This is a genomic window from Micromonospora sp. NPDC006431 (genome assembly GCF_042870725.1).
Lineage (GTDB): Bacteria > Actinomycetota > Actinomycetes > Mycobacteriales > Micromonosporaceae > Micromonospora.
Genome location: NZ_JBIAHQ010000013.1, coordinates 121,675 through 178,686, shown reverse-complemented (window position 1 = coordinate 178,686; position 57,012 = coordinate 121,675). Strand labels below are relative to the sequence as shown.

At 72.6% G+C, this 57,012-nt stretch carries 51 protein-coding genes (1 of these 51 only partly in view); 33 read left to right on the top strand and 18 right to left on the bottom strand.

Annotated elements, in window-relative coordinates; translation table 11 throughout:
- The 3 genes from tpiA to ACFYM6_RS22650 form a co-directional block, all read left to right on the top strand.
- Positions 1-669, top strand: the 3' portion of a protein-coding gene (tpiA, locus tag ACFYM6_RS22660; RefSeq protein WP_387278377.1) for a triose-phosphate isomerase. Its footprint begins 123 nt before the window's first position; only the last 669 of its 792 coding nucleotides appear in the window; its start codon lies beyond the left edge, outside the window; its stop codon occupies positions 667-669.
- 92 nt (positions 670-761) lie between these two features.
- Complete coding sequence (gene secG / locus ACFYM6_RS22655) at positions 762-1,022, top strand: preprotein translocase subunit SecG (protein ID WP_073837985.1); 261 nt, start codon at positions 762-764, stop codon at positions 1,020-1,022.
- 130 nt (positions 1,023-1,152) lie between these two features.
- A complete protein-coding gene (locus ACFYM6_RS22650) occupies positions 1,153-1,494 on the top strand; it encodes an RNA polymerase-binding protein RbpA (RefSeq protein WP_387278375.1) in 342 nt (113 codons plus the stop codon).
- A gap of 127 nt (positions 1,495-1,621) precedes the next feature.
- Here the strand turns inward: ACFYM6_RS22650 and pgl are convergent, their stop codons facing one another.
- From pgl to tkt, 6 genes are all read right to left on the bottom strand, one after another.
- Positions 1,622-2,392, bottom strand: a complete 771-nt coding sequence (gene pgl / locus ACFYM6_RS22645; protein WP_387278373.1) for a 6-phosphogluconolactonase — start codon at positions 2,390-2,392, stop codon at positions 1,622-1,624.
- Between the two features lie 86 nt (positions 2,393-2,478).
- Positions 2,479-3,495, bottom strand: coding sequence for a glucose-6-phosphate dehydrogenase assembly protein OpcA (locus ACFYM6_RS22640; RefSeq protein ID WP_387278371.1), 1,017 nt, complete (start codon positions 3,493-3,495; stop codon positions 2,479-2,481).
- A gap of 22 nt (positions 3,496-3,517) precedes the next feature.
- Positions 3,518-5,032, bottom strand: a complete 1,515-nt coding sequence (gene zwf, locus ACFYM6_RS22635; protein ID WP_387278369.1) for a glucose-6-phosphate dehydrogenase — start codon at positions 5,030-5,032, stop codon at positions 3,518-3,520.
- A 38-nt stretch (positions 5,033-5,070) separates the two neighbouring features.
- A complete protein-coding gene (locus tag ACFYM6_RS22630) occupies positions 5,071-6,717 on the bottom strand; it encodes a glucose-6-phosphate isomerase (protein WP_387278367.1) in 1,647 nt (548 codons plus the stop codon).
- Positions 6,718-6,802: 85 nt separating this feature from the next.
- Entirely contained in the window at positions 6,803-7,981 is a 1,179-nt protein-coding gene (tal, locus tag ACFYM6_RS22625; RefSeq protein WP_387278365.1) for a transaldolase, read from the bottom strand.
- 16 nt (positions 7,982-7,997) lie between these two features.
- Entirely contained in the window at positions 7,998-10,136 is a 2,139-nt protein-coding gene (tkt, locus tag ACFYM6_RS22620) for a transketolase (RefSeq protein WP_387278363.1), read from the bottom strand.
- 263 nt (positions 10,137-10,399) lie between these two features.
- Here tkt and ACFYM6_RS22615 point away from each other — a divergent pair, with 263 nt between their 5' ends.
- The 3 genes from ACFYM6_RS22615 to ACFYM6_RS22605 all read left to right on the top strand — a co-directional run bounded on the left by ACFYM6_RS22615 (position 10,400) and on the right by ACFYM6_RS22605 (position 12,856).
- A complete protein-coding gene (locus tag ACFYM6_RS22615) occupies positions 10,400-11,359 on the top strand; it encodes a heme o synthase (RefSeq protein WP_387278361.1) in 960 nt (319 codons plus the stop codon).
- A 245-nt stretch (positions 11,360-11,604) separates the two neighbouring features.
- A complete protein-coding gene (locus ACFYM6_RS22610) occupies positions 11,605-11,937 on the top strand; it encodes a hypothetical protein (protein WP_387278359.1) in 333 nt (110 codons plus the stop codon).
- A gap of 7 nt (positions 11,938-11,944) precedes the next feature.
- The gene (locus ACFYM6_RS22605; RefSeq protein WP_387278357.1) at positions 11,945-12,856 is read left to right on the top strand and encodes a RimK family alpha-L-glutamate ligase; all 912 of its coding nucleotides are present in this window, start codon (positions 11,945-11,947) and stop codon (positions 12,854-12,856) included.
- Positions 12,857-13,077: 221 nt separating this feature from the next.
- Here the strand turns inward: ACFYM6_RS22605 and ACFYM6_RS22600 are convergent, their stop codons facing one another.
- Complete coding sequence (locus ACFYM6_RS22600) at positions 13,078-14,040, bottom strand: heme A synthase (RefSeq protein WP_387278355.1); 963 nt, start codon at positions 14,038-14,040, stop codon at positions 13,078-13,080.
- Between the two features lie 97 nt (positions 14,041-14,137).
- On the opposite strand from ACFYM6_RS22600, the gene ACFYM6_RS22595 reads away from it, so the two are divergent.
- The 11 genes from ACFYM6_RS22595 (at position 14,138) to ACFYM6_RS22545 (ending at position 26,772) form a co-directional block, all read left to right on the top strand.
- Entirely contained in the window at positions 14,138-14,938 is an 801-nt protein-coding gene (locus ACFYM6_RS22595) for a helix-turn-helix transcriptional regulator (RefSeq protein WP_387278353.1), read from the top strand.
- Positions 14,935-16,365 carry a Fe-S cluster assembly protein SufB gene (gene sufB, locus ACFYM6_RS22590; protein ID WP_387278351.1) on the top strand — a complete coding sequence of 477 codons (1,431 nt, stop codon included), beginning with the start codon at positions 14,935-14,937 and terminating at the stop codon, positions 16,363-16,365. Before ACFYM6_RS22595 ends, sufB begins: the two co-directional genes overlap by 4 nt.
- 138 nt (positions 16,366-16,503) lie before the next feature.
- Positions 16,504-17,643, top strand: coding sequence for a Fe-S cluster assembly protein SufD (gene sufD, locus ACFYM6_RS22585; protein ID WP_387278349.1), 1,140 nt, complete (start codon positions 16,504-16,506; stop codon positions 17,641-17,643).
- Positions 17,643-17,987: a non-heme iron oxygenase ferredoxin subunit gene (locus ACFYM6_RS22580; RefSeq protein ID WP_357445462.1), complete on the top strand. Its 345-nt coding sequence runs from the start codon at positions 17,643-17,645 to the stop codon at positions 17,985-17,987. Before sufD ends, ACFYM6_RS22580 begins: the two co-directional genes overlap by 1 nt.
- Positions 17,987-18,760, top strand: coding sequence for a Fe-S cluster assembly ATPase SufC (gene sufC / locus ACFYM6_RS22575; protein ID WP_387278347.1), 774 nt, complete (start codon positions 17,987-17,989; stop codon positions 18,758-18,760). The genes ACFYM6_RS22580 and sufC overlap by 1 nt, the downstream gene beginning before the upstream one ends.
- 20 nt (positions 18,761-18,780) lie before the next feature.
- On the top strand, positions 18,781-20,085 hold the full coding sequence (locus tag ACFYM6_RS22570; protein WP_387278345.1) for a cysteine desulfurase: 1,305 nt from the start codon (positions 18,781-18,783) through the stop codon (positions 20,083-20,085).
- The gene (gene sufU, locus ACFYM6_RS22565) at positions 20,085-20,561 is read left to right on the top strand and encodes a Fe-S cluster assembly sulfur transfer protein SufU (RefSeq protein ID WP_357445453.1); all 477 of its coding nucleotides are present in this window, start codon (positions 20,085-20,087) and stop codon (positions 20,559-20,561) included. The genes ACFYM6_RS22570 and sufU overlap by 1 nt, the downstream gene beginning before the upstream one ends.
- Entirely contained in the window at positions 20,558-20,974 is a 417-nt protein-coding gene (locus ACFYM6_RS22560) for a metal-sulfur cluster assembly factor (protein WP_387278343.1), read from the top strand. Before sufU ends, ACFYM6_RS22560 begins: the two co-directional genes overlap by 4 nt.
- 338 nt (positions 20,975-21,312) lie before the next feature.
- Positions 21,313-21,939: a LysE family transporter gene (locus ACFYM6_RS22555; RefSeq protein ID WP_387278341.1), complete on the top strand. Its 627-nt coding sequence runs from the start codon at positions 21,313-21,315 to the stop codon at positions 21,937-21,939.
- A 373-nt stretch (positions 21,940-22,312) separates the two neighbouring features.
- Positions 22,313-26,023, top strand: coding sequence for a M12 family metallo-peptidase (locus ACFYM6_RS22550; protein WP_387278340.1), 3,711 nt, complete (start codon positions 22,313-22,315; stop codon positions 26,021-26,023).
- 95 nt (positions 26,024-26,118) lie between these two features.
- A complete protein-coding gene (locus ACFYM6_RS22545; RefSeq protein ID WP_387278338.1) occupies positions 26,119-26,772 on the top strand; it encodes an acVLRF1 family peptidyl-tRNA hydrolase in 654 nt (217 codons plus the stop codon).
- A 679-nt stretch (positions 26,773-27,451) separates the two neighbouring features.
- Here the strand turns inward: ACFYM6_RS22545 and ACFYM6_RS22540 are convergent.
- Entirely contained in the window at positions 27,452-28,366 is a 915-nt protein-coding gene (locus ACFYM6_RS22540) for a neutral zinc metallopeptidase (protein WP_387278423.1), read from the bottom strand.
- A gap of 246 nt (positions 28,367-28,612) precedes the next feature.
- Between ACFYM6_RS22540 and ACFYM6_RS22535 the strand changes: the two genes are divergently transcribed.
- The 4 genes from ACFYM6_RS22535 (at position 28,613) to ACFYM6_RS22520 (ending at position 33,606) form a co-directional block, all read left to right on the top strand.
- Positions 28,613-30,220: an ABC-F family ATP-binding cassette domain-containing protein gene (locus ACFYM6_RS22535; RefSeq protein ID WP_387278336.1), complete on the top strand. Its 1,608-nt coding sequence runs from the start codon at positions 28,613-28,615 to the stop codon at positions 30,218-30,220.
- Positions 30,221-30,466: 246 nt separating this feature from the next.
- Complete coding sequence (locus tag ACFYM6_RS22530; RefSeq protein WP_007462679.1) at positions 30,467-30,694, top strand: helix-turn-helix domain-containing protein; 228 nt, start codon at positions 30,467-30,469, stop codon at positions 30,692-30,694.
- Between the two features lie 46 nt (positions 30,695-30,740).
- Positions 30,741-31,508 (top strand): enoyl-CoA hydratase/isomerase family protein, encoded by a 768-nt coding sequence (locus ACFYM6_RS22525; RefSeq protein ID WP_387278334.1) that lies wholly within the window; start codon positions 30,741-30,743, stop codon positions 31,506-31,508.
- A 115-nt stretch (positions 31,509-31,623) separates the two neighbouring features.
- Positions 31,624-33,606, top strand: coding sequence for an ABC transporter ATP-binding protein (locus ACFYM6_RS22520; protein ID WP_387278421.1), 1,983 nt, complete (start codon positions 31,624-31,626; stop codon positions 33,604-33,606).
- 31 nt (positions 33,607-33,637) lie between these two features.
- Here ACFYM6_RS22520 and mug read toward each other — a convergent pair whose 3' ends face one another.
- The 6 genes from mug to ACFYM6_RS22490 all read right to left on the bottom strand — a co-directional run bounded on the left by mug (position 33,638) and on the right by ACFYM6_RS22490 (position 38,131).
- On the bottom strand, positions 33,638-34,138 hold the full coding sequence (gene mug, locus ACFYM6_RS22515; protein WP_387278419.1) for a G/U mismatch-specific DNA glycosylase: 501 nt from the start codon (positions 34,136-34,138) through the stop codon (positions 33,638-33,640).
- A 197-nt stretch (positions 34,139-34,335) separates the two neighbouring features.
- Positions 34,336-35,097, bottom strand: a complete 762-nt coding sequence (locus tag ACFYM6_RS22510; RefSeq protein WP_387278332.1) for an SDR family oxidoreductase — start codon at positions 35,095-35,097, stop codon at positions 34,336-34,338.
- A 32-nt stretch (positions 35,098-35,129) separates the two neighbouring features.
- Positions 35,130-35,564 (bottom strand): hypothetical protein, encoded by a 435-nt coding sequence (locus tag ACFYM6_RS22505; protein WP_387278417.1) that lies wholly within the window; start codon positions 35,562-35,564, stop codon positions 35,130-35,132.
- Between the two features lie 125 nt (positions 35,565-35,689).
- Entirely contained in the window at positions 35,690-36,535 is an 846-nt protein-coding gene (locus ACFYM6_RS22500) for a DUF692 family multinuclear iron-containing protein (RefSeq protein ID WP_387278330.1), read from the bottom strand.
- Positions 36,532-37,452 carry a TIGR04222 domain-containing membrane protein gene (locus ACFYM6_RS22495; RefSeq protein ID WP_387278328.1) on the bottom strand — a complete coding sequence of 307 codons (921 nt, stop codon included), beginning with the start codon at positions 37,450-37,452 and terminating at the stop codon, positions 36,532-36,534. Before ACFYM6_RS22495 ends, ACFYM6_RS22500 begins: the two co-directional genes overlap by 4 nt.
- A gap of 106 nt (positions 37,453-37,558) precedes the next feature.
- Positions 37,559-38,131, bottom strand: coding sequence for a TetR/AcrR family transcriptional regulator (locus tag ACFYM6_RS22490; protein ID WP_073837960.1), 573 nt, complete (start codon positions 38,129-38,131; stop codon positions 37,559-37,561).
- Positions 38,132-38,236: 105 nt separating this feature from the next.
- Between ACFYM6_RS22490 and ACFYM6_RS22485 the strand changes: the two genes are divergently transcribed.
- From ACFYM6_RS22485 to ACFYM6_RS22475, 3 genes are all read left to right on the top strand, one after another.
- Entirely contained in the window at positions 38,237-39,079 is an 843-nt protein-coding gene (locus ACFYM6_RS22485) for a carbon-nitrogen hydrolase family protein (RefSeq protein ID WP_387278326.1), read from the top strand.
- 57 nt (positions 39,080-39,136) lie between these two features.
- Positions 39,137-39,781, top strand: coding sequence for an HAD family hydrolase (locus tag ACFYM6_RS22480; RefSeq protein ID WP_357445413.1), 645 nt, complete (start codon positions 39,137-39,139; stop codon positions 39,779-39,781).
- A gap of 177 nt (positions 39,782-39,958) precedes the next feature.
- Entirely contained in the window at positions 39,959-40,888 is a 930-nt protein-coding gene (locus ACFYM6_RS22475) for an RIO1 family regulatory kinase/ATPase (RefSeq protein ID WP_387278323.1), read from the top strand.
- A gap of 105 nt (positions 40,889-40,993) precedes the next feature.
- Here ACFYM6_RS22475 and ACFYM6_RS22470 read toward each other — a convergent pair whose 3' ends face one another.
- Entirely contained in the window at positions 40,994-41,242 is a 249-nt protein-coding gene (locus ACFYM6_RS22470; RefSeq protein ID WP_387278321.1) for a DUF2630 family protein, read from the bottom strand.
- A 366-nt stretch (positions 41,243-41,608) separates the two neighbouring features.
- Between ACFYM6_RS22470 and ACFYM6_RS22465 the strand changes: the two genes are divergently transcribed.
- Positions 41,609-41,773 (top strand): hypothetical protein, encoded by a 165-nt coding sequence (locus tag ACFYM6_RS22465; RefSeq protein ID WP_387278319.1) that lies wholly within the window; start codon positions 41,609-41,611, stop codon positions 41,771-41,773.
- 65 nt (positions 41,774-41,838) lie between these two features.
- Positions 41,839-42,264 (top strand): roadblock/LC7 domain-containing protein, encoded by a 426-nt coding sequence (locus tag ACFYM6_RS22460; RefSeq protein WP_357445401.1) that lies wholly within the window; start codon positions 41,839-41,841, stop codon positions 42,262-42,264.
- Between the two features lie 93 nt (positions 42,265-42,357).
- On the opposite strand, the gene ACFYM6_RS22455 is transcribed toward ACFYM6_RS22460, so the two are convergent.
- Complete coding sequence (locus ACFYM6_RS22455; RefSeq protein WP_387278317.1) at positions 42,358-45,213, bottom strand: aconitate hydratase; 2,856 nt, start codon at positions 45,211-45,213, stop codon at positions 42,358-42,360.
- Between the two features lie 158 nt (positions 45,214-45,371).
- On the opposite strand from ACFYM6_RS22455, the gene ACFYM6_RS22450 reads away from it, so the two are divergent.
- On the top strand, positions 45,372-45,728 hold the full coding sequence (locus ACFYM6_RS22450) for a VOC family protein (protein ID WP_387278415.1): 357 nt from the start codon (positions 45,372-45,374) through the stop codon (positions 45,726-45,728).
- Between the two features lie 89 nt (positions 45,729-45,817).
- Entirely contained in the window at positions 45,818-46,606 is a 789-nt protein-coding gene (locus tag ACFYM6_RS22445) for a DedA family protein (protein WP_387278315.1), read from the top strand.
- Between the two features lie 108 nt (positions 46,607-46,714).
- On the opposite strand, the gene ACFYM6_RS22440 is transcribed toward ACFYM6_RS22445, so the two are convergent.
- Positions 46,715-47,368, bottom strand: a complete 654-nt coding sequence (locus tag ACFYM6_RS22440; protein WP_387278313.1) for a C39 family peptidase — start codon at positions 47,366-47,368, stop codon at positions 46,715-46,717.
- A gap of 776 nt (positions 47,369-48,144) precedes the next feature.
- Between ACFYM6_RS22440 and ACFYM6_RS22435 the strand changes: the two genes are divergently transcribed.
- On the top strand, positions 48,145-48,513 hold the full coding sequence (locus ACFYM6_RS22435) for an ArsC/Spx/MgsR family protein (RefSeq protein WP_387278311.1): 369 nt from the start codon (positions 48,145-48,147) through the stop codon (positions 48,511-48,513).
- Between the two features lie 13 nt (positions 48,514-48,526).
- Here the strand turns inward: ACFYM6_RS22435 and ACFYM6_RS22430 are convergent, their stop codons facing one another.
- Positions 48,527-48,700, bottom strand: a complete 174-nt coding sequence (locus tag ACFYM6_RS22430) for a hypothetical protein (protein WP_387278308.1) — start codon at positions 48,698-48,700, stop codon at positions 48,527-48,529.
- Positions 48,701-48,719: 19 nt separating this feature from the next.
- Between ACFYM6_RS22430 and ACFYM6_RS22425 the strand changes: the two genes are divergently transcribed.
- From ACFYM6_RS22425 to pulA, 4 genes are all read left to right on the top strand, one after another.
- Positions 48,720-49,382, top strand: a complete 663-nt coding sequence (locus tag ACFYM6_RS22425) for a hypothetical protein (RefSeq protein ID WP_387278306.1) — start codon at positions 48,720-48,722, stop codon at positions 49,380-49,382.
- Positions 49,383-49,422: 40 nt separating this feature from the next.
- A complete protein-coding gene (locus tag ACFYM6_RS22420; RefSeq protein ID WP_357441992.1) occupies positions 49,423-49,812 on the top strand; it encodes a hypothetical protein in 390 nt (129 codons plus the stop codon).
- A gap of 436 nt (positions 49,813-50,248) precedes the next feature.
- Entirely contained in the window at positions 50,249-50,887 is a 639-nt protein-coding gene (locus ACFYM6_RS22415; RefSeq protein ID WP_387278305.1) for a cellulose binding domain-containing protein, read from the top strand.
- A 439-nt stretch (positions 50,888-51,326) separates the two neighbouring features.
- Complete coding sequence (pulA, locus tag ACFYM6_RS22410) at positions 51,327-56,825, top strand: pullulanase-type alpha-1,6-glucosidase (protein ID WP_387278303.1); 5,499 nt, start codon at positions 51,327-51,329, stop codon at positions 56,823-56,825.
- Positions 56,826-57,012: the final 187 nt, after the last annotated feature.

The following is a 57,012-nucleotide window of genomic DNA, read 5'->3' as shown; positions in this document are numbered from 1 at the left end:
GTCGAGACGGTGGTCCTGCCGCCCTTCACCGACCTGCGGACCGTGCAGACGGCGGTGGACGGCGACAAGCTGCTGATCGGCTACGGCGCGCAGGACCTGTCGCCGTACCAGTCGGGCGCGTACACCGGGGACATCGCCGGGTCGATGCTCGCCAAGCTGGGCTGCACCTACGTGGTGGTCGGTCACTCGGAGCGGCGGCAGTACCACAACGAGGACGACGCACTGGTCAACGACAAGGTGAACGCCGCGCTGGCCAACGGGCTCACCCCGATCCTCTGCATCGGCGAGGGGCTGGAGGTCCGGGAGCAGCTCCGGCACGTGCCGCACTGCTGCGACCAGCTCGACGGCGCGCTCCGCGGGCTCACCGCGGAGCAGGTGACCAAGGTCGTCGTGGCGTACGAGCCGGTCTGGGCGATCGGCACCGGCAAGACGGCGACCCCGGAGGACGCCCAGGAGGTCTGCGGCGAGGTGCGCAAGCGGCTCAGCGAAACCTTCGACGAGGCCACCGCCCAGCAGGTCCGGATCCTCTACGGCGGCTCGGTCAAGGCGTCGAACATCGCCGCGATCATGGCGCAGCCGGACGTGGACGGGGCCCTGATCGGCGGTGCCAGCCTGGACGCCGAGGAATTCGCGCAGATCTGCCGGTTCCCGGAGCACATCGCTCGCTGATAGCTCGCTATCCTTGACGCTGCCCGTCCGCCGGTCGGTGCCGCCGTGCCCGAGGACGGGCAGTGATCGCAACGAGAGGACAAACCCCCGCCATGCCGATCTGGTTCGCCTACACGATGATCGTGTTGCTGGTCATCACGAGCGTCCTGCTCACGCTGCTGATCCTCCTGCACCGCGGCAAGGGCGGCGGGCTGTCGAGCATGTTCGGCGGCGGCGTCAGCTCCAGCCTGGCCGGCTCCTCGGTCGCCGAGAAGAACCTCGACCGCTACACCGTTCTGGTCGGGATCATCTGGTTTGCGTGCATCGTCGGGATCGGGCTCTGGCTCCGGCTCCAGCTGAGCAGCGGCGCCTGAGTCAGCGCGTCGAGCGTACAATCTGCGCGCGGTCCGTCACGGACCGCGCGCAGTTTGCTTTCCGCTGCACCGCGTCGCCCGCCGTCCACCCCCGCGCGGCGGTCCCCTCCGACGACAGGAGCAAGCAGCAATGCCCGGTGACAACGTCGTCCGCGGCACCCGGATCGGGTCCGCCCCCGAGCGCTTCGACCAGCGGTACGAGCCGGCCCCGCGCCGGCCGGTCACCTACTGGTGCGGCAACGCTCACGAGGTCCAGTTCCTCATCGCCGCCGACGCGGAGGCGCCGCAGGCGTGGGACTGCCCCCGGTGCGGCCAGCCGGCCGGCCCGGACCCGGGAAACCCGCCGGGCCGACCGCGTTCGGAGCCCTACAAGAGCCACCTGGCGTACGTGCAGGAGCGGCGTACCCCGGAACAGGGGGAGGCCCTCCTCGCCGAGGCCCTGGCCGCGCTACGCCGCCGCCGGGGCGCCTGACCGCGCCGGCTCGCCCTCCGCCCCCTGAGGGGCCTGATTCAGGGAACGAGTGGCTCTCCGCCGCGGAACAGCCCCTCGTTCCGTGAACCCGCGCGCAGCGGGCGGCGAGGAGTGCCGCGACGGAGGCTCAGCGGAGGCTGCGCAGCCGGGGCGGCACGTCGGCCGCCGCCGCCCGGTCGAGCAGCCAGAGGGTACGGGACACCCCGTGCACCCCGGCCGCGGGAAGCTGCACCGGCCCGGCCCCGGCGAGGGCCATGCCCACCGCTCGGGCCTTGTCCGCGCCGGCGGCCACCAGCCAGACCTCCTCGGCGGTGTTGATCGCCGGCAGGGTCAGCGTGACCCGCACCGGCGGAGGCTTCGGGCTGCCGCGTACGGCGCTGACCGGCCGGCTGTCGTGGTGCACCGGGTGCTCCGGAAAGACCGACGCCACGTGCCCGTCCTCGCCGACGCCGAGCATCAGCACGTCGAAGTGGGGGAGCGCGGCGGTGCCGGGCCGCGCCGCCCGGGCCAGCTCCCGCGCGTACCCGGCGGCGGCCGCCTCCGGGTCGTTGCCCGCCGGACCGTCCGAGGCCGGCATCGGATGGATCCGCGCCGGGTTCAGCGGCACCGCGTCCAGCAGCGCCCCCCGGGCCTGCGTCTCGTTGCGTTCCGGGTCGCCGGCCGGCAGGAACCGCTCGTCGCCCCACCAGACGTCGACCCGGGACCAGTCGACGGCGTCCCGGGCGGGTAGCTCCGCCACCGCCCGGTACACCGCCGCGGCGATCCGCCCGCCGGTCAGCACCACCGACGCCTGGCCCCGGTCCGCCTGCGCGTCGAGCAGCTTCACCACCAAGCGGGCCGCCACCGCCTGCGCCAGCAGGTCGGGGTCGGCGTGTACGGCGACACTCGCCTCACTCATCCATCGTGCCTTCGTGCTCCGACCGCCCCACGGCGGTCACCGGTGCTGTCCGGCCGCCGGGCGGCCCGTGCCGCCCGGCGGTCCGTTCACTGGTTGGCGGTCGCGCCGGCGTGCGCGCTGATCCCGGCCTCGGCCCGCTGGGCGGTCGCCGGGTCCTTCCACACGTGCACCCGCTGGGTGGGGCGTTCCTCCAGCCCGGAGATGCCGGCGGTCGCGCCGAGCGCCTCCGCGTACACCTGGTCGGCGTCGAGGCGGCGCAGCTCCTCGGCCAGCTCGTCGCCGAGCGGGCGGCGGACCAGCGGCAGTGTGCGGTCCTGCTGGCCGGTACGCCGGAAGGTCGCCACGTTGTCGTCCCGGGTCAGGGTCAGCTGGTCGCCGTTGGCGCAGCGCAGCTGCACCTCGCGCATCCGCGGAAACTCGTCGGTGCGTACCCAGGCCGGGTCGATGTCGAGCCGCGACGCGAGCCAGCCGCGCATCAGCGCCGCCGTGGGATCGGACCCGGGCGCCACCACGCTCGCCTCGGTGACCTTGGCCTGGGCGGTGTCGAACGCCCCGGCCACCAGGGTGCGCCACGGGGTGATCCGGGTCCAGGCCAGGTCGGTGTCGCCCGGGGCGTAGTCCGCGGCCCGCTGCCGCAGCGCGGCGACCGGATCGGCGGCCTGCGCCGAGTCGGTGATCCGCCGGTCGGCCACCACGCCGAGGAAGTCGGTCGCGATCTCCTCCGGCGGCTCGCCGTGCCACCAGGTCACCACCGGCACGTCCGGCACCAGCAGCGGCAGCACCACCGACTCGGCGTGCAGGGCGAGCCGGCCGTACATCCGCGTGACCACCGCCTCGCACGGGCCGAGCCGGCCGCCGACGACGATCTCCGCGTCCAGGCGGTTGCGGTCCCGCTCGACGTCGGAGCGGACCACCACGAGCAGCCGGCACGGGTGGGCGGCGGCCGCTATGGTCGCCGCGGCCTCCGCCTCCCGGACCCGCTTCTCGTCCACCACCACGATCAGGCTGAGCGCCATGCCGCTGGCCACCCCGCCCGCGCTGCGCCGCTCGGCGGCGAGCGCCTTGACCACCTCGTTACCGGTGGTGTCCCACAGGCCGATCAACGGAACCTCCCGGTGTGCTCGGTCATGCCCGCCGCCAGGAGCGGTCGTCGCGGGCCAGCATCTCGTCCGCCGCCCGGGGCCCCCACTCGCCGGCCCGGTACGACTCCGGCTTGGTGCCCGCCCAGGCGTGCTCCAACGGGTCGACCACCTGCCAGCTCTGCTCCACCTCGGCGGCGTCCGGGAACAGCGTCCGGTCACCGATCAGCACGTCCAGCACCAGCCGCTCGTACGCCTCGGGGCTGGACTCGGTGAACGCCTCGCCGTACTGGAAGTCCATCGCGATGTCCCGGACCTCCATCGCGGTGCCCGGCACCTTGGAGCCGAACTTCAGCACCACACCCTCGTCCGGTTGCACCCGGACGACGAGCTGGTTGTTGCCGAGCGACTCCACGTCGGCCGGGTTGAACGGCAGGTGCGGCGCCTCCTTGAAGATGATCGCCACCTCGGTGACCCGCCGGGGCAGCCGCTTGCCGGCCCGGATGTAGAACGGCACCCCGGCCCAGCGCCGGTTCTGGATGCCCAGCTTCACCGCCACGTACGTCTCCGTGGTGGAGTCCGGCGGGACGCCCTTCTCCTCCAGGTAGCCGACCGCGCGTTCGCCGCCGACCCAGCCGGGCAGGTACTGGCCCCGGACGGTGTCCCGGGTCGCGTCCTTCGGCACCGTGATGGCCTTGAGCACCTTCAGCTTCTCGGTCCGGATCTCGTCGGCGTCGAAGCTGGTCGGCTCCTCCATGGCCACCAGGGCGAGGAGCTGGAGCAGATGGTTCTGCAGCACGTCCCGGGCCGCCCCGGCCGAGTCGTAGAAGCCGGCCCGGGTGCCGATGCCGACGTCCTCGGCCATGGTGATCTGCACCGAGTCGACGTACTTGCCGTTCCACAGCGGCTCGAAGAGGTTGTTGGCGAACCGCAGGGCGAGGATGTTCTGGACGGTCTCCTTGCCCAGGTAGTGGTCGATCCGGAAGACGTCCTGGCGGGTGAAGACGTCGTCGACCAGGTCGTTGAGCGCCTTCGCCGAGGGCAGGTCGTTGCCGAACGGCTTCTCCACCACCACCCGGCGCCAGCCACCCGACTTGGCGTTGTCCGCCATGCCGGTACGGGCGAGCTGCTTGAGCACCACGGGGAAGGCTGCCGGGGGGATGGAGAAGTAGAAGGCCGCGTTGCCGTCGATGCCGTGCGAGTCGCGCAGTTCGTCCAGGGTGGTGGCGAGCTGGTCGAACGCGGCGTCGTCGTCGAACGAGCCGCCGACGAACTTGATGTTGCCGGCCAGCCGCGCCCACACCTCCTCCCGCCACGGGGTGCGGGCGCCCTTCTTCGCCGCCTCGTAGGCCAGCGACTCGAAGTCGCCGTCGCCCCAGTCACGTCGGGCGAAGCCCAGGACCACGAAACCGGGCGGCAGCAGCCCCCGGTTGGCCAGGTCGTAGACCGCCGGCAACAGCTTCTTGCGGGCCAGGTCACCGGTGACCCCGAAGATCACCAGAGCGCACGGCTCCGGGATCCGCGGCAGCCGCCGGTCCTGCGGGTCGCGCAGCGGGTTCATGCCGCCTCCTCGCTCCGCTGATGTCACGTCAATCATCGTCACGTCCCTGTCCGTCCGGCCGCATCCAGTAGCTGGGCGACGCCCGCCGCCCGCTCGGTCAGGTGCAGTCGCAGCACCGGCCGCCCCCGGCCGGCCAGGGCCTGCCGGTCACCGGCGGCCTGGGCCGCCTGCAGCATCCCGAAGGTGTACGGACGGCCGGGCACCGGCAGATCGTCGTTGACCGCGCCGGTCACCTGAAGGTAGCTCCCGACCGGCCGGCCGCCCTTGTGGTACTGGCCGGTGGAGTGCAGGTAGCGCGGCCCCCACCCGAAGGTCACCGGGCGGCGGGTCGCCCGGGCCAGCACGGGTCGCAGCCCGGCCACCGCCGCGTCCCCATGGCGGTCCAGGTACGCCGTCACCGCCAGGAACCCGTCGTCGCCCAATCCGTCGAGGAACCGGCGCAGCACCCCGGCCAGGTCGGCCGGCGCGCCGGGCGGGGCGTACACCTCGATGGCGCCCTCGGTGAACGACGGCGCCTCCGCCGGCGGCCCGGCGGCGAGGATGCGTTCGGTGTTCTGCTTGCTCTCGGCGACGTCGGGCTGGTCGAACGGGTCGACCCCGAGCACCGCCCCGGCGATCGCGGTGGCGTACTCCCAGGTCAGGAAGTGGGCGCCGAGGGGCCCGTTGACCGCCACGTCCGCGCTGCCGGCACCGGGCGCCACCCCGGGGCCGAGCGCGCCGCCGTAGCTGACGGCGAGCACGTCCGGGCCGGCGGCGCCGGGAGCGTCCGGGGATTCCACCACCACCGGCAGCAGGCCCACGCCGGCCTTGCCGGTCGACTCGGCGAGCAACTGCTCGGCCCAGTCGCCCAGCCCTTCGACGCCGGTGCCGTCGGAGGTCAGGGCGACCACGTCCCGACCGGTGGTGGCCGCCGCGCCGAGGGCCGCGCCGAGCGCCAGGCCGGGGTTGTCCCGGTCCCGGCCCAGCGACTCGGCGAGCGCGTCGGCGTCGTCGAGCAGGTCGGTCACCGGTACCCCGGCCAGCGCCGCGGGGACCAGCCCGAACGCGGTGAGCGCCGAGTACCGGCCGCCCACCTCGGGGTCGGCGGGGATGGTGACCAGCCCGGCCTCCGCGGCGGTCGCCGCCAGCGGCGAGCCCGGGTCGGTGACCACCACGAAGTGCCGGGCCGCCTCCGCCTCGGTCATCCCGGCGTCCAGGAACGCCTGCCAGTACGCCCGCCGGTGGCTGTCGGTCTCCACCGTGGTGCCGGACTTGCTGGAGATCACCACCACGGTCCGCTCCAGCCGGTCGGCCAGGGCCGCCCGGACCTGCGCGGGGTCGGTGGTGTCCAGCACGGTCAGCGGGCGGCCGAGGGTACAGGCGATCACCTCGGGCGCGAGCGACGAGCCGCCCATCCCGGCGAGCACCACGTGGTCGAGGTCGGCCAGTTCGTCCGTCAACTCGGCGAGCTGCGGGAGGAGTTCCCGGCTGCGGTGGTGGGTGTCCACCCAGCCGAGCCGTACCCGCGCCGTCGCCTCCGCGTCGGAGCCCCACAGGGTCGGATCCTTGGCGGCGAGCCGGGCGGGGACGTCCCGGGCGACCAGGTCCGCGCGCACCGACGCCGGCGCGGACCGGTCGACCGCGTCCGCGCCGTGCACGGCCAGCCCGGCGGCGATGTCCGCCGGGCCGGCCAGCAGGTCGCTCACGGGGCCACCTCTGTTCGCGACTGCGGGGTGACGACGGCGTGGCGTGTCCCGGGGCGTCGCCCCGGGACACGTCGCACGCCGTTCGTCACGCGTTGCCCCCGGCCCGCTCGGCGGCCGTCGCGCTGCCCTTGGCCGCCTTGCCCGGCCGCCCGGTGCCCTTGGCCGCCTCGGCGAGCGACTTCTTCACCCCGTCGAGCAGTTCCAGCCAGCTCGCCTCGAACTTCTCCACGCCCTCGCGCTCGAGGACGGCGACCACGTCAGCCAGGTCCACCCCGACCGCCTGCAGGTCGCTGAAGACCTTGCGGGCGTCGTCGTAGCAGCCGGTGACGGTGTCGCCCCGGACCTCGCCGTGGTCGGCAAAGGCGTGGATGGTCGGCTCCGGCATGGTGTTCACCGTGCCGGGAGCGATCAGCTCCTCGACGTACATGACGTCCCGGTAGTCCGGGTTCTTCGTCGACGTGGAGGCCCAGAGCGGGCGCTGCGGGTGCGCCCCGGCGTCGGCGAGGGCCTGCCACCGGTCGGAGGAGAACACCTCGCCGTACCGCTCGTAAGCGAGCCGGGCGTTGGCGATGGCGGCCTTGCCGCGCAGCGCCTTGGCCTGGTCGGAGCCGATCTTCTCCAGCCGCTTGTCCACCTCGCTGTCGACCCGGGAGACGAAGAACGACGCGACCGAGCCGATCTTGGACAGGTCGTGCCCGTTCGCCTTCGCCTGCTCCAGACCGGCCAGGAAGGCCTCCATCACCTGCGAGTACCGGTCCAGGCTGAAGATCAGCGTGACGTTGACGCTGATCCCCTGGGCCAGGGTGGCGGTGATCGCCGGCAGGCCCGCCTCGGTGGCCGGGATCTTGATGAAGAGGTTGGGCCGGTCGATCAGCCACCACAGCGCCCCGGCCTCGGCGACGGTCCGCTCCGTCTCGTGGGCCAGCCGCGGGTCCACCTCGATCGAGACCCGGCCGTCGACCCCCGCGCTGGCGTCGTACGCGGGGCGCATCACGTCGCAGGCCCACCGCACGTCGTACGTGGTGAGCATGCGGACCGCCTCTTCGACGTCCAGCCCACGGATGGCGAGGTCCTTCAGCTGCCAGTTGTACTCGTCCGCGTCGCTCAGCGCCTTCGCGAAGATGGTCGGGTTCGACGTCACCCCGACCAGGTGCTTCTCCCGGCGGAGCTGGTCCAGCCCGCCGGCGCTCAGTCGTACCCGGGAAAGGTCGTCGAGCCAGATCGCCACACCCATGGCGCTCAGCTCGCCCAGCCGGTCCGTCATGCCGTCCACGCTCCCCTCAGTTGCCGGTTGGGTTACCGGTGATGTCGCCCACCCGGGTCAGTGCCGCGTGCGCGGCGGCCACGATCCGGTCGGGGGTGAACCCGAGCTGCTCGAAGAGCACCGTGTGCGGGGCACTCGCCCCGTAGTGCTCCAGGCTCACGCTCTCGCCGCAGTCGCCGACGATCCCGCGCCAGGACATGGCGATTCCCGCCTCCACGCTCACCCGTGCCTTTACCCCGCGTGGCAGGACCGACTCCCGGTAGGCCTCGTCCTGCGCGAAGAACCACTCCTGGCAGGGCATGGAGACGACCCGGGTGGGGGTGCCGTCCGCTTCCAGCCGCTCCCGGGCGGTCAGGCAGAGCTGCACCTCGGAGCCGGTGCCGACGAGGATCACCTGCGGCTTGCCGGTCGAGGCGTCGGCCAGCACGTAGCCGCCCCTGGTCACGCCCTCGGCGCCGGCCACGTCGGTGCGGTCCAGGGTCGGCAGCGGCTGGCGGCTGAGCGCCAGCGCGGTCGGCCGGTCGCCGTGCTCCAGCGCCTGCCGCCACGCCCACGCGGTCTCGTTGGCGTCCGCCGGGCGGACCACGTCCAGGCCGGGGATGGCGCGCAGCGCGGTCAGGTGCTCCACCGGCTGGTGGGTCGGGCCGTCCTCGCCGAGGCCGATCGAGTCGTGCGTCCAGACGTAGACCACCGGCAGCTTCATCAGCGCGGCGAGCCGCACCGAGGGGCGCATGTAGTCGCTGAACACCAGGAACGTGCCGCCGTACGGGCGGGTGCCGCCGTGCAGGGCGATGCCGTTGAGGATCGCGCCCATGGCGTGCTCGCGGATGCCGAAGTGCAGGGTGCGGCCGTACTCGTGGCCCGGGAAGTCCTTCGTCGCGTGCACCGCGGGGATGAAGGACGGCTCGCCCTTCATGGTGGTGTTGTTGCTCTCCGCCAGGTCGGCCGAGCCGCCCCAGAGCTCGGGCAGCACCGGGGCGAGGGCCTCCAGGACCTTGCCGGAGGCGGCCCGGGTGGCGATGCCCTTGGCGTCGGCCGGGAAGGTCGGCAGCGCGTCGGCCCAGCCCTCGGGGAGCTTGCGGGCGGCCAGCCTGTCCCAGAGCGCCCGGCGCTCCGGGTTGGCCTTCGCCCAGCCGTCGAACGCGGTGGTCCACGCGGCCTGGGCCGCGGCGCCCCGCGCCATCACCTGGCGGGCGTGGTCCAGCACCTCCTCGTCGACCTGGAAGGTCCGCTGCGGGTCGAAGCCGAGGATCTCCTTGGTGGCCTTCACCTCGTCGGCGCCGAGCGCCGAACCGTGGATCTTGCCGGTGTTCTTCTTGTTGGGTGCGGGCCAGCCGATGATGGTGCGCAGCGCGATGAAGGAGGGGCGGGCGGTCTCCGCCTTGGCGGCCAGCAGCGCCCGGTGCAGCGCCTCGACGTCCTCGTGGTAGTCGCCCTGGTCGGCGTCGCCGCGGCGCCAGTCCACCGTCTGCACGTGCCAGCCGTACGCCGCGTAGCGGGCCGCGACGTCCTCGCTCTTGGCGATGCGGGTGTCGTCTTCGATCGAGATCTCGTTGTCGTCGTAGATCACGCAGAGGTTGCCGAGCTGCTGGTGGCCGGCGAGGGCGCTGGCCTCGTGGCTGATGCCCTCCTCGATGTCACCGTCCGAGGCGATGCACCAGATGTCGTGGTCGAAGGGGGAGTCGCCGGCCTCCGACTCCGGGTCGAACAGACCGCGCTCCCGGCGCGCCGCCATGGCCATGCCGACGGCGTTGCCGAGGCCCTGGCCGAGCGGGCCGGTGGTGGTCTCCACGCCGGGGGTGTGCCCGTGCTCGGGGTGGCCCGGGGTGAGCGAGCCCCACTGGCGCAGCGCCTTGAGGTCCTCCAGGGACAGCGGGTAGCCGGAGAGGAAGAGCTGGATGTAGAGGGTCAGGCTGGAGTGCCCGGCGGAGAGGACGAACCGGTCCCGGCCGGGCCAGGTCGGGTCGGCCGGGTTGTGCCGCATGACCCGGTTGAAGAGCAGGTACGCAGCCGGGGCGAGGCTCATCGCCGTGCCCGGGTGGCCGTTGCCGGATTTCTCCACGGCGTCCATGGCCAGCACGCGGACCGTGTCGACGGCCCTGCGGTCGAGGTCGGACCAGTTGAGAGCGGGAAGCTCGGGTCGGTTGGCAGCCACGTTGGTTGTGCTCCTCGGCAGATGGGCGGAACCCTCGGTGATGACCCTATCGAGCGGTCCTAAACGTACGCCCGGGGATCTCCGCATGCTCTTCTGTACGGTCCGACCGGATCGGTCATGCACCGCGGACTGTGACGGCCCGCACCGTTGTCGGGTCTCCGGGGCAGCCAAAACGACGACGCGTAGTCTGTGGGTCGGTGTGTGGACCCCGACGGGTCCAGCCCGACCCCGACCTCCCCCGCCAAGCCGGAAGGTGGCAATCCGTGAGCATGATCACCGAGCGCCCCGTCAGCAAATCTGCCGGGCAGCCGCCGGTGGGCGCGGCGGCGGAGGCCTCGGCGGGCGCTCGGCGGGACGTGCGGGCCGTGGTGGGCGCGTACGTGGCCCTGACCAAGCCGCGGATCGTCGAGCTGCTGCTGGTCACCACCGTGCCGGCGATGATGCTCGCCGACGGGGGGCTGCCCTCGCTCTGGCTGATGGCCGTGGTCCTGGTCGGCGGCTCGCTCGCCGCCGGCGCGGCCAGCGTGCTCAACTGCTACATCGACCGGGACATCGACCAGTTGATGCGGCGCACCAAGCGCCGGCCGCTGCCCGCGCACACCGTGTCGCCGCGCAGCGCGTTGATCTTCGGTCTGGTGCTCGCCGTGATCTCGGTCGCGCTGATGGCCGTGTTCACCAACTGGCTGGCGGCCGGGCTCACCCTGGCCGCGATCGCTTACTACGACCTGGTCTACACGCTCTGGCTCAAGCGGACCACGGCGACCAACACCTTCTGGGGTGGTGCCTGCGGCGCCGCGCCGGTGCTGATCGGCTGGGCCGCGGTCACCGGGTCGCTGGCTCCCGCCGCGTGGGGCCTGTTCGCGGTGGTCTTCTTCTGGCAGATGCCGCACTTCTACGCGCTGGCGATCAAGTACAAGGCCGACTACGCGCGGGCCGGCATCCCGATGCTGCCCGTGGTGGCCTCGGTCCGTCGGGTGAACGCCGAGATCCTGATCTTCTCCTGGCTGACCCTGCTCTCCTCGCTGGCCGTCTGGCCGCTCGGGATGAGCCCGATCTACGGGGTGACGGCGCTGGTCGTCGGCGGTGTCTTCGTGGTCGAGGCGCACAAGCTCTGCCGCCGCGCGGCGCGGGGCGAGGCGGTCAAGCCGATGCGGCTGTTCCACTGGTCCACCACCTACCTGACCATCCTCTTCGTGGCCGTCGCGCTCGACGCCCTGCTCTGATCCGGCCGTCCGGCGGGGACGGGGATCCCCGGGTCGAGGATTTTTTCCAGAATTTTTTTTCGGGGTTCGCCGGGCGGGTTCAACCGTGACAGACCGGGCCGATTCGGCCCGCCCGCTTCGCCCCTCCTTATCCGACATGTCCGGGCGAAAAACCTGTGGTCTTCCTTAAACCCGTAGGTAATTGGCATCACAATTGGTTCATCGTTCTCGCACATGTGGGTGGAAGTCTGCTTAGGCTTCGCGTCATGGCAGATGGTTCCGATACGACGCTGACGGCTGAACAGACCGCCGAGCAGGCCCCAAACGGCCTGGTCGCGGGCATCAAGTCGTTCGCCGCCGGGCACGGCGGGGCGAAGGCGGTCATCGAGTACGTCGGCAAGCGCGGCGCGCGGATCGTCCTCGTGGGTGAGGACGGTGCGTGGGCCGACCAGTTCGCCGACGACACGGACGTCGCGCGGCAGGCCTGCGCCAAGGCCGGGGTCGCCGTCGAGAACGCCTGGGAGCGTGAACTGATGGACCAGATGCGTCCGAGCAACGACCTCTGGCGGTCGATGGCCCGGCGCACGATGGCCCGTTGATCGACAGATGACCCACCACCACCAGTCGACCCGGGGGGAACCCCGGGTCGCTCTCGTCACCTGCACCGCGCTGACCGACCTCGACCCGGACGACCGGCTCGTGCTCGCCCCGCTGGCCGCCCGCGGCATCACCGCCGAGGTGGTGGTCTGGGACGATCCGGCCGCCGACTGGTCGGCGTACGACCTGGTCGTGCTCCGCTCGCCGTGGGACTACGCGCTGCGCCGCGACGAGTTCGTCGCCTGGGCGCAGACCGTCCCGCGCCTGGTCAACCCGGCCGACGTGGTCGCCTGGAACACCGACAAGCGCTACCTGGCCGAGCTGTCCGCCGCCGGCGTGCCGACCGTCCCGACCACCTGGGTGGAGCCGGGGCGGGACTGGACGCCGCCCGCCGACACCGGCGAGTACGTGATCAAGCCGGCGGTCAGCGCCGGCAGCCAGGACACCGGCCGGTACGACCTGACCGACCCGGAGCACCGGGAACTGGCCGTGGCCCACGTGCGGCGGCTCTCCGACGCCGGCCGGGTCGCCATGGTCCAGCCGTACCTCGACGCGGTGGACACCGCGGGGGAGACCGCGCTGCTCTTCCTGGCCGGGCCCGGCGGCCTGGCGTTCAGCCACGCGATCCGCAAGGGTGCCATGCTGGTCGGCCCGGACCTGGGCGTCGCGGGGCTCTACAAGCGCGAGGAGATCGCCGTCCGGACGGCCACGCCCGAGCAACTCGCCGTGGCGGAGAAGACCCTGGCCGTGCTGCCCGGCGGCCCCGGGCGGCTGCTCTACGCCCGGGTGGACCTCATCCCGGGCCCGGACGGGTCGCCCGTCCTGGTGGAGTTGGAGCTCACCGAGCCCAGCCTGTTCATCGGGTACGCCGACGGCGCCCCCGACCGCCTCGCCGAGGCGATCGCCACCCACCTGACCTGACGTCTTCGGGTGCGTTTGTCGTCGCCACGGCGACGACAAACGCACCCGTTCCTTTTGTCGCCCCGCCCGCTTACCGGCCCCGCCGCCCCGCCCCGCCTCGCCCGGCCGAGATCCGCACAACTCCAGGGAAGTAGTGGCCACCACGCGCGCGGAGGCCACTACATCAGGGAAATTGCGCGGGACTTGAGCGCGGGGAGCGCGGCCGCCAGGAAGGTGGCGGGTCAGGCGGCGGCGGTGGCGGGCTCGGGGGCCCGGGTGGGCTGCGGCGCCGGGGCGACCGGGCGGCGCTCCCGGGTCGACCAGAGCACGGCCAGGGTGGCCAGCAGCACCAGGCAGGAACCGAGCATGTGCGCGGCGACCAGCACCGCCGGCAGGTGGGTGAAGTACTGCACGAAGCCGATCAGGCCCTGACCCAGTTCGACGGCGACCAGCACCACGGCGGCCCGGGTGGCCCGCTCGGCCCCCACCGCGCGGAACGCGAAGACCAGCGCGACCGAGAGGCCGATCAGCAGGAAGACTCCGTCGGCGTGCACCTGCGAGATCGACTCCGGGTCGAGCCCGTTGCGCGCCGCGCCCTGGTCGCCGGCGTGCGGGCCACTGCCGGTCACCCAGGTGCCGATCACCAGCACCGCCGCGCTCACCAGCGTGGTGAGCGCGGCGAGGGTGCGCAGCGGCGCCGGCACGGTGGGGGTCGCCGGGACGTCCGCCTCGCCGGTGCGCCGCCAGAGGGCGTACGCGGCGGCGATCACCACCATCGAGGCGAGGAAGTGCAGCCCGACCACCCACGGGTTGAGGTTGGTCAGCACGGTGAACCCGCCGATCACGGCCTGGGCGGGGATGCCGAACAGCACGCCGACCGCGAGCGGCAGCAGCCCGCGCCGGCGGGGCCGCTGGGCCAGCACGGCGAGCACCACGGCGAGCGCGATGACGCCCACCGCGAAGGTGAGCAGCCGGTTGCCGAACTCGATCACCCCGTGCACGCCCATCTCGGGCGTGGTGGTGTACGACTCGTCCGTGCACCGGGGCCAGGTGGGGCAGCCGAGACCGGAGGCGGTGAGCCGGACCGCCCCGCCGGTGACCACGATCGCCACGTTCGCGATGATCGAGGCGTACGCGAGGCGGCGCAGCAGCGCGGGGGAGACCGGGAACCGGACGGAAGGCTTCACGGAGCGAATCCTACGCACCGTAGTGGTCCCCGATCGGGTGACTCCGGTACCCCGGTGTCGGGAATCACCGGGTACCGGTTTGCAGGCCCCCCGCGAATTACGTAACGTTGCTGTTGTGAAAAACGCGGCGGCGCTCTCCGGGCAACCGCCGGCGACCGGGCAGGTCGCCGGCGACGGCCCCAGGTCGCGGCGCGGCGTCAGGCGCGCCGAGCTGGAGTCGTCGCAGTTCGCGTCCACCGATCTTTCCACCCGCGACCGGGTCACCCAGCTGCTGCTGGAGCAGGGCGCGACCACCGCCGCCCAGCTCGGCTCGGCGCTCGGGTTGAGCCCGGCGGCGATCCGCCGGCACCTGGACGCGATGCTCGCCGACGGCGACGTGGTCGCCCGGGAGCAGGTCGTCCGGGGCAGCCGGGGGCGGGGTCGCCCGGCCAAGGTCTTCGCGCTGACCGAGTCGGCCCGGGTGCGTTGCGGCACCCACCACTACGACAACATGGCCACCGCCGCGCTGCGCTGGATCGCCCGCACCGGCGGCCCGGAGGCGGTCGAGGCGTTCGCCGCCGAGCAGGTCTCCGCGCTGGAGGCCCGCTGCCGGGCCGCCATGGAGGACGCCGGCGACGGCCCGCTCGCGCGGGCGGAGGCGCTCGCGGGGGCGCTCACCGCCGAGGGCTACGCTGCCAACGCGTCCACGATCGCCTCCGGCGGCCAGCTCTGCCAGCACCACTGCCCGGTGGCGCACGTGGCCGCCGAGTTTCCGCAGCTGTGCGAGGCCGAGACGGCGGTGATCTCCCGTCTGGTCGGCACCCACGTGCAGCGCCTGGCCACCATCGCGCACGGCGACGGGGTGTGCACCACGCACATCCCGGCCCAGCCGCGTAAGTCCGGTAACACCGTCACCACTGTGAGGACAGATAGATGACCGAGCAGATCGTCCAGCCCCTGACCCAGGAGGAGCAGCTCGCCGCCCTCGGTCGCTACGAGTACGGCTGGGCCGACCCCGACGTCGCCGGGGCGTCCGCCCAGCGCGGCCTCAACGAGGCGGTGGTGCGGGACATCTCGGCCAAGAAGAACGAGCCGGCCTGGATGCTCGACCTGCGCCTGAAGGGCCTGCGGCTGTTCGAGCGCAAGCCGATGCCGGCCTGGGGCGCCGACCTCACCGGGATCGACTTCGACAACATCAAGTACTTCGTCCGGTCCACGGAGAAGCAGGCCGCCTCTTGGGAGGACCTGCCCGAGGACATCAAGAACACCTACGACAGGCTGGGCATCCCCGAGGCGGAGAAGCAGCGGCTGATCGCCGGTGTCGCGGCGCAGTACGAGTCCGAGGTCGTCTACCACAAGATCCGTGAGGACCTCGAGGAGCAGGGTGTCCTCTTCCTCGACACCGACACCGCACTGCGCGAGCACGAGGACCTGTTCAAGGAGTACTTCGGCACCGTCATCCCGGTCGGCGACAACAAGTTCGCCGCGCTGAACACCTCCGTCTGGTCCGGTGGCTCGTTCATCTACGTGCCGAAGGGCGTGCACGTGGAGATCCCGCTGCAGGCGTACTTCCGGATCAACACGGAGAACATGGGCCAGTTCGAGCGGACGCTGATCGTCGTCGACGAGGGCGCGTACGTGCACTACGTCGAGGGCTGCACCGCGCCCATCTACTCCTCGGACTCGCTGCACAGCGCGGTGGTCGAGATCATCGTCAAGAAGAACGCGCGCTGCCGCTACACGACCATCCAGAACTGGTCGAACAACGTCTACAACCTGGTCACCAAGCGCGCCGTCTGCCACGAGGGCGCGACCATGGAGTGGATCGACGGCAACATCGGCTCCAAGGTCACCATGAAGTACCCGGCGGTCTACATGACCGGCGAGCACGCCAAGGGCGAGGTGCTCTCGGTGGCCATGGCCGGCGAGGGCCAGCACCAGGACGCCGGCGCCAAGATGGTGCACGCGGCGCCGCACACCTCCTCGACCATCGTGTCGAAGTCGATCGCCCGGGGCGGCGGCCGCACCTCGTACCGCGGCCTGGTGCAGGTGCTGGAGGGTTCGCACAGCAGCCGCAGCACGGTCAAGTGCGACGCGCTGCTGGTCGACACCATCTCCCGCTCGGACACCTACCCGTACGTCGACATCCGTGAGGACGACGTGTCGATGGGTCACGAGGCGACCGTCTCCAAGGTCAGCGAGGACCAGCTCTTCTACCTGATGAGCCGGGGCCTGAGCGAGGACGAGGCGATGGCGATGATCGTGCGCGGCTTCATCGAGCCGATCGCCAAGGAGCTGCCGATGGAGTACGCCCTGGAGCTCAACCGCCTGATCGAGCTCCAGATGGAGGGCGCGGTCGGCTGACCCCGGCCACCCCGACGACTGCTCCGGGTCGCGGCGCGGCGGAAGACGCGCCGGGCCGGAGTGTCGCCCCGCGGGCCGGTGACACCGGCCCGCCGGACCCAGCACGAAACACCGCCGTCGCAGAACAGCAAGGAAGAGATGACTACCCAGGCTTCCGCGCCGCCCGCCACCAAGTCGCAGGCGCTCCGCTCGTACGACGTCGCCGACTTCCCGGCCCTCACCGGCTTGGAGGAGGACTGGCGTTTCACCCCGCTCAAGCGCCTGCGCGGCCTGGTTCAGGCGCAGGCCGCGACCGGCACGGTCCGCCACGAGTACGCCGACCTGCCCGAGGGCGTCACCGTCAGCCGGATCGGCAAGGACGACCCGCGGGTGGGCAGCGTGCTCACCCCGTTCGACCGGGTCAGCGCGCTGGCGTACGGCGAGGCCGGGCAGGCGCTGCTGGTGCAGGTCGCCCGGGACGCGGTGGTGACCGCGCCGGCGCGCCTGCGGGTGGTCGGCGAGGGCGCCGACAAGCTCGCCTTCGGCCACACCTTCGTCGAGGTGGGCCGGTTCGCCGAGGTGACCCTGGTGCTGGAGCACGCCGGTTCCGCCACCCTCGCCGACAACGTCGAGGTGGCGGTGGCCGACGGCGCGAAGCTGACCCTGGTCACCGTCGCCGACTGGGCCGACGACGCCGTCCAGGCGCAGCACCTCAAGGTGCGGCTGGGTCGCGACGCCAAGGTGATCCACGTGCAGGTGAGCCTCGGCGGCGACCTGGTCCGGCAGTACACCTCGGTGGAGTACGGCGACCGGGGCGGCGAGGCCGAGCTGTACGGCGTCTATTTCGCCGACTCCGGCCAGCACCTGGAGCACCGGCAGCTGGTCGACCACACGGTGCCGGACTGCCGCAGCTACGTCGGCTACCGGGGCGCCCTGCAGGGCGACAGCGCGCACACGGTCTGGGTCGGTGACGTGCTGATCCGGGCCGAGGCGACCGGCACCGACACGTACGAGATCAACCGGAACCTGCTGCTCACCGACGGCGCCCGGGCGGACTCCGTACCCAACCTGGAGATCGAGACCGGCGAGATCGCCGGCGCCGGCCACGCCAGCGCGACCGGCCGCTTCGACGACGAGCAGCTCTTCTACCTGATGGCCCGCGGCATCCCGGAGGAGGAGGCCCGCCGCCTGGTGGTCCGCGGCTTCTTCGCCGAGCTGATCAACAAGATCCCGGTCGTGGAGCTGCGCGAGCGGCTCGGCGACGCGATCGAGGCCCGCCTGACCAAGGCCGGCGCCTGATGATCAGGATCTGCGCGACCGAGGACGTGCCGAAGGGCACCGCGATCAGCGCCGACGTCGACGGCACCCAGATCGCGATCGTGCACGGCGAGGACGACAACTTCTACGCCGTGTACGACGAGTGCTCGCACGCCGCGGTGGCCCTCTCCGAGGGCGAGATCGAGGGGTGCACGCTGGAATGCTGGCTGCACGGATCCCGTTTCGACCTGCGTACCGGTGAGCCCACGGGGCTGCCCGCGACCGAACCCGTTCCCGTCTATCCCGTCGAAGTCCGCGACGGCGACATCTACCTTCCTGTGGGCGACGACGGCCGCCCGAAGCCGAGCAATGGAGTGACCCGATAATGAGCACCCTGGAGATCCGCGACCTGAAGGTGTCGGTCAAGCTGCCCGAGGGTGAGCTCAAGCCGATCCTGCACGGGGTCGACCTGACGGTGAGGTCGGGCGAGACCCACGCGATCATGGGCCCGAACGGCTCCGGCAAGTCGACCCTGGCGTACTCGATCGCCGGCCACCCCAAGTACGAGATCACCGGCGGCTCGGTGACCCTGGATGGCGAGGACGTGCTGGCCATGTCCGTCGACGAGCGGGCCCGCGCCGGCCTCTTCCTGGCCATGCAGTACCCGGTCGAGGTCCCCGGCGTCTCCGTCGCCAACTTCCTGCGTACCGCCAAGACCGCGATCGACGGCGAGGCGCCGAAGCTGCGCACCTGGGCCGGCGAGCTGCGCGGCGCCATGGAGAAGCTGCAGATGGACCCGGCGTTCGCCCAGCGCAACGTCAACGAGGGCTTCTCCGGCGGCGAGAAGAAGCGGCACGAGATCGTGCAGCTGGAGCTGCTCAAGCCGAAGATGGCGATCCTCGACGAGACCGACTCCGGCCTCGACGTGGACGCGCTGCGCGTGGTCAGCGAGGGCGTGAACCGGGTCCGCGACACCGGCGACACCGGCCTGCTGCTGATCACCCACTACACCCGGATCCTGCGCTACATCAAGCCCGACTTCGTGCACGTCTTCGTGGCCGGCCGGATCGTCGAGCAGGGCGGCCCGGAGCTGGCCGACAAGCTCGAGGAAGAGGGCTACGAGCGGTACGTCGCCGGGGCCGGTTCGGCGCGGGCCTGAGAGCCGGAAGGACCGCGGATATGACCACCATCGCCATCCCGCCGGGAATGCCGCAGTACGACGACGTGCCACGTTACGACGTGGACGCGGTGCGCGCCGACTTCCCGATCCTGGACCGGGAGATCAACGGGCACCGGCTGGTCTATCTCGACAGCGCCAACACCTCGCACAAGCCGCGGCAGGTGCTCGACGTGCTCGCCGAGCACTACGCGCGGCACAACGCCAACGTGTCGCGCTCGGTGCACACCCTGGGCACCGAGGCGACCGAGGCGTACGAGGGGGCCCGCGCGAAGATCGCCGCGTTCATCAACGCGCCGAGCGTGGACGAGGTGGTGTTCACCAAGAACTCCACCGAGGCGATCAACATCGTGGCGTACGCGTTCTCCAACGCCTCGCTGCGCGCCGACGCCGACCCACGCTTCCGGCTCGGCCCGGGCGACGAGATCGTGATCTCCGAGATGGAGCACCACTCGAACATCGTCCCGTGGCAGCTCCTGGCGGAGCGGACCGGCGCCACCCTGCGCTGGTTCCCGGTCACCGACCACGGCCGGCTCGACGAGTCCGGGCTGGCGGACCTGGTCACCGAGCGGACGAAGATCGTCTCGCTGGTGCACACCTCCAACATCCTGGGCACGGTCAACGCCACCGCGCGGATCACCCAGCGGGTTCGCGAGGTGGGCGCCCTGCTGCTGCTCGACTGCTCGCAGTCGGTGCCGCACATGCCGATGGACGTGGTCGACCACGACGCGGACTTCATCGTCTTCACCGGGCACAAGATGTGCGGCCCGACCGGCATCGGCGTGCTCTGGGGCCGGTCGGAGCTGCTCGCCGCGATGCCGCCGGTGCTCGGCGGCGGCTCGATGATCGAGACGGTGACGATGGCCCGGTCGACGTTCGCCGCGCCGCCGGCCCGGTTCGAGGCGGGCACCCCGCCGATCGCCGAGGCCGTCGCGCTCGGCGCCGCCGTGGACTACCTCAGCGGGATCGGCATGGGTGCCGTCCAGTGGCACGAGAAGGAGCTGACGGCGTACGCGCTGGACGCCCTCGCCACCGTGCCGGGGCTGCGCATCTTCGGTCCGAACGTGCCGGTCGGCCGGGGCGGGACGATCTCGTTCGCGCTCGGCGACGTGCACCCGCACGACGTCGGGCAGGTGCTCGACTCGCTCGGCGTGCAGGTCCGGGTGGGGCACCACTGCGCGAAGCCGGTGTGCACCCGGTTCGGGGTGCCGGCCATGACGCGGGCGTCGTTCTACCTGTACACCACGACGGAGGAGATCGACGCGCTGGTGGCCGGTCTCGAGCAGGTGCGGAAGGTGTTCGACTGATGCAGCTCGACCAGCTCTACCAGGAGATCATCCTGGACCACTACAAGCACCCGCACGGTCGTGGCCTGCGGGAGGCGGCGGACCCGGACGCCCGGGTCGGCGAGGCGCACCACGTCAACCCGACCTGCGGCGACGAGATCACCGTGCGGGTGACCACCGACGGCAAGGTGTTCACCGACATCTCGTACGACGGGATGGGCTGCTCGATCAGCCAAGCGTCGGCGAGTGTGCTGCACGAGCTGCTACGCGGCCGGGCCGCGGACGACGCGGTCGTGGTGCACGAGGCGTTCGTGGCGTTGATGTCCGGGCGTGGCCAGGTCACGCCGGACGAGGAAGTGCTCGGTGACGGGGTGGCGTTCGCGGGTGTCGCGCGCTACCCGGCGCGGGTGAAGTGCGCGTTGCTGTCGTGGATGGCGTTCAAGGACGCCGCGGCACGCGCCGGGGTGGGCGTGAGCCCGACGGAGGTGAAGGCATGAGCAGCGACGAGACCACCACGCCGGAGGCCGGCGCCGTGGCGACCGACGGCGCGGCGACGCCGGCCACCGGCGGGGCCGCCGCGGCCGGGAAGGCCGCGATCGGCGACATCGAGGAGGCGATGAAGGACGTCGTCGACCCGGAGTTGGGCATCAACGTGGTCGACCTGGGCCTGGTGTACGGCGTCCACGTCGACGACGAGAACGTCGCCACCCTGGACATGACGCTGACCTCGGCGGCCTGTCCGCTCACCGACGTGATCGAGGACCAGGCCCGCCAGGCGCTGACCACCGGCCCGGGCGGCGGACTGGTCAACGACATCCGGATCAACTGGGTGTGGCTGCCGCCGTGGGGCCCCGACAAGATCACTGACGAGGGCCGGGACCAGCTCCGCTCCCTCGGCTTCAACGTCTGACCCGACCGATCACCGCTGTCGAGCGCGGCGCCCTCCGGGGCGTCGCGCTCGACGCGTTTTCGCCGCCTGTCCGCCCGGCCCGCCAAGGTCACGCTCGATCCTGGATGTGGTGGCCTCGGGGCGATGACCAGGCCACTACATCCCGGAATTAGCGCGATCCTGGGTGCCGGGGACGCGGTGGAGTGTGGGGGCGGAAATCGGGTGGCGGAGCCGGCGGGGTGGACGCAGGATGGCGGGGTGATCGAGGCGTACCCGAAGCAGGTTCCTGTCCGCGCGGCGACCGTCGCGCGTCGACAGCGCACCGTGCCCGGGTCCGCCTCGACCCGCCTCCGACCGTCGTGAGCGGGGCGTTCCTCGCCGGCCTGGTCGCCGGCTACGGCGTTGCCATACCGGTCGGCGCGATCGCGATCCTCATCCTCGGGCTGAGCGCGCGTACCGGGTTCCGGGTCGGCGCGGCGGCCGCGCTCGGGGTGGCCACCGCCGACGGCCTCTACGCCGCGGTGGCGGCCCTCGGCGGCGCGGCGGTGGCCGGCTGGCTCGCGCCGTTCGGCGGGCCGCTGCGGTGGGTCGCCGCCGGGGTGCTGCTCGCCCTCGCCGGGCACGGGGCCTGGCGAGCGCTGCGCCCCGCTGTCCCGGCCCGGGCGGCCGTTGGGCGGGGTGGTCTGGACAGCTCGGTGCGGGCGTTCACCGCGATCCTCGCACTAACGCTGCTCAACCCGGCCACCGTGGTCTACTTCGCGGCCCTGATCCTCGGTCGCGGCGAGGTGGGCGGTTCGGGCCCGCGTGCCGCCCTGCTCTTCGTCCTCGGGGCGTTCCTCGCCTCGGCCAGCTGGCAGTTGGTGATCGCCGGGGGTGGCACGCTGATCGGCCGGGCGCTCACCGGTGCGCGTGGGCGCCGGGTGACCGCGTTGCTGTCCAGCGCCATCATCGCGGCGCTCGCCGTCGCCACCCTGCTCAGCGGGTGACGAGTCACCGACCATCATGGACGGTTCGAATATGACAGTCTCATGACGGAACCGCTGCGGGCCTGTGACACGGGCATCGGTCGAACCGGCAGTTCAGCCGACCGAACGCACGGTTTTTGCTCCCGTCTCCGACCGCCGGTGCTCAGTCGTCGGGTCGCCCGTCCCGGTGCGGGGTGACGGTGACCTGCGCCGATACCCGCCCGCCGGGCGGGCACCGGACGCCGTCCTGGCAGAGCCACATCCGCTTTCCGGGTGATGTTCGGAGTCCGTCGTGCGCCTAGGGTCTCTGACCAATTCGTAAATCACTCGCGTACGCCCGGTCACCCCCGGGGGGCGCGGGTCGGTTCCACCCTCCACTGAGCAGGGAGACGACTTGAGGATCACTCTGGTACGTCCGCCGCGCGACCGGAAACCGGACAGCCGGTCGCGGCGCGGGCGGATCGCTGCCCTCCTGGTCGCCGTGCTGGCCGCGGCGGCGCTGCCCGCCCTCGCGGCACCCGCGCCGGCCTCCGCCGCACCGTCCGGCAACGGTCCGTGGCACAAGGTCGACGGCAAGCCGGCGTCGACCAAGGCGGGCCGGAAGGCCAACGTCAACGCGAAGCGGCTGACGGCGTACACGTTGGACCGCGGCAGCATGAAGAGCCTGCTGGACAAGGCGCCGGCGGAGCAGCGCCGCGGCCTGGCGCGCGCCGCGCGGCAGGTGGTGTCGCTGCCGGCGCCCGACGGGACGTTCCAGCGCTTCGAGCTGGTCGACTCGCCGGTGATGGATGGCGGCCTGGCCGCGGCGCACCCCGAGATCACCACGTACGCGGGCAAGGGCCTGGACGACCCGAGCGCGACCATCCGGGCGGACCTGACCCCGCTCGGCTTCCACGCCTCGGTCCGCTCGGCGACCGGCAACTGGTACATCGACCCCTACTACCACCTCGACCAGAGCCTCTACGCGAGCTACTTCGCCCGTGACCTGGAGAACCCGCACGGCGAGTTCGTCGAGCGGGAGGACGTGGAGTCCGCGGCGCACGCGCTCGAGGACGAGGTCGCCGCGGCCCAGGCGGAGGTCCCCGCCGGACCGCTGGTGAAGCTGCGCACCTACCGGGTGGCGCTGGTGACCGACCCCTCCTACGCCACCTTCTTCGGCGCGGAGAACGTCACCGCCGCCAAGGTCACCCTGATGAACCGGGTCACCCAGATCTACGAGGACGAGACCGCGATCCGGCTCGTCCTGATCAACGACACCGACAAGACCAACCTGAACACCCCGGCGCTGGCCACCGAGCCGAACGGCCCGTGCGGTGCGGCGGCCTGCTTCACCACGGCGCAGCTCAGCTCCTGCGGCAGCAGCACGCTCAGCCGTAACCGGATCGTGCTCGGCCAGCTCGTCGGTGCCAGCAACTACGACGTGGGCCACATCGGCCTGGGCGTCAACGGCGGCGGCGTGGCCAGCCTCGGCGTCATCGGCGGCAACAGCAAGGCGCAGGGCTGCACCGGCCTGCCGACGCCGATCGGCGATTTCTACGCGGTGGACTACGTGTCGCACGAGATGGGTCACCAGTTCGCCGGCAACCACACCTTCAACGGCACCCAGTACAACTGCTCGGGCGGCAACCGCAGCGCGGCGAACTCGTACGAGCCGGGCAGCGGGTCGTCCATCATGGCGTACGCCGGCATCTGCCAGCAGGACAACCTGCAGCCGCACAGCGACCCGTACTGGTCGCACCGCAGCTACACCGAGATCACCACGTACGTCACGTCGAGCCGTCCGGCGATCAGCGAGGTGCAGACCGTCTCGCTGTACGACTACGACACCAACGGTGACTCGTTCACGGTCAACTACGCCGGCAACGACTCGGCGCCGATCGTGCGGGGAGTCAACTACACCACCGCCGGCATCAAGGCCGCCATCGAGGGGATCGCCGGCTGGCCGGCCGGCGCGACCGTCACGGTGGCCGCCTTCGGCGGCAGCGGCACGCTGAACGACACCGGTTTCCAGGTGACCTTCGGCGGCATGCTGGCCAACACCAACGTCGCGTCGCTGACGCTCACCAACTTCTCCGGTGCCTCCGGTTTCGTCGGTGAGACGGCCAAGGGCGGCGCCATCGACAACGGCGGCCACGTGGTCGAGGAGACCGCCAACCACGCCCCGGTGGTGACCGTGCCGGGCACCGTCACCATCCCGGTGCGTACCCCGTTCGCGCTGACCGGCAGCGCCACCGACTCCGACGGCGACACGGTGACGTACCTGTGGGAGCAGAACGACCGGGGCGCCAGCGCCGGCACCGCGCTGGTGAACAACACCAAGACCAACGGTCCGCTGTTCCGGGTGTTCGGCGAGGCGGCGTACGTGTCGCCGAGCGACACCCTGAAGTACCACTCGCCGGGTCTGAACGCGGTGACCACCAACTCGACCCGGGTGTTCCCCGACATGAAGCAGATCCTGGCGGGCAACACCAACGCCAAGACGGGCGCCTGCCCGGCCGCTCCGGCGCCGCCGCCCACCGGGGGCGCCTCGAACGTGCCGGCCGAGCTCGTCGACTGCTACTCCGAGTTCCTGCCCACCCGGGACTGGGTCGGCTTCACCAACGACCGGACCATGCACTTCAAGCTCACCGCCCGGGACGGGCGGCTGGGTGGCGGCGGCGTCGGCAGCGCCGACGTCGCGGTCGTGCTGGCGCCGAACGCCGGTCCGTTCCTGCTCACCTCGCAGGGCACCGCCGCCGTCCTGGACGGTGGCTCGACCCAGACGGTGACCTGGGACGTGGCCGGCACCGACGCGGCGCCGGTGAACGCCAGCCAGGTGAAGATCTCGCTCTCCGCCGATGGCGGGCTGACCTTCCCGTACGTGCTGGCCGGGCAGACCGCGAACACCGGCACCGCGACGGTGACCCTGCCGAACGTGGCGACCAAGCAGGCGCGGATCAAGATCGAGGCGATCGGCAACATCTTCTTCGATGTCAACGACGCCGACTTCACCATCCGGTCCGCCCCGGTGGTCTCGAACGACGCCCCGGCCGGTGGCGCCCGCGTCCAGTACAGTGACGCGCTCTCGCCGACGGTCACCGTCACCGCGACCGACGGCGACACCGCCGGCGCGGCGCTGACCGCGTCCGCCGCGGGGCTGCCCGCCGGCCTGTCCCTGGCCGTGTCGGGCACCTCCGCGGCGGACGCCCTTCCCGGTACCCGGAGCTGGACGGTCACCGGCACCACCACGGCGGCCCCGGGTGACTACCCGGTCACCGTGACGGTGTCCGATGACGCCGGCCTGGCCGGCAGCACCTCGTTCACCGTCACGGTCACCGCCGAGGACGCGGCAGCGACCTGGGCCGGCGACACGCTGGTGACCACCGCCACCAGCGGTGCCGCCGGCAAGGCCCTGCTGCGGGCCGTCGTCCAGGACAGCTCGGTGCTGCCCGCGGCGACGGACGCCACGGCGGGTGACATCCGCACCGCCACGGTCACCTTCACCGAGGGTGGCGTGCCGCTCTGCACCGGCGTGCTGGACCTGCTCGGCACGGACACCACCAGCGCATCCGCGGCGTGCGAGGCCACCCTTTCGGAGGGCGCGCACACCGTCACCGCGACGGTCGGTGGCAACTACACCGGCAGCACCACCGCGCAGGTGACGGTCGCCGCCTCCGACGGCGGGTTCCTCACCGGTGACGGCGAGATCACCGTCACCCGCTCGGCGGGGGCGTACCCGGCCGACGCGAAGTCGAAGGTCGCGGTGGACCTGACCGCGAAGCCCGCCACGGCCAACAAGGCCGCCTCGGGCCAGGCTGAGATCGCGTTCCGCTCCGGCGGAAACTCCTACACGATCAAGGCCGGCACGGTTGACGGGCTCGGCGTCACCTCGGCCGGCAAGGTGGCCCAGGTGCGCTACCAGGCCAGCCTGTACGACAGCAACGGCAAGCTGGTGGCCAGCGGCCTGACGCTGGCGGTGACGGTGACCGACCGGGGCGCCCCGGGCCGGGACGACACCGTCGCGGTCACCCTGTGGAACGGCGGTGCCCTGCTCTTCTCGTCCGACTGGACGGGGAACGGGACCGCCGAGGTCAACCTGACGAGTGGCAACCTCACCGTCCACTGACCGACCGGTAGCGCGGGAGGACGCCGACCTCGGTGTCCTCCCGCGTTCCATTTCCCGCCGTGCCGGGACGATGTCCGATGCCGTACCGTCGTCGCATGAGCAGTCGACCCGCGGCCGGGGGCGGCCGGTGGGTCGAGCTGGACCCGACCCGCGTCGCCCGCTGGGTCGAGGGCTTCGCCGACCGGCACGGCCCACCCACCACCACCGTCCAGGGGTACGGCCTGCTGCTCGCCGCCCCGGACGGCGCGACCGCCGAGCTGCACACCCCGCCCGGCGCCCCGCCGGGCGCCGACGTACCCGGGTTCGTGGCCGCCGCCGGCGCGCCTCGCCGGCTCGGCCTGCTGCTGGCCCGTAAGGGCGCCGTGGCGGTCGGCGTCGCCGAGGGGACCGAGCTGGTCGTCTCCAAGGTGGACACCCGCTACGTGCAGGGACGCACCGCCGCCGGTGGCTGGTCGCAGCAGCGCTTCGCCCGGCGGCGGGACAACCAGGCCAAGGCGGCCCTGGGCGACGCGGTGGAGCTGGCGGTACGCCTGCTGCTGCCGGAGGCGGCGGCCCTGGCCGCCCTGGTCGGCGGTGGTGACCGCCGGGCGGTGGACACCGTGCTGGCCGACCGCCGGCTGGCCCCGCTCGCGGCGCTGCGCGCCGACCGGCTGCTCGACGTGCCGGAACCCCGGCACGCGGTGCTGGTCAACGCGATCGCCGCGGCCCGCGCGGTGCACGTCCTCGTCCGCGACCCCGACCACGACTGACCTGCTCTGGCCCCGCACCCGGTGCCCGCTTGCTCGGCTGGCGGCGCCCTGGCCACCTTGCGGTGCCCGTCGGCGTCCCGACCTGCCCAAGATCGCAACGGAACGTGGCGGGCTTCCGGTTCGGGCTGGATACACGAAGAGTGACCGAGCTTGCGTTGTCACCCGGCGACAAGCTGCCCGGCCCGAGCCGATTGACCAGGTGTTTTCTCTGTCGCCTCGACAGGTGGAACAGTCCTCGCCCCTCGCTTTGCTCTGCAGCCATATCCGCAACGCTCACGGACCGTGGCCGCTGCGTATGTGGCTGCAGAGCAAAGGAGGCTCGTGGGGTTCTGGGGTCCACTGCGGAATGTGACGCTAAGTGAGGAACCGGGCTGGAGTGGCGCTTCGAATTTCCACCCCACAGCGGGCTGGGATCATGGAGTGGCCAGCGCCTGGCTGCCGGGCCGGTTGCTGGCCGGATCCGGTCGAGGAACTCGCCCTGGTGGTCGGCGAGGCGGGCCGCGAGCGGGAGCGGGGCAAACCGGCAGGCGAACGTCAGCCCGTCGTCCTCGCCCCCTCCGGCGACCCGGTGCGCCCACCCGCTGCCCCGGATGGACGCGGCGGACCCCGACGCACCGGGCGGTGGCCCGCCGGGCGCCGGGGCCCCGGGATGCCGGGGTGCCGGGGTGCCGGGGTGCCGTCAGAGGGTGCCGCCGAAGGTGTCGCAGGCCTTCGGGTCGCCGGTGGAGTAGCCCTTGGCGAACCACTGCTGGCGCTGCGCGGACGTGCCGTGGGTGAACTCGTCCGGGTTCACCGGCCGCCCGGCCCGCTTCTGGATCGCGTCGTCGCCGATCTTCTCGGCGGTGTCGATCGCCTGCCGGATGTCCTGGTCGGTGATGCTCTTGAAGATCTTCTGGCCCTGCGCGTCCGAGGTGCCGGTGGCGTTCTTCGCCCAGGCGCCCGCGTAGCAGTCCGCCTGCAGCTCCAACTTCACCGAGAGCGCGTTGGCGTTGTTCGGGTCGCGCTGCTGCTGGCGGCGCATCTGCGCCTCGGTGCCGAGCAGGTCCTGCACGTGGTGCCCGTACTCGTGGGCCAGCACGTACGGCTGGGCGAACTCGCCCTCCGCGCCGAGCTGGTCGGCCAGTAGGCGGTAGAAGGTGAGGTCGATGTAGACCAGGTCGTCGGCCGGGCAGTAGAACGGTCCGACGCCGGAGTCGGCCCGGCCGCAGCCGGTGCTCACCGCCTGGCTGAAGAAGACGGTCCTGGAGGGCTGGTACTGCTCGCCGAAGACCTCCGGCAGGGCCGTGCGCCAGTACGCCTGGATCGAGTTGACGTAGAGGGTGTTGCGGCAGTCGAGCTGCTTGAGCGCGTCCTGCGCCGAGCACTTCTGCTCCAGCGTGGTGTTGTCGCCCTGGTCCGAGCCGCCGCCGCTGGTCGCCGCGTTGAGGCCGAAGCCGCCGCCGACCAGGGCCACGAGGACGGCGATGATGATGCCCACGATCCCGCCCCGGCCGCCGCCGATCGGGATCGGAATGCCCATCCCGCCGCCTCCGCCAGACCCTCGCCGATCCTCCACCTGGCTGGTGTCGATCCGCGCGTTCTCGTTCAGCTCCATGTTGACCCCGATCACCGATCGTCCGTGTGTGGTGGTTGCGGTACCGGAATGGGTCCGGACGGCGTTTCCGGTACCCGATGATCTTGCCCGGTAATCCGGCGGGACGGGAGCGCCACGCCCGGTACACTTGCTCCGTGCTGCGCTGCGAAGGCTGAACGGCCCCGCGCCGACGGGAACTGGTGACCCGCCGGCGCTTTCGCGTGCCCTGAGTCAGCCCTTCCGGACCCCGAGAGCGAGTACCTCGAAATGATCACTGCCACCGGCCTGGAACTGCGCGCCGGTTCCCGGATCCTGCTGTCCGACACCACGCTGCGGGTGCAGCCGGGTGACCGGATCGGCCTGGTCGGCCGTAACGGCGCCGGCAAGACGACCACGCTCAAGGTGCTGGCCGGGGAGGGGCAGCCGTACGCCGGGCAGATCGACCGGCGCAGCGCGATCGGCTACCTGCCGCAGGACCCGCGTACCGGCGACCTGGACGTGACCGGGCGGGACCGGGTGCTCTCCGCCCGCGGACTGGACGTGCTGATGGCGCAGATGAAGGAGTTGGAGGCGAAGCTCGCCGAGGGCGCCGACGACGAGCGCCTGGTCCGTCGCTACGGCGCGCTGGAGGACCAGTTCGCCTCGCTCGGCGGCTACGCGGCCGAGGCCGAGGCGGCCCGGATCTGCGCCAACCTCGGGCTGCCCGACCGGGCCCTGGCGCAGACCATCGGCACCCTCTCCGGCGGCCAGCGGCGCCGCATCGAGCTGGCCCGGATCCTGTTCCGGGACGCGGGCGAGAACGGCGGCGGCATCCTGCTGCTCGACGAGCCCACCAACCACCTGGACGCCGACTCGATCACCTGGCTGCGCGGCTTCCTGGCCAACCACAAGGGCGGCCTGATCGTGATCTCCCACGACGCCTCGCTGCTCGAGGCGGTGGTCAACAAGGTCTGGTTCCTGGACGCCACCCGCTCCGTGGTCGACGTCTACAACCTTGGCTGGAAGGCGTACCTGGAGGCGCGGGAGACCGACGAGCGGCGCCGCCGCCGGGAGCGGGCCAACGCCGAGAAGAAGGCCGGCGCGCTGATGGCCCAGGCCGACAAGATGCGGGCCAAGGCGACCAAGACGGTGGCCGCGCAGAACATGGCCCGCCGGGCCGAGAAGCTGCTGAGCGGCCTGGAGGAGGTACGCGTCGCGGACAAGGTGGCGAAGGTGCGGTTCCCCACCCCGGCGCCGTGCGGCAAGACCCCGCTCACCGCGACCGGCCTGTCCAAGTCGTACGGGTCGTTGGAGATCTTCACCGACGTCGACGTCGCGGTGGACCGCGGCTCCCGGGTGGCCATCCTCGGCCTCAACGGCGCCGGCAAGACCACCCTGCTGCGGATGCTCGGCGGCCTGCTGGAGCCGGACACCGGCGAGGTGCGCCCCGGCCACGGCCTGCGGCTCGGCTACTACGCCCAGGAGCACGAGACCTTGGACGTGGACCGGACGATCCTGGCGCACATGCGCAGCGCCGCTCCGGAGCAGAGCGACACCGACCTGCGCAAGATCCTCGGCGCGTTCCTCTTCTCCGGCGAGGACGTCGACAAGCGGGCCGGGGTGCTCTCCGGCGGCGAGAAGACCCGGCTGGCCCTGGCCACCCTGGTCTGCTCCGGCGCCAACGTGCTGCTGCTCGACGAGCCGACCAACAACCTCGATCCGGTCAGCCGGGAGCAGGTGCTCGACGCGATCGCCCGCTATCCCGGCGCGATCGTGCTGGTCACCCACGACCCCGGCGCGGTGACGGCGCTGAAGCCCGACCGCGCCATCCTGCTGCCCGACGGCGACGAGGACGCGTGGAGCGACGACCTTCTCGAACTCGTCGAACTGGCCTGATCCGAGCCCGGGGCAGCCGAGCAGATCGGTCACCCGAGGGAGCGGACGGATCGGCCGGCCGGACGGCTCACCATGATCCAGCCGGGCGGAGCCGCCTGACCGGTCAGTAGCATCACTCTATCGGGAAGCTGACATTGCATAGCGTGTCGGTTGGCGATTAGTTGATATCTGGCGCATGATCGTTCGAGGCGGTCTAATAGGTGGGACCGTATCCGAACCGCACAGTCTGGGACGTGAGGGATCAGCATGGCAGCCACCGGCACAGCCACCAGCACTGAGAAAGGTCGCCGGATCGTCGGAGCCGAGCGCCAGACGCTCGCCAAGGACCTGGTAAAGCGGTACACCTCGGGTGAGAGCATCCGTGCGCTCGCGGCCTCGACCGGCCGTTCCTACGGGTTCATTCACCGGGTGCTGACAGAGTCCGGGGTGCAGCTGCGGCAGCGTGGCGGTGCCCGGCGTCGCAAGAAGGCGTGACCCGCTCACCAGCGTCGTCCATCAGCGTTGTACTCCGGATGGTCCGATGACCTCCGCAACGACCGGAGTGCGACTCGACTGCGACGGGCCGGTTGCGACGGTGACGTTGTGCCGGCCCGACGTGCTCAACGCGCAGACCCCGGCGATGTGGCGCGCGATCAGCGACTTTTCCCGCGATCTGCCCGGCGACGTCCGGGTCGTGGTCGTACGCGGCGAGGGGCGGGCCTTCTCCACCGGTCTCGACCTGTCGTTGGCCAGTGCCTCCGGCCCGGGCTCCTTCGCTGAGCTCGCCACGCTGCCAGAGCGGGAGTGCGCGGACCGGATCGCCGATTTCCAGGCCGGCTTCACCTGGCTGCACCGCCCGGACGTGATCTCCATCGCGGCCGTGCAGGGGTACGCGATCGGCGCCGGGTTCCAGCTCGCCCTCGCCTGTGACCTGCGGGTGCTCGCCGAGGACGCCGTGCTCTCGATGGCCGAGGTGACCCTCGGCCTGGTGCCCGACCTGGCCGGCACCAAGCGCCTCCTCGATCTGGTCGGCTACTCCCGGGCCCTGGAGATCTGCGCCACCGGTCGCCGGATGGACGCCGCCGAGGCGGACCGGATCGGGCTGGCCACCCTCGTGGTGCCCACCGCCGAGCTGGACGCCACCGTGCGGGACCTGGCCGCCGGCCTGCTGGCCAACAACCGGGACGCGATCGTGGAGATCAAGGCGCTGCTCGCCGGCGCCGCCGGGCGCAGCCACGCGGAGCAGCAGCGGGCCGAGCGGGAGGCGCAGACCCGCCGACTGCGCGACCTGGCCGGGCGGGGAGAATAGGTAAGGACCGTACGGGAAGATCCGGGTTACTCACGAGGTTGTCGTAGTCGTCGGGAGAATTGACCCGACGGTCCAGGGCTGCTCGACGACCCGGAGGTGACGAGTGTCCAACCCGATGGCCGGTGGCGGCATGGGCGGCTGGAGCATGCTCCGGTCGATGCGTGACCGTGATCAGGTTTCCACCCACCAGCTCAAGCACGGCACCGCCAAGCGGATCGTCGCGTTCGCCCGGCCGTACCGGCGCGACATCGTCGTCTTCCTGCTCACCGTGGTGATCGCCGCGGTGGTCGGGGTGGCCACCCCGCTGCTCGCCGGTGACGTCATCGACGCGATCGCCGGCGGCGGCCCCGACGCGCGCTCGACGGTGGTCCGGCTCGCCCTGATCATCGCCGCGCTGGCCGTCGCCGACGCGCTCTTCTCCCTGGCCCAGCGCTGGTATTCGGCCCGGATCGGCGAGGGCATCATCCTCGACCTGCGGACCCGGGTCTACGACCACGTCCAGCGGATGCCGCTGCAGTTCTTCACCCGCACCCAGACCGGTGCGCTGGTCAGCCGGCTCAACAACGACGTGCTCGGCGCCCAGCGGGCGTTCACCTCCACCCTGTCCGGGGTGGTCAGCAACGTCATCCAGCTGGTGCTCACCGCCGCCGCGATGCTCATCCTCTCCTGGCAGATCACCCTGCTGGCGCTGGTGCTGCTGCCGATCTTCATCATCCCGGCCCGCCGGGTCGGCCGGCGGCTCGCCGAGATCACCCGCGAGTCGTACAACCTCGACGCGAAGATGAACGCGACGATGACCGAGCGGTTCGGGGTGGCCGGCGCGCTGCTGGTCAAGCTCTTCGGCTCGCCCGAGGTGGAGGCACGCCGGTTCGCCGGCCGCGCGGAGCGGGTCCGGGACATCGGCATCCAGTCCGCCATGTACTCGCGGACCTTCTTCGTGGCCATGCTGCTGGTCGCCTCCCTCGCGCAGGCCCTCACGTACGGCCTGGGCGGGTGGCTCGCCGTCACCGGCGCGGTCAGCGCCGGCACCGTGGTCAAGCTCGCGCTGCTGCTCACCCGGCTCTACGGGCCGCTCACCGCGCTCTCCAACGTCCGGGTCGACGTGATGAGCGCGCTGGTCTCCTTCGACCGCGTCTTCGAGGTGCTCGACCTGCGGCCCGGCATCGAGGAGAAGCCCGCCGCAGTGCCGGTGCCCCGGGGCAGCGGCCGGGTCGAGTTCCGGGACGTGCGGTTCCGCTACCCGAGCGCCGCCGAGGTGTCGCTGGCCTCGCTGGAAGAGGTCACCACGCTGGACCGGACGGTCAACGAGCCGGTGCTCAAGGGCGTCTCGTTCAGCGTCGAGCCCGGACAGATGGTGGCCCTGGTCGGTCCCTCCGGCGCCGGCAAGTCGACGCTGTCCATGCTGATCTCCCGGATCTACGACGTCTCCGACGGGCAGGTGCTGGTCGGCGGCGTCGACGTCCGGGACGCCACCCTCGCCTCGCTGCGCGACGAGATCGGCGTGGTCACCCAGGACTCCCACCTGTTCCACGAGACCATCCGGGAGAACCTGCGGTACGCCAAGCCGGACGCCACCGACGACGAGATCTGGGCGGCCCTGGCCGGCGCGCAGGTGGCCGACCTGGTCCGCTCCCTGCCCGACGGGCTCGACACCACGGTCGGTGAGCGCGGCTACCGCTTCTCCGGCGGCGAGAAGCAGCGCATCGCCATCGCCCGGCTGCTGCTGAAGGCCCCGTCGATCGTCATCCTCGACGAGGCCACCGCCCACCTCGACTCGGAGAGCGAGGCGGCGGTGCAGCGGGCGCTGTCCGTGGCGCTGACCGGGCGTACCGCCCTGGTGATCGCGCACCGGCTCTCCACCGTGCGGGACGCCGACCAGATCCTCGTCCTCGACGAGGGGCGGATCGTCGAGCGCGGCCGGCACGAGGAACTGGTTGCCGTGGGCGGCCTCTATGCCGAGCTCTACCGCACCCAGTTCGCGGTGGCCGACTCGCCGGCCCCGTACGCCGAGCCGGACCAGCCGGAGCCGGTGGTCACCACCGTGCCCCTCGGCACGTACGTGGCGCAGGAGGCGCTGCCGCCGGCCGCGGCCAACTAGCCGGACACTCGGCGCCGACCGGAGCGGCTGGTCAGGCGTTCGTCGCCGCATGCAGCTCGGCAAAGGCGGCGCCGAGCGTCTCCGGCGTGAAGTGCGCGTTCAACCCGCTGGGGTTGGGCAGCACCCACAGCCGGGCGCCGCCGAGTGGCTCCGGCTGCGGGCCGAAGCCGGCCTTCGGCCGCGCGAACCCCACCCGGTACGCGGTCACCCCGACCACGGCCACCCAGCGCGGCCGGTACCGCTCGACCTTGCCGGTCAGCACCTCCGCGCCGCGTACCAGCTCCTCGGCGGTCAGCTCGTCGGCGCGGGCGGTGGCCCGGGGCACCATGTTGGTGATGCCCAGGCCGAGGGCCGGCAGCGCCTCCTGCTCGCTGGGGTGCAGCTGGCGTGGGGTGAAGCCGCCCCGGTGCAGCGCCGGCCAGAACCGGTTGCCCGGCCGGGCGAAGTGCCAGCCGGTGGCCGCCGACCAGAGCCCCGGGTTGATCCCGACGAAGAGCACGTCCAGGCCGGGCGCGATCAGGTCCGGCAGCAGCTTGCCGGTGGCCGCCGCGAGCTGCTCCTTCGTCGGGCGGGGATACCGCGGTGCGGCTGGCGGCTCGGCTGTCCGACCCGGGCCGTCCCCGCCGGCGCGGGACGCCCCCGCCCGGCTCGCACCGGCCGTGCCGACCCGGGTCGCCGCCGTCCGGGCCCCGTCCGGCGGGCCCGCCCCGGACCGGCGTCGCCCTGCCGTCACAGCCCGCGCAATGCGCCGCCGTCGACCGGCACGGTCACCCCGGTCACGTAGCTGGCGGCGGGGGAGAGCAGGAACGCCGCGACCCGGCCGAACTCGGCCGGATCGCCGAGCCGGCGCAGCGGGATGTCGGCCTCCGCCTCGGCCCGGGCGCGCTCCGGGTTGCCGCTGGCCGCCAGGAGTTCCTTGTTGCGGTCGGTCATGATCCGCCCCGGTAGCAGCGAGACCACCCGTACCCCGCGCGGCCCGTACTCGTCGGCGATGTCCTTGGCCACGCCGGCCAGACCGGGGCGCAGGCCGTTGGAGATGCCGAGACCGGGCAGCGGGCTCCGCGCCGAGGTGGAGAGGACCAGCGCGATCACGCCTCCGTCGGGGAGCGCGGCGGCGACCTTACGGGCGGTGCGGACACTGCCCAGGAAGATCGTCTCGAAGGACTCCCGCCACTGTTCGTCGGTCACCCGGGCGGCGCTGCCCGGCGGGGGACCACCCACCGAAATCAGCGCCCCGTCGAGCCGGCCGAACCGCTCGCACGCCAACGCGACCAACCGCTCCGGGGCACCCGGGTCGGTCAGGTCGGCAACCAGGCCGATGGCCCGCTCCGGCCCGCCGAGTGCCTCGACCGCTGCGGTCACCCGTTCCGGGGTGCGGGCGGAGATCACCACCCGCGCCCCGTCGGCGACGAGTTGCTCGGCGGTGGCGAAGCCGAGGCCACGGGAGGCGCCGGTCAGCACGTACACCCGGTCGGCGAGTCCGAGATCCATGTGTCCGATCCTGCCGTACCCGGGACCGGCTGTCAGCGGTGGGCCGGGCGGAGCAGGCGTACCCGACCGGCGAGCTGCACCGCGACGGCGTCGCCGGCCCGGGCGACGGCCGGCAGCCGGCGGGGGCGGGGTGTGGTGTGGCCGTCGTAGCGGGTGGCTGCCTCGCGGCTGGCCAGCTCCTCCGCGCCCAGCGCCGGCAGCCTGCCGTGGTCGCGCAGTTCCCGGGCCAGGTCCCAGCCGTCGCGCAGCGACCCGTTGGTCGGCCGGCCGGCCGCCCATTCGGCGAACGTGGCCGACCAGCCGGCGCCGAGGCCGGCGGCGAGCAGCGGCCAGTGCCGGGCCACGTCGCCCGCGCGTTTGCGCAGCAGGGCCCGGCGGGCCGCCGCCACCGGCCCGGGGGCGAACCCGGGCGGCAGCGGCCCACCGGCGACCAGCGCCGCGACCAGCTCCGCCTGTCGCGCGGCCAGGCCCTCGCCCGAATCGGCCGGGGCGGCACCGGGCGCGGGCGGCGGCCCGGCCGGGGGAGCGGCGGGTGGCGTCGCGCCCGGGGCGGCCGGATCCGCCCCGGCGGCGCGGTCGCGGCGGGTGCGGGTCATGTGACCACCGGGTACCCGGAGGCGGCGGCGAGCGCGTCCAGCTCGCCGCGCAGCTCGGCGGCGGGCGGGTAGTGGCCGTCGCGTTCCAGCAGCAGCGCCGGGGGCCGGTGCCGGGCGCACAGCTCACCGACCAGATCGAGCACCTCGACGGGGACGGGGTCGGTGTGCGTGTCGTGGTAGAAGCCGCCCTGCTCGGCGCCGCCGGCCACGTGGACGTAGGCGACCCGGTCCAGCGGCAGCCGGTCCAGCAGCGCGCGGGGGTCGCCGCCCCGGTTACGGGCGTTGGCGTGCACGTTGGCGAGGTCGAGCAGCAGCAGCGCCCCGGTGGCGTCGAGGATCTCGGTGAGGAAGTCGGCCTCGTCCAGCTCGTCGTCCGGCCAGTCGAAGAGCGCGGCGATCGGCTCGAGGGCGAGCGGCACCGGCAGCTCGGCCTGCGCCCGCCGCACGTTCGCCACCACCGCGGCGACCGCCTCCCGGCTGCGCGGCAGCGGCAGCAGGTGACCGGCCTCCAGACCGCCGGCCCGGACGAACGCGATGTGCTCGCTGACCAGCGGGGCGTTCACCGCCGCGGCCAGTCCGGCCAGGTGCGCCAGCCGGGCCGGGTCGACCGGTTCCGCACCGCCGAGGGAGAGCTTCACCCCGTGGGGTACGACGGTGACCCCGCGCTCGCACAGCTCGGCGAGGCCGTCGGGGAGCGGGCCGGCCGGGTTGACCGTCTCCGCCACCACCTCGACGAAGCGCAGCCCGGGCAGGCCGGCCACGAATCCGGCGATCTCCGGTCGCCACCCGACGCCGACCCCGTACGGCCCGGTCGGGGTGGGGGCCGGCGAGGCGCCGGTCATCCGCCGCACCCGCCGCCACCGCATCCGCCGCCGCCCCCGCAGGAGCTGCCCCCGCCGCACGAGCTGCTGCCGCCGCAGGAACTGCCCGAGCTGCCCGAGCCAGCGCCGCTCGCGCCGAGCGCCTGGCGCTGGATCTCGGCCTGGTCGGCGAAGCCCGGATCCATGGCCCAGATGGTGGCGGTGCCGAACAGCGCCACGCCCATCGCCGCGGCGGACGGGCCGTACGTGGCGTACGCGGGTGCGGCGGAGGGCCGCAGCCAGGTGTGCCGGTTGCGCAGCTCGTGGAGAGCCCGGTCGGCGGCCCGGGTCCGCCGGGGCGCCCGGGCGAGCAGCAGGAAGGCGATGAACAGCGGCACCAGGCTGAGCAGGAGGAAGCCGGCCGGCCGGCCGTTGGACAGGCCGACGAACGCCCGGATCACCCCGAGCGCCAGGAGGGCGGCGATCAGCATCGGCCCGCGCCGCAGCGCGTTCCGCTGCTCCGGTCCGAGCGTCAGGCCGCGCTGCTGGAGGCCGTCGCGGAGCTGCTCCAGGGCGCGGGTGACCCACTCGTCGTGGCGTAGCTCCCGGGAGTGCACGCCGCGCGCGGCGGCGTTGAAGATGGCCTGGTCGAGCGGGGTGACCCCGGCCGGCAGCGAGCCGGCGGTGGTGAGCCGCCGGTCGGGGGTCACGGTCACCACGCCGGCGTGGCGCAGCCCGCCGAGCGCCGTCCAGACCGCCAGCTGGTCGCCGCCGTTGAGGTACGCGGCCTGTTGCGGCCCGAGCTGCGCGGCGCCCCCGTCGACCGGAGTGCCGGCCAGGGCGCGGAACCGGTGCACCAGGGTCCCCACGACCAGCACGGCCGCGGCGAGGAGGTACCAGCGCAGGAAGACGGGGCCGGGGATGCCCCAGGTATCGCCCGGTGCGGCGAGGACGGTCATCTCTCTGCTCCTGTCGCGAGGGGGTCGCGGCCCATTGTGGAGCAGACCCGCCAGGGGGCATCCGGCCCGTCGACCGAGTTACCGGACCGAGATGCGGCGCGGGCGGTCAGTGGCGGCGGACCGCCTCCTCGACCAGGTCGAGCACCCGCCCCAGGTCGCCGGCCGGGCGGCCCATCGCCAGGTGCAGCACCAACCCGTCGTACGCCAGCTCCAGGAACTGGGCCAGCACGTCGATCGGCACGTCGTCGCGGAGCACCCCCGCCTCCCGCTGGCGGAGCAGGCGTTCCCGGGTGGCCTCGGCGATCGCCGCCGAGCGCTCCGCCCAGCGCTTGGCGAACGCCGGGTCGGTACGCAGCCGCCGGGAGACCTCCAGCTGGCTGCCGAGCCAGCCGGTGGTGTCCGGGGAGACCGCCCGGGCCAGCAGGTCCCGCATCACCTGGACCAGGCCGTTGCGGGCGACCGTCTCCACCATGACCGCCGCGTCGTCCTCGGCGACGGCGAGGAAGAGCGAGTCCTTGTCGCGGAAGTGGTGGAAGATGGCGCCGCGGGACAGCCCGGTGGCCTCCTCCAGGCGGCGGACCGTGGCACCCTCGTAGCCGTGCCGGGCGAAACAGGCGCGCGCGGCGGCGAGGATCTCCTGCCGGCGCGCGTCGAGCTGGTCCTGGCTTACTCTGGGCACGCACCGATCGTCCCAGGTGGGCCCCGCCGATGCAAACCGTACGTACGGCTTGAGATGCGCCTGCGCATGATCAGTCCGGGGTCCCGCCCCGGTTAGGATCGGCCCATGACCGCGCCCGCCCACCCGCTGACCGTGGCCGCCGTGCAGGCCGAGCCGGTTCCCGGCGACGTCGCCGGCAACGCCGCCACCGCCGCCCGCCTCGTCGGCCGGGCCGCCGGCGCCCGGATCGTCGTGCTGCCGGAGCTGTTCCTGCCCGCGTACCACCCGCCGACCCTCGCGGCCGACCCGGCCGGCACCCACGTGGTGGCCGACGCGGACGGCCGGGTCGACGACCCGCGGCTCGACCCGCTGCGGCAGGCCGCCCGGGACGGCGGGACGACCGTGGTGGTCGGGGCGGCGGTCCGGCACCCCGACGGGCGGCGCACCATCTCCTCGCTGGTGGTCGACCCGGCCGGCGCGGTGCGGGCGGCGTACGACAAGCAGCAGCTCTGGGGCGGCGAACGCGAGCTGTTCGACCCCGGCCGGCGCGGCGCCACCCTGCTGGTCGACGACTGGCGGTTCGGTCTCGGCATCTGCTACGACGGCTGCTTCCCGGAGCACGGCCGGGCCGCCGCCGCCGACGACGCGCACGGCTACCTCTGCCCGAGCGGCTACCTGGCCGGCTCGGAGCACCGTCGCGATCTCTACTACGCCGCCCGGGCCCTGGACAACACCATGTACGTGGTCTTCGCCAACGCGGTCGACGGTGCCGACCCGTGGCGGTTCAACGGCGGTGCCGCGGTGTACGACCCGGAGGGCCGACCCCTCGCCCGGGGCGCGGACACGGGGTCGGACGTGCTGGTGGCCACCCTCGACCCGGCCGCGCTGGCGGCCACCCGCGCCGCGCACACCATGCTCACCGACCGCCCCGCCGACCAGGGGCTTCCGCGGGTGGCCCTGCGCGCCTGACAAGGCGCGGTCGCCGGGCCCTGTCGGCCGGACACCTTGGTCCCGTAAGGTCTCCGCGTGCCGTTGCTCCTGCTCGATCTGGACAACACCGTGCTGGACCGGGATGGGCCGTTCCGCGCCTGGGGTAAGCGCTTCCTGGACGGCATCGGCGCCCCGCCCACCGACCTCGACTGGCTGGTCTCCGTCGACGCGGACGGACTGACCGACCGGTGGGACGTCGCCGACGCCATCCGCGACCGGTACGAGCTGCGGATCCCCTCCATCGACCTGGTCGAGGAGCTGCACGAGGGGGTGGTGGCCCACACCCGGCTGGACCCGCTGGTCGCCTGCGCGCTGCGGATCGCCGACGACGCCGGCTGGGTGCCGGTGGTGGTCACCAACGGTGCGGTACGCCAGCAGGACGCGAAGATCCGCCGCACCGGCCTGGACCGGTACGTCGCCGACTGGGTGATCTCCGAGGAGGCCGGGGTCAGCAAGCCCAACCCGAGGATCTTCGCGCTCGCCGCCCAGCGGGCCCGGATGCCGCTGCGCGGCGCCTGGGTGGTCGGGGACAGCCCGGAGGCGGACATCGGCGGGGCGACCTCGGTCGGCCTGCCCAGCGTCTGGCTGCACCGCGGCCGCCGCTGGTCGGACAACCGGTTCGCCCCCACCCGCACGGTGGACGGGCTGATCGCCGCGGTGGCCGCCGTACTGGCCGGCTGACCGCCGTCACCCGCACGGCGTAAATCGGTTGACCCGCCCGCGTCCGGTGGTGAGCATGGTGCCGCGCGAGGGCGCAGCCGGGCGGTGCCCGGTCGAGGAGAGGAGGTCGGTCATGGCCGTCTTTGCAGGGTCGTCCCACCTGCCTCCACCAGCCTCGATCGAAGGATCAACCCACCCGTGCGTGATAACGACTTCCCGGCGCCGCAGCGCCGTGGCCGCGGCAAGAGCCGCTTCGACGACGACGAACCGTACTTCCTGAAGCGGGGCCGGCACGCCGAGCCGGCCCTCGCCGAACCCGAGGACGAGCCCGACCCCGAGGATCGCTGGTCCTCCTGGGACGAGGCCGTGCACGGGCCCGAGCCGCATCCCGCGTGGCTGGTCACCGAGCTGGCCGCGAAGGACACCGAACTCGGCGTGCTGAAGACCGGCAAGGAGGCGGACGTCCATCTGGTCCGCCGTGCCGTGCCGGGCACCGACCGCTCCTGCCTGCTGGCGGCCAAGCGCTACCGGGACGCCCAGCACCGGCTCTTCCACCGCGATGCCGGCTATCTGGAGGGGCGCCGGGTCCGGCGGTCCCGGGAGAACCGGGCGATGGCCGGGCGGACCGCGTTCGGCCGGCAGATGATCGCCGGGCAGTGGGCGGCGGCCGAGTTCGCCGCCCTGGCCCGGCTCTGGGAGATCGGCGCCGCCTCCGGGCGGATCGCCGTGCCGTACCCGGTCCAGCTGCTGGGCACCGAACTGATGCTGGAGTTCGTCGGGGACGCCGAGGAGGGGCAGGCCGCGCCGCGGCTGGCCCAGCTCCGTGCCGAGGGCGCCGAGCTGCGCGACCTGTGGGAGCAACTGGTCGACGCCCTGGTCGTGCTGGCCCGGGCCGGCTGCGCGCACGGCGACCTGTCCCCGTACAACCTGCTGGTGCACCGGGGCCGGCTGGTCATGATCGACCTGCCGCAGGTGGTCGACGTGGTGGCCAACCCGCAGGGGCCGGAGTTCCTGGCCCGGGACGTCCGGGTGGTCGGCACCTGGTTCACCGCCCGGGGCCTGCCCGCCGCGGACACCGATCCGGTCGAGTTGACCGAGTTGCTGCTGCGGGAGGCGGGGATCCGCTGAGCGCGCCGCGTCCCGGGCGGGTGCTGTCCCGCCCGGGACGCCGGTGCGTGGTCCGTCGGTCCGGCCGCCGGCGCTGCCACCGCCAGGCGCCGCCGGGACCGCCGGTCACTGGAGGTAGCGCTCGACCTCCGGGACCGGGCGTGCGCCCTGGGCCTCCGGGTCACCGTGCGCCTGGCGGGCCGCCCGGCGGCGGCGCAGCAGGTCCCAGCACTGGTCGAGGGACTCCTCCAGGGCCCGCAGCCGCTCCCGGGCCGTGTCGTCGGTGCCGGCCTCGTTCTCCTGCGCGGCCGCGCGCAGCCGGTGCTCCTCGTCGACGAGTTCGGAGATCCGGTTCAGGATGGTCTTGTCGTCCATGCCCCGAAGCTTGGCACAGGGGGCGGTGCCGCGCCCGGGTTCTCCTCGCTGCGCGCCGCCGAGCCGGCTCCCAGCGCCATGATCAGGTTCGCTTGAGTGAAGGTCCGGACGCTGCTAGCGTGCGCCGGTGTCGATCGGATGGGTCGATGTACGCCATCGGGCACGTGACCGAATGGCCCGCCAGGATGGTGTGATGGGTTCCCGTAGTAGGAGTCTCCTTACCAGGTTGTTCGCCCTGCTCGTGTCGCCGGCCGCGCCTCGGGCCTGCCCCGGCCCGGCTGAGACGGCGTCGACCTGCTCGGCGTCCGGGCATCCGGGGACGACGCGGTGAACGTGACGCAGGCGCCGGCGGGACCGCGGCCTAGCGTGTCCGGACTGCCGGCGGGTGACCGGGAGCGACTGCCGGCGCGGCTGTCGCCGGCCGTCCGCACGGGACGGAGCACGGTGGACGCGCCGGTGACGGTCGCCCGCCAGACCGAGACCGGCGCGGTGGGCCGTCGGCCGGGCATCGCGCACGAGCAGGCGACCTGACGAGGACGCCGAACCGGCGCATCCCAGACGAGCACGGCACACCAGCAGGGGAAAGAGGACGACGAGTGGGGCAGCAGACGGCTTCGAGCGCGGATCTGACGTGGCTGCTGGATGACCTGGTCGGCCGGGTCAAGCAGGCGGAACATGCCGTGGCGCTCTCCACCGACGGCCTGTTGATGGCCGCCTCCCGGGGGCTGAGCCGGGACGACGGCGAGCACCTGGCGGCGATGGCGGCCGGCATCCAGAGCCTGGCCCGGGGCGCGGGCAAGCGCTTCGGCGGCGGCCAGGTGCAGCAGACGATCATCGAGATGCAGTCGTCGTTCCTTTTCGTCACGGCGGCCGGGCGCAACGCCTGCCTGGCCGTGCTGGCCGCCGAGGACGCCGACGTCGGCCTGATCGCGTACGAGATGGCGATGCTGGTCACCCGGGTGGGCCGGTTCGTCGCCACGCCGACCCGGGAACCGGCCACCGGGGAGAGCCCGGCGCGATGACCGGCCGGACCGCAGCCGACTGACGAGTCCCCGTACGACGCCGACGGGCCCCTCCCCGCACGTGCGGGAAGGGGCCCGTTCCGGGGTACGTCGTCAGCTGGCGATCATGCGACGCAGCACGTACTGCAGGATGCCGCCGTGCCGGTAGTAGTCCGCCTCACCGGGGGTGTCGATCCGGACCACGGCGTCGAACTCCACGCCGGTGTCGGTGGTGACCTTCACCGTACGCGGGGTCTCGCCGCCGTTCAGCGCGGTCACGCCGGCGATGGAGAAGGTCTCCGTGCCGGTGAGCCCCAGCGACTCGGCGGTGGTGTCGACGGGGAACTGCAGCGGCAGCACCCCCATGCCGATCAGGTTCGAGCGGTGGATCCGCTCGTACGACTCGGCGATGACCGCCCTGACCCCGAGCAGCATGGTGCCCTTGGCCGCCCAGTCGCGGGACGAGCCGGAGCCGTACTCCTTGCCGGCCAGGATGACCAGCGGGACGCCCGCCTCCTGGTAGGCCATCGCGGCGTCGTAGATCGACGTCTGCTCGCCGGTCAGGTGGTTGACCGTGAACCCGCCCTCCACGCCGGGGACGAGCTGGTTGCGCAGCCGGATGTTGGCGAAGGTGCCCCGGATCATCACCTCGTGGTTGCCCCGGCGGGAACCGTACGAGTTGAACTCGTGCCGGGCGACGCCGTGCTCGGCCAGGTACTTGCCGGCGGGGGAGTCCGCCTTGATCGAACCGGCCGGGGAGATGTGGTCGGTGGTCACCGAGTCGCCCAGCTTGGCCAGCACCCGAGCGCCCGCGACGTCCTGCACCGGCTTCGGGTCCTTCGCCATGCCCACGAAGTACGGGGGCTTGCGGACGTAGGTGGAGTCACCGGCCCAGGAGAAGGTGTCGCCGGTCGGGGTGGGCAGCGACTGCCAGCGCTCGTCGCCGGCGAAGACGTCGGCGTACGCGGAGCTGAAGCCGGTGGCGCCGATCGCCGAGGCGATGACGTCCTGGATCTCGGCGCTGTTCGGCCAGATGTCCCGCAGGAACACCGGGTTGCCCTGGCTGTCCTCGCCGATCGGCTCGTTGGCCAGGTCGATGTCCATCGTGCCGGCGAGCGCGTACGCGACCACCAGCGGCGGGGACGCCAGGTAGTTCATCTTGACGTCCGGGTTGATCCGGCCCTCGAAGTTCCGGTTGCCGGACAGCACCGAGACGACGGCCAGGTCACCCTCGTTGACCGCGGCGGAGACCTCCTCCGGCAGCGGGCCGGAGTTGCCGATGCACGTGGTGCAGCCGTAGCCGACCAGGTTGAAGCCGAGCTTCTCCAGGTAGGGGGTGAGGCCGGCCCGGTCGTAGTAGTCCATGACGACCTTGGAGCCCGGTGCCAGGGTGGTCTTCACCCACGGCTTGCGGGACAGGCCCTTCTCCACCGCGTTGCGAGCCAGCAGCGCGGCGCCGATCATGACCTGCGGGTTGGAGGTGTTGGTGCAGGAGGTGATCGCGGCGATCACCACGGCGCCGTGGTCCAGCTCGTACTCGGCGCCGTCGGTGCCGGTGACCCGGATCGGGTTGGTGGCACGGCCGCCGGCACCCGCCGCGGCGGTCTCCAGGTCGCGCGGCTCGTCGGCCGGGTCGCTGAACTCGTTGGCCGGCGGGTCGCTGGCCGGGAACGACTCGGCGCTGGCCTCGTCGGCCGGGCCGGCGGCGCCGCGGGGCAGCTGCTCGCGTGCCACGCCCGGCCTGAGCTCCTTCGCCACGCCGGCGGCCTCCTCGGCCACGTAGTCGGTCAGCGCGGAGCGGAACAGCGTCTTGGCGCTGCCCAGCGGCACCCGGTCCTGCGGGCGCCGGGGGCCGGCCAGGGACGGCTCGATGGTGCCGAGGTCCAGCTCCAGGCGCTCCGAGTACTCCGGCTCGCGGGCCGGGTCGTGCCAGAGGCCCTGCTCCTTGGCGTACGCCTCGACGAGTGCGACCTGCTGCGGGTCGCGGCCGGTCAGCTCCAGGTAGCGGACGGTCTCGGCGTCGATCGGGAAGATCGCCACGGTGGAGCCGTACTCCGGGGACATGTTGCCGATGGTGGCCCGGTTGGCCAGCGGCACCGCGCTCACACCGGGGCCGTAGAACTCGACGAACTTGCCGACCACGCCGTGCTTGCGCAGCATCTCGGTGATGGTGAGCACCAGGTCGGTGGCGGTGGTGCCGGCCGGCATCGAGCCTGCGAGCTTGAAGCCGACGACCCGCGGGATCAGCATGCTGACCGGCTGGCCGAGCATCGCCGCCTCGGCCTCGATGCCGCCGACGCCCCAGCCCAGCACGCCCAGGCCGTTGACCATGGTGGTGTGCGAGTCGGTGCCGACGACCGTGTCCGGGTACGCCTGGCCGTTGCGCTCCATGACCGTACGGGCCAGGTACTCGATGTTGACCTGGTGCACGATGCCGGTGCCCGGCGGGACGACCTTGAACTCGTTGAACGCGGTCTGGCCCCAGCGCAGGAACTGGTAGCGCTCCTTGTTGCGCTCGTACTCCAGCTCGACGTTGCGCTGGAAGGCGTCCTCGCGGCCGAACAGGTCGGCGATGACGGAGTGGTCGATGACCAGCTCGGCCGGGGCGAGCGGGTTCACCTTGGTGGCGTCGCCGCCGAGGTCGCGGACGGCCTCCCGCATGGTGGCCAGGTCCACGACGCAGGGCACGCCCGTGAAGTCCTGCATCAGCACCCGGGCCGGGGTGAACTGGATCTCCACGCTCGGGTCGGCGGTGGGGTCCCAGGCGCCGAGCTGCCGGATGTGGTCGGCGGTGATGTTCGCGCCGTCCTCGGTCCGCAGCAGGTTCTCCAGCAGGATCTTCAAGCTGTAGGGCAGCCGGTCGTGGCCCTCCACCTTGCCGATCTTGAAAATCTCGTAGCTCGCGTCTCCGACGCGTAGCTGGGTCTTCGCACCGAAGGTGTCGAGGCTCGCCACGTCGTACTCCTTCACACCAGCGACTGTGAGTAGTCCTGAGCAGTCTGTCGCACCGGCCCAGGTGTTGCCGTGGTTAGGCGACACTTACCTGCGCCCGCGCTCAACAAAACCGTACGTCCGTCTTGCTATTCGCGCAACCTCGTGCCAGGGGTTCGGGACGAGGAGGTGCCATGATGATCCATCACGTCCTGCTCGCCTGCCCACGGGGCTCCGAGGAGACGTCCCGGGCCTTCTACGTCGGCCTGCTCGGCCTCGTCGAGAAGGCCAAGCCGCCGGTCCTCGCCGCCCGCGGTGGTTGCTGGTTCACCGGGTACGGCGCGGAGCTGCACCTCGGCGTCGAGGACGACTTCCGGCCCGCCCGCAAGGCGCACCCGGCCCTGCTCCGCCCCGACCTCGACGCGCTCGCCGCCCGGCTGGTCGCCGCCGGCCACCCCGTGTTGCGGGGCGACGAGGAGATCCCCGGCATGCGCCGGTTCCACACCCACGACCCGCACGGCAACCGCCTGGAGTTCCTCGCCCCCGCCGCCTGACACCCCCGCACCGCCCCCGCCGACCACCCTGCCGGAGCGGACACGGGTCGGTGGAACGTCATGGTTGTCACAGCGGTCCGGAGACCTCCATGGCACGTCACCGACGAGCGGTGCACTGCGGCGTCGGGCCGGGTGGCCCGGCCGGGTGGTGGCCGGCTGAGCGGACCGCCGGCACCTGGCACCCGGGGGTAGGGTTCGAGCCGGACCGGAAGGGGTGGCGGGTGCTCGACGTACAACACTGGCTGTCCGCGCTTCCCCCGGGCGTGGTCTACCTGATCGTCGCCGGAGTGATCGGCGTCGAGAGCATGGGCGTTCCGCTGCCCGGCGAGATCGTGCTGGTCAGCTCCGCCCTGCTCGCCGCCACCGGGGTGGTGGAGCCGCACTGGGTGGCCACCGCCGCCGCGGCCGGCGCCATCGTCGGGGACTCCGTCGGGTACGCGGTGGGCCGGCGCGGTGGCCGTCCCCTGCTCGAACGGCTGGGCCGGCGCTTCCCCCGCCATCTCGGCCCGGCGCACCTCGCCCGCGCCGAGCAGAGCTTCGCCCGGCACGGCGTCTGGGCGGTCTTCTTCGGCCGGTTCGTGGCGCTGCTGCGGATCCTCGCCGGCCCGCTGGCCGGCGCGCTGCACGTGCCGTACCGCCGGTTCCTGCTGGCCAACGCGGCCGGCGGTCTGGTCTGGGCGTTCGGCACCACGTACCTGCTGTTCACCGTGGGCCGGGCGGCCGAGCACTGGCTCAAGGACATCTCCTGGGCGGGCCTGGCGCTTGCCGTGCTCGCCGGCGTGGCAAGCACCTGGTGGCTGCGGCGCCGGGCTCACCGGCTGCAGTCGGCGGAGCCGGCCGCCGAGGCCGCGCCGGTACGCGCCGGCAGCGACCGCTGACCCGGAGACGCCGAACGGCCGGCCCCGTTGTTGGGGGTCGGCCGTTTCTGGGTGTGCCGAAGGGCCGGCCCCTGGTGGGGGGGCCGGCCCTTCGGGTTGTCTGGTGTGTCAGGAGGTCGAGTAGCCGCGGGTGGCGATCCAGTCGGCGAGGTTGTCGACGCTGATCCGGTAGGAGGCGGTGTTCGGGTTGGCCGAGTCGGCGATCGTCACGGTCTTCCCGTTGTCGTGGTAGCCGACGACGCTGATGTAGTGGCCGCCTTCGAAGGAGTGGGTGTTGCCGTCGGTGTCGGTGGTGGTGCCGGCGATGTTGGCGACCACGGCGCGGCCGTTGTCGATGGTGCGGACGATGTCGGCGCGTAGGGTGTCGGTCTGCTTGTCGTCGGCCTTGGTGTCCTTGATCTCGACCGAGTGGTAGGCGTTGTTGTTGCCGGTTTCCTTGTTCAGGACGGGGGTGATGTCGTTGATGCTGTTGGTGCCGTTCTCGGTGGTGCCCATTTCCTTGGCCATGGCGTCGATGTTGATGTTCTTACCCTGGACGGAGAGGGCGTTGCGGGTGGCGGCGGGGCCGCAGTAGTAGAAGTTCGGCTGGGCCTCGTAGCGCACGTTCAGTTCCCGCTCACCGTTCTTGCTGGCCTGCGCCTGGGCGGCCTTCTCGGCGGGGGCGGCGTGGGCGGCGATGGCGGGTCCGGCGATGCCACCGGCGGTGGCGGCGATGCCGGCAGTGGTCAGCAGGGTCTTACGCAGGATGGTGTGGGTACGCATGATGATCAGAACCTTTCAGTTCGGGGGAACGGCACACACACGCGAAGGGGGATGCGCGGGCGCCGCGTGAAAGGGAAAGTCAGAAATCTGCCCGGCGGCCCTGGGGGCCTGCGCGGGGCGTTCCGGGTGTAACGACCGGGGGTCGGGGATCATTCCACCCGGCGTTCCGGGGGACCTGGCCGAGGCCTCGCGGCCTGCTGCGCGGCCCGGGGATGTAACGACGGCCGGGGGCCGATCATTCCGCCGCAGCCGGGGCCACCATCGGGTCGCAGATCCGGCGCGGTCAGCCATGTTCAACGCCCCCGGCCCGGGCCTGATTCCACCGGGCCACCCCCGCCACCGGACAGCCAGGCCTGAACCGGACACACCACGCCCAGCCAGACCCCACCAGACAGCCCATCCCGCGCACGGCGGACCGAACGGGTGTCGACGGACCTCCGGCACGAAACAGTCGAGGGCCACCCGCACGGGTCGACCCTCACCCACCGTCACATCCCGCCGTGGACCAGACCCATCCGCACCCTGCTTTGCTCTGCAGCCACATACGCAACACTCACAGACCGTGACAGCTGCGTATCTGGCTGCAGAGCAAAGCGAGGACGGGGACACCGCCGGTGAGCGCGGGCAAGACGGCGTCCTCGGAAGCTGGGCGGACGTCGATGCCGGCCCGCTGGTACACGCACGGCACTCAGTGGAATAGGGCGGATCTTGATCGGGATGCGGCCGGACGTCGGTCACCGTGGATGCCGGTTGGCGGCGTGCCATCATGTCGGGTCATGGAGATCTGGCACAACCCGTCCTGCTCGAAGTGCGCCACCGCCCGGGCCACCCTCGACGAGGCGCGGGTGCCCTACCGGCTGCGGGCGTACCTGGCGGAGCCGCCGAGCGTGGGGGAGTTGACCGAGGTGCTGCGCCGGCTGGACGCCCGGGCCTGGGACATCTGCCGCACCGGCGAGCCGGCCGCGGCGGCCCTCGGAATGGCCGACTGGCCCCGCGACGACGACGCCGAGCCGCGCTGGATCGCCGCGATGGTCGCGCACCCGGAGTTGATCCAGCGCCCGATCCTGCTGCTGGAGGACGGCAGCGCACTGGTCGGTCGTACCCCAGAGGCGCTGGACGAAGCGGTGCGCCGCGCGGACCAGTGAGCCGGCGGGCCAATCAGGAGGATGGCCGCGTCGCCTGCGCGTGCCGCTCGCGCAGCCGGTCCCGGATCTCCTCCGGGGTGTACGCCCGGCGCCGTCGTTCCGCCCGGGCCACGACCACGCCGGTCGCCGCGACGCCGGCGAGGCCGGCCAGTCCGAGCAGCTTCCACCACTGTATTCGTTGCCGCATCGGCCTAGGGTAGTCCGTTATGAGCATCAGCCTCGATGAGGCGGTGGAGCTGACCCGGACCGGGGACGTGTGGGTGTTCCGCGGGCGCAGCGTGCCGGACCGCGCCATCCAGTTCACCACCAACAGCCCGGTCAACCACGTGGGCATGGCGGTGGTCCTGGACGACCTGCCGCCGCTGATGTGGCACGCCGAGCTGGGCCGTTCGCTGCCGGACCGGTGGACCGGCACCCACCAGCGCGGCGTGCAGCTGCACGACCTGCGGGACGCGGTCTGCGTCTGGGCCAACCGGTACGGCCAGCGGGCCTGGCTGCGCCAGCTCGAACCGCCGGCCGATACCGCGATGGAGGAGGCGGTGCTGCGCACCGTGGCGCGTCTCGACGGCACTCCGTTCCCGTCCACCGCCCAGCTCGCCTGGCGGTGGGCGCGGGGTCGGGTGCCCGACCTGCGTCGTCGCCGGCCGTCCACACCGGAGGGTGGGGGTGTGCCGGTGCGCGACCGGGCGCTGGAGACCGCGTACTGCGCCGAGGTGGTGGCGGTTACCTACGAGGCGATGGGGCTGCTGCCCGCCGGTCGCCGGCCCAACTGGTACGACCCGGGTCGGTTCTGGAGCGGCGACGACCTCGATCTGACCGGAGGCGCGCAGCTCGGCGCCGAGATCGAGGTACGCATCCCGCCGCGCTGACCAGGTTTGCCGGAGCCGCCGCGCGGTAATGGAGAGCCCCGTGACGGCATCCACGCATCTCGCCGCGCTGACCGACTTCTTCGACCGGTACGGCGTGGCGCTGACCACCGGCGACCTGTCCGCCATCGCCGGCTGCTACGCGCTGCCCGGGCTGGTGGTCGCCGACACGTACAGCTTCTCGTTCACCTCCCCGGCCGCGGTGGCCCTCAGCTTCGTCGGCGCGGCCGCCGACTACCGGGAGCGGGAACTGGTCGCGGCCAATGCCCAGATCGAGGACGTGCAGCAGGTCTCCGCGCTGCTCACCGAGGTGGCGGTGCGGTGGGAGTTCCTGGACAGCCGGGGGCGGGCGGTGCCCGGTGAGCGCTACCGCTACCTGCTGCGGGCCACCGACGACGGGCCGGCCATCTGCACCGTCATCCGTACCGCCTGACACCGCGCCGGCGGGGGTGCCGCCCGCGGCTCAGCCGCCGAGGGCCCGCCGCCGCGGTTGCCGGGCAGCGGGCCAGCCGGTCGGGGCGGTGGCGCGTCGCCGCGTGATGCGGCTCGGTGAAGCGGTCCATGATGGACGGCCGGCGGAAACCTCGACGTAGGACCGGGCCGAGCCGACCGGTCTTCCATCGATGGGTCCGGACGGCCTGGCCGACCTGCGGTGCGCTCCGGTGCGTACGCCTCGTGGTGGCGGGCCGATCGCCGGGCGGTGGTCATCCGTTCTCCACGTCCCGGTGCCCGGACGGGCGAAACCTGGCGGCCCGCTGCCACCCGCCGCTCACGGCTGGCTACGCTGGCGCTCGGCTTCGGCGAGGGGGGACGTGATGAACGCCGGACGTGGCCAACCGTCCGACGGGCCGTCGGCGCCCAGGCTGCTGATGTCGGTACCGTGGATCGTGGTGCTGCTCGGCGTCGGCCTGCTCGCCACCCTGCTCGTGATCGCACTGCTCGCGGCGCGGGGCCCGGAGCGCCGGGTGGTCCCGGCGGCCGCTGCGCCGCCGATCTACCTGCCAACGCAGGGCGTGGAGAGCCCCTCCGCCACGCCGGACGACCCGGCCGCGCCGCTGGTCACCGCCGAACCCACCGCCGCGCCGACGGCGTCGCCCAGCCCGTCGCGGCCGGCCGGCCCGACCCGGCCCGTCAGCCCCTCGCGGGCCGCGCCGGAGCTGGCCGAGCCCGCGCCGCTCGTGGCCGATGGCGCGGTCACCGCCCGGTACGAGGCCACCGGCAGCGATCGGCGGGGGTTCTCCGCCCGGCTGACCGTCGCGAACGGGTCCGGAGCGGGTCAGGACTGGACGGTGAAGTTGTCCTTCGCCGGCAACGTGAAGAGCGTGCGGGCCTCGTCCGCCTCCGGGGTCTCGGCCAGTTCCCGCGGCGGCGGGGTGTTCGTACTGACCGGCACCGGGGCGCTGGAGCCGGGGCAGAGCGTCACCGTGCGACTGGAGTTCACCCGGACGGGCACCGGTGACCGGCCGGAACGGTGCACGGTCAACGGCGCGGACTGCACCATCGGCTGAACCCGCCCCCCCAGGGCCGCCATCACCTCCTCGCCCTGGATCGTCGTCGCGATCGGCGTGATCGTCATGGTGGTGCTGCTGGTCGTCGCGCTGACCTCGGTCCGCAGTAGACGGATCTGCCCGACCGGCCGGTGCCGCCGGTCGCGGCGGTCCCGCCGCCGGAGCCGGCGGGTCGGTGCCGCTGCGGTTCCGGATGGAGCCGGCCGCCACGACCCGGCCGACCGGCTGCACCGTCAACGGCGCGCGCTGCGCCGACTTCTGAGCCCGCTCGCCACGGCACCGTCGATCGTGGCCGCGTCCTCCGCCCGGCACGCCGATCGTGGGAACGGGCACGTTTCGCAAGACGGCTGCCTTGTTGCGACTTGGTTTGCAAGGTATTGCAGAACGTTTCGGCAAGGGCTAGCGTGCGGGCGAATCAGCGACCAGAGAAAGGCCGTCGATGAAACCCCCGCCGATATCCCCCAAGGCGCTGCTCGCCTTGGTCTCCTCCCTCGTGCTCACGCTCGTCGGCGTGCCGGTCGCCGTTCACCAGCTGAGCGCCGACGGCAGCGACCGCGCTGCCGTCCCCGACGTCCTCGCCGCCGCCAACGCCCCGCAGTGGAGCCAGGAACCGTCCGCCGAGGCGCTGCTCAAGGCCGGCAGCAACAGCGCCCGGGCCGAGCAGTTCTACTTCGTCCTGCCGGACCGCTTCGCCAACGGGGACAAGCGCAACGACACCGGCGGGCTGACCGGCGACCGGCTCACCACCGGCCTGGACCCGAAGGACAAGGGCTTCTACCACGGCGGTGACCTCAAGGGGCTCATCGACAAGCTGGACTACATCCAGGGCCTGGGCACCACGGCCATCTGGCTGGCCCCGATCTTCAAGAACCGGCCCGTGCAGGGCACCGGCGCGGACGTCTCCGCCGGCTACCACGGCTACTGGATCACCGACTTCACCCAGGTCGACCCGCACTTCGGCACGAACGAGGAGCTGACCAGGCTGGTCGAGCTCGCCCACCGGCGGGGCATCAAGGTCTACCTCGACATCATCGTCAACCACACCGCGGACGTCATCAGGTACGCCGAGAACAGGTACGGCTACATCGACAAGCAGACCGCGCCGTACCGGGACGCGCAGGGGCGGGCCTTCGAGGACCGCAACTACGCCGACGGCACCCGGGACTTCCCGCAGGTCAACGAGAAGTCCTTCCCGTACACCCCGACCTTCGCCAGCGCGGCCGACGCGAAGGTCAAGGTTCCGGCGTGGCTGAACGACCCGACCATGTACCACAACCGGGGCGACTCCACCTTCGCCGGCGAGAACAGCGAGTACGGCGACTTCTTCGGCCTCGACGACCTCTGGACCGAGCGGCCCGAGGTGGTACGGGGGATGACCGACATCTACGCGCAGTGGATCACGCGCGCCGGCGTCGACGGCTTCCGCCTCGACACGGTCAAGCACAGCAACCTCGACTTCTGGCCGCAGTTCAGCCGCGGCATCCAGCGGGCCGCGGAGAAGGCCGGCAAGCCGGACTTCTTCATGTTCGGCGAGGTCTACAGCGCCGACCAGGAGATCGAGTCGACGTACGTGCGCCAGGGCGGCCTGCCGGCCACCCTGGACTTCTCCTTCCAGGAGGCCGCACGCGGCTACACCGCCGCCGGCGGCTCGGCCAAGGCGCTCGCCGACCTGTACGCCCGGGACGACCTCTACGCCGCCCGGGACACCGACGCCAACCGGCTGACCACCTTCCTCGGCAACCACGACATGGGCCGGATCGGTTCCTTCATCGCCGCCGCGGGCGGGGACGACGCCAGCCAACTGCGCCGCGACCAGCTCGCCCACCAGCTGATGTTCCTCACCCGCGGCCAGCCCGTCGTCTACTCCGGCGACGAGCAGGGCTTCACCGGCCCCGGCGGGGACAAGGACGCCCGGCAGGACATGTTCGCCAGCCAGGTGCCGGACTACCTCGACGACGACCTGATCGGCACCACCCGTACCCACGCCGGCGACCAGTACGACACCGGCCACCCGCTGTACCGGACCATCGCCGAGCTGGGCCGGCTGCGGCAGGCCCACCCGGCGCTGCGGGACGGCATCCAGGTCACCCGGTACGCCGCCGACGGCCCCGGCGTCTTCGCCTTCTCCCGGATCCTGCCCACCGACCGCACCGAGTACGTCGTCGCGGTGAACAACGCCGCGAGCGCGCAGACTGTCACCGTGGACACCTGGTCGGCCGGTGCCACCTTCACCGGCGTCTACGGCGGTGCCGCCACCGCGACGGCCGGCGCCGACGGCAAGCTGAGTGTCACCGTGCCGGCCATGTCCGCCGTGGTGCTCCGGGCCGACCGCGCGATCCCGCAGGCCGGGGCCGCCCCGGCGGTCACCGTCACCGAGCCCGGCGACGCCCCGGTCGCCACCCGGGCCGCCGTCACCGCACAGGTCACCGGCGACCCCCTCGCGGCCGTCACCTTCGCCGCCCGGGTGCCCGGCGGCAAGTGGACCCTGCTGGGCAGCGCGCACAAGGCGCCGTACACCGTCCACCACGACCTGACCGGCCTGCCGGGAGGCACGAAGGTCGAGTACAAGGCCGTGGTCCGCGACGGCAAGCGCCGCCTCGCCAGCACCCGGACCACCGGCGTCGTCGGCACCCCCGCACAGAGCGCGTCGCGGGACTGGGCGGTGGTGCACTACCAGCGCCCGGCCGGCGGATACGCCGACTGGGGCCTGTACACCTGGGGCGACATCGACCCGGCGTACCAGACCGAATGGCCCAAGGGGCAGCCGTTCGCCGGTGAGGACTCCTTCGGCCGGTTCGCCTGGGTCAAGCTGAAGCCGGGCGCCAGGTCGGTCGGCTTCCTCGTGGTCGACAAGAACGGGACCAAGGACGTCGACCAGGACCGCAGCATCGACGTGACGCAGACCGGCGAGATCTGGGTCAAGCAGGGTGACCCGACGGTGTACCCGACCCGGCAGGCCGCCACCGGCGAGCCCGACCCGCCGGCCGACCAGGGCACCGCCGTCATCCACTGGCGCAAGGCGGACGGCAACTACGACGGCTGGGGCCTGCACCTCTGGGACGGCGCGGCCACCCCGACCGACTGGGGCAACCCGCTGAAGCCGGAGAAGATCGACTCCTTCGGCGCGGTGTTCCGGGTGCCCCTGGCCGCCGGGGCCACCGGGCTGAGCTACATCGTGCACTCCGGCGACGAGAAGGACCAGCCCGAGGACCAGCGGCTCGACTTCGCCGCCGCCGGGCGCGAGGTCTGGCTGCTGGCCGGCATCAAGGGCCGGCTGCTCCCGTCGACCACCACGGGCGTCGCCCAGGACCTCGACATCACCAAGCAGAAGGCGCAGTGGATCGACCGGTCCACCGTCGCCTGGCAGACCGGGCCCACCGACGGCAAGCGGTACGCCCTGGTCGCCGCCCCGGCCGGTGGGCTGAGCATCAGCGACGGCGAGCTGGCCGGGACGTACACCACGCTGCCGTTGCGGGCGGAGCGCAACGGGCTCACCGAGGCCCAGCGCGCGGCGTGGCCGCACCTGTGGTCCTACCGCACCTTCAGCCAGAACCGGGCCGACCTGGCCAAGGTGCCGGCGGCGCTGCGCGGGCAGCTCGTGGTGACCGAGCGGGACGCCGAGGGCAAGCTGCTCGGCGCCACCGGGGTGCAGATCCCGGGCGTGCTCGACGACGTCTACCGGCCCGCCACGCAGGCGAAGCTCGGCCCGACGTTCACCGGCAAGGTGCCCACCCTGGCCGTCTGGGCGCCCACCGCGCGCACCGTCGCGTTGCAGCTCTTCGACTCGCCGACGGCCGAGCCGAAGACGGTGTCGATGAGCCGCGACGACCGCACCGGCGTCTGGTCGGTGCGCGGGACGAAGGACTGGACCGGGAAGTACTACCGCTACCGGGTGGAGGCCTGGCAGCCGGCGGCGCAGAAGCTGGTCACGGCGTCGGTGACCGACCCCTACTCGGTGGCCCTCGCGCCGGACTCGACCCACGGCCAGCTCGTCGATCTGGCCGACCCGGCGCTGGCCCCGGCCGGCTGGGCGACGCTGCGCAAGCCGGCCGCGGTCCCGTCGTCGAAGGCGCAGATCCAGGAGGTGTCGGTCCGCGACTTCTCCATCGCCGACACCACCGTGCCGGCCGAGCGGCGAGGCACCTACCTCGCCTTCACCGACCCGAAGACCGCCGGCATGAAGCACCTCGCCGGGCTCGCCGAGGTCGGGGTGAACTACCTGCACCTGCTGCCGGCGTTCGACTTCGCCACCATCCCCGAGAAGCGGGCCGACCAGCGGCAGCCCGGCTGCGACCTGGCGGCGCTGCCGCCGGACTCGGACGAGCAGCAGAAGTGCGTGTCGGCCGTCGCCGACTCCGACGGCTACAACTGGGGGTACGACCCGCTGCACTACACGGTCCCGGAGGGCGGCTACGCCGTCCACCCGGTCGGGGCACAGCGGACCACCGAGTTCCGGCAGATGGTCGCCGGGATCAACCGGGCCGGCCTGCGGGTGGTGATGGACGTCGTCTACAACCACACCTCGGCCGCCGGTACCGACCCGAAGTCGGTGCTCGACCAGGTGGTGCCGGGCTACTACCAGCGGTTGCTGGAGGACGGTACGGTCGCGAACTCGACCTGCTGCGCCAACACCGCCCCCGAGCACGCCATGATGGGCAAGCTCGTGGTGGACTCCCTGGTCACCTGGGCCAAGCAGTACAAGGTGGACGGCTTCCGGTTCGACCTGATGGGTCACCACCCGAAGGCGAACATCCTGGCCGTGCGCGCCGCGCTGGACCAGCTCACCCTGGCCAGGGACGGCGTGGACGGGAAGAAGATCCTGCTGTACGGCGAGGGCTGGAACTTCGGCGAGGTCGCCAACGACGCCCGGTTCGTGCAGGCCACCCAGACCAACATGGCGGGCACCGGGATCGGCACCTTCAACGACCGGCTCCGGGACGGGGTACGCGGCGGCGGCCCGTTCGACGGCAACCCGCGGATCCAGGGCTTCGCCTCCGGCCTCTGGTCCGACCCGAACGGTGACGACGTCAACGGCTCGGCGGCGGAGCAGCGGGCCCGGCTGCTGCACCAGCATGACCTGATCAAGGTGGGCCTGGCCGGCAACCTGCGCGGCTACCGGTTCACCGACTCGTCCGGGCGGCAGGTCACCGGCGCCCAGGTCGACTACAACGGCTCACCGGCCGGCTACACCGCCGCGCCGGGCGAGGCGGTCACGTATGTCGACGCGCACGACAACGAGATCCTGTACGACGCGCTGGCGTACAAGCTGCCGCAGGGGACCTCGGCCACGGACCGGGCCCGGATGCAGGTGCTCGCCCTGAGCACCGTGGTGATGGGGCAGGGGACGGGCTTCGTGACGGCCGGCTCGGAGCGGCTGCGCTCCAAGTCGCTGGACCGCAACTCGTACAACTCCGGTGACTGGTTCAACCAGATCCGGTGGGACTGCGCCCAGGGCAACGGGTTCGGCGCGGGCCTCCCGCCGGCGGCGGACAACGGGGACAAGTGGCCGTACGCCAAGCCCCTGCTGGCCGACCCGAAGCTGGTCCCGGACTGCGCGGCGATCGACCTGGCCGACGCCCGGTACGCCGAGCTGCTCCGGATCCGCCGGTCGTCCCCGGTGTTCGGGCTGACCACCGCCGACCAGGTGCAGCAGCGGGTCGCCTTCCCGCTGTCCGGCACCCAGGAGACCCCGGGGGTGCTCACCATGACCCTGGATGCCCGGGGCCTGGGCGGGGCGTGGAAGTCCGTCACGGTGGTCTTCAACGCCACGCCGGCGGCGGCGACGCAGACGGTGACCGGCCTGCGCGGGGCGGACGTGGCGCTGCACCCGGTGCTGCGTACGTCGGCCGACCCGGTGCTCCGGACGGCCTCCTTCGACGGGGCGACCGGCACGTTCACGGTCCCGGCGCGCAGCGTCGCGGTCTTCGTCCAGAGCTGATCCGACGAATCTGGCCCCCTGCCACCTCGGTGGCAGGGGGCCAGATCTATGGGCGGATCCGTTGCGCTGACCGTCGGTCAGTTGAAGCAGTCCTTGACGGTGCCGCCGCAGTTGGTGGGGTCGTTGTCGGTGATGGTGGTCTTTTCGTCGAGCTTGACCTTGCCGTTGTTGTTGAAGACGCCGCCGG

Bases quoted from the DNA above. Each gene is read 5' to 3' on its own strand.
- sufU (WP_357445453.1), top strand. From the start codon at position 20,085: ATGCAGCTCGACCAGCTCTACCAGGAGATCATCCTGGACCACTACAAG.
- ACFYM6_RS22485 (WP_387278326.1), top strand. From the start codon at position 38,237: ATGACCGCGCCCGCCCACCCGCTGACCGTGGCCGCCGTGCAGGCCGAG.
- ACFYM6_RS22435 (WP_387278311.1), top strand. From the start codon at position 48,145: ATGGAGATCTGGCACAACCCGTCCTGCTCGAAGTGCGCCACCGCCCGG.
- ACFYM6_RS22430 (WP_387278308.1), bottom strand. From the start codon at position 48,700: ATGCGGCAACGAATACAGTGGTGGAAGCTGCTCGGACTGGCCGGCCTC.
- ACFYM6_RS22440 (WP_387278313.1), bottom strand. From the start codon at position 47,368: ATGCGTACCCACACCATCCTGCGTAAGACCCTGCTGACCACTGCCGGC.
- sufB (WP_387278351.1), top strand. From the start codon at position 14,935: ATGACCGAGCAGATCGTCCAGCCCCTGACCCAGGAGGAGCAGCTCGCC.
- ACFYM6_RS22540 (WP_387278423.1), bottom strand. From the start codon at position 28,366: ATGGAGCTGAACGAGAACGCGCGGATCGACACCAGCCAGGTGGAGGAT.
- ACFYM6_RS22650 (WP_387278375.1), top strand. From the start codon at position 1,153: ATGCCCGGTGACAACGTCGTCCGCGGCACCCGGATCGGGTCCGCCCCC.
- ACFYM6_RS22445 (WP_387278315.1), top strand. From the start codon at position 45,818: ATGGCACGTCACCGACGAGCGGTGCACTGCGGCGTCGGGCCGGGTGGC.
- secG (WP_073837985.1), top strand. From the start codon at position 762: ATGCCGATCTGGTTCGCCTACACGATGATCGTGTTGCTGGTCATCACG.
- zwf (WP_387278369.1), bottom strand. From the start codon at position 5,032: ATGAACCCGCTGCGCGACCCGCAGGACCGGCGGCTGCCGCGGATCCCG.
- ACFYM6_RS22470 (WP_387278321.1), bottom strand. From the start codon at position 41,242: ATGGACGACAAGACCATCCTGAACCGGATCTCCGAACTCGTCGACGAG.
- ACFYM6_RS22425 (WP_387278306.1), top strand. From the start codon at position 48,720: ATGAGCATCAGCCTCGATGAGGCGGTGGAGCTGACCCGGACCGGGGAC.
- ACFYM6_RS22500 (WP_387278330.1), bottom strand. From the start codon at position 36,535: ATGACCGGCGCCTCGCCGGCCCCCACCCCGACCGGGCCGTACGGGGTC.
- ACFYM6_RS22495 (WP_387278328.1), bottom strand. From the start codon at position 37,452: ATGACCGTCCTCGCCGCACCGGGCGATACCTGGGGCATCCCCGGCCCC.
- ACFYM6_RS22530 (WP_007462679.1), top strand. From the start codon at position 30,467: ATGGCAGCCACCGGCACAGCCACCAGCACTGAGAAAGGTCGCCGGATC.
- ACFYM6_RS22525 (WP_387278334.1), top strand. From the start codon at position 30,741: ATGACCTCCGCAACGACCGGAGTGCGACTCGACTGCGACGGGCCGGTT.
- ACFYM6_RS22545 (WP_387278338.1), top strand. From the start codon at position 26,119: ATGAGCAGTCGACCCGCGGCCGGGGGCGGCCGGTGGGTCGAGCTGGAC.
- pgl (WP_387278373.1), bottom strand. From the start codon at position 2,392: ATGAGTGAGGCGAGTGTCGCCGTACACGCCGACCCCGACCTGCTGGCG.
- ACFYM6_RS22415 (WP_387278305.1), top strand. From the start codon at position 50,249: ATGTCGGTACCGTGGATCGTGGTGCTGCTCGGCGTCGGCCTGCTCGCC.
- ACFYM6_RS22605 (WP_387278357.1), top strand. From the start codon at position 11,945: ATGACCCACCACCACCAGTCGACCCGGGGGGAACCCCGGGTCGCTCTC.
- pulA (WP_387278303.1), top strand. From the start codon at position 51,327: ATGAAACCCCCGCCGATATCCCCCAAGGCGCTGCTCGCCTTGGTCTCC.
- ACFYM6_RS22580 (WP_357445462.1), top strand. From the start codon at position 17,643: ATGATCAGGATCTGCGCGACCGAGGACGTGCCGAAGGGCACCGCGATC.
- ACFYM6_RS22510 (WP_387278332.1), bottom strand. From the start codon at position 35,097: ATGGATCTCGGACTCGCCGACCGGGTGTACGTGCTGACCGGCGCCTCC.
- ACFYM6_RS22560 (WP_387278343.1), top strand. From the start codon at position 20,558: ATGAGCAGCGACGAGACCACCACGCCGGAGGCCGGCGCCGTGGCGACC.
- sufC (WP_387278347.1), top strand. From the start codon at position 17,987: ATGAGCACCCTGGAGATCCGCGACCTGAAGGTGTCGGTCAAGCTGCCC.
- ACFYM6_RS22520 (WP_387278421.1), top strand. From the start codon at position 31,624: ATGGCCGGTGGCGGCATGGGCGGCTGGAGCATGCTCCGGTCGATGCGT.
- ACFYM6_RS22535 (WP_387278336.1), top strand. From the start codon at position 28,613: ATGATCACTGCCACCGGCCTGGAACTGCGCGCCGGTTCCCGGATCCTG.
- ACFYM6_RS22610 (WP_387278359.1), top strand. From the start codon at position 11,605: ATGGCAGATGGTTCCGATACGACGCTGACGGCTGAACAGACCGCCGAG.
- ACFYM6_RS22570 (WP_387278345.1), top strand. From the start codon at position 18,781: ATGACCACCATCGCCATCCCGCCGGGAATGCCGCAGTACGACGACGTG.
- ACFYM6_RS22450 (WP_387278415.1), top strand. From the start codon at position 45,372: ATGATCCATCACGTCCTGCTCGCCTGCCCACGGGGCTCCGAGGAGACG.
- tal (WP_387278365.1), bottom strand. From the start codon at position 7,981: ATGACGGACCGGCTGGGCGAGCTGAGCGCCATGGGTGTGGCGATCTGG.
- sufD (WP_387278349.1), top strand. From the start codon at position 16,504: ATGACTACCCAGGCTTCCGCGCCGCCCGCCACCAAGTCGCAGGCGCTC.